Source organism: Sphingomonas sp. So64.6b, assembly GCF_014171475.1.
Classification (GTDB): Bacteria; Pseudomonadota; Alphaproteobacteria; order Sphingomonadales; family Sphingomonadaceae; genus Sphingomonas; species Sphingomonas alpina_A.
Map to the genome: position 1 here is coordinate 4,776,816 of NZ_CP048817.1, position 56,172 is coordinate 4,832,987.

Annotated in this window: 56 protein-coding genes and 1 tRNA gene (2 of these 57 running past the window's edge); 37 read left to right on the forward strand and 20 right to left on the reverse strand. The window is 63.5% G+C overall.

Annotation, left to right across the window (positions count from 1 at the left end; translation table 11 throughout):
* Together G4G27_RS22745 and G4G27_RS22750 are read left to right on the forward strand one after the other, a co-directional pair.
* A protein-coding gene (locus G4G27_RS22745; RefSeq protein ID WP_183110740.1) for a serine hydrolase crosses the window boundary here: on the forward strand, positions 1-1,207 show its 3' portion. The gene continues 371 nt to the left of window position 1, outside the view; 1,207 of the gene's 1,578 nt are visible here — the last part of the coding sequence; its start codon lies beyond the left edge, outside the window; it ends in the stop codon at positions 1,205-1,207.
* The gene (locus G4G27_RS22750) at positions 1,204-2,460 is read left to right on the forward strand and encodes a dipeptidase (RefSeq protein WP_183110741.1); all 1,257 of its coding nucleotides are present in this window, start codon (positions 1,204-1,206) and stop codon (positions 2,458-2,460) included. Before G4G27_RS22745 ends, G4G27_RS22750 begins: the two co-directional genes overlap by 4 nt.
* Here G4G27_RS22750 and G4G27_RS22755 read toward each other — a convergent pair whose 3' ends face one another.
* The 5 genes from G4G27_RS22755 to G4G27_RS22775 all read right to left on the reverse strand — a co-directional run bounded on the left by G4G27_RS22755 (position 2,461) and on the right by G4G27_RS22775 (position 5,685).
* Entirely contained in the window at positions 2,461-2,769 is a 309-nt protein-coding gene (locus tag G4G27_RS22755; protein ID WP_183110742.1) for a UBP-type zinc finger domain-containing protein, read from the reverse strand.
* A 95-nt stretch (positions 2,770-2,864) separates the two neighbouring features.
* Positions 2,865-3,251, reverse strand: coding sequence for an RNase H family protein (locus G4G27_RS22760; RefSeq protein ID WP_244624471.1), 387 nt, complete (start codon positions 3,249-3,251; stop codon positions 2,865-2,867).
* A gap of 55 nt (positions 3,252-3,306) precedes the next feature.
* A complete protein-coding gene (locus G4G27_RS22765) occupies positions 3,307-4,248 on the reverse strand; it encodes a GGDEF domain-containing protein (RefSeq protein WP_183110743.1) in 942 nt (313 codons plus the stop codon).
* Between the two features lie 115 nt (positions 4,249-4,363).
* Entirely contained in the window at positions 4,364-4,840 is a 477-nt protein-coding gene (locus G4G27_RS22770; protein ID WP_183110744.1) for an anthrone oxygenase family protein, read from the reverse strand.
* Complete coding sequence (locus tag G4G27_RS22775) at positions 4,840-5,685, reverse strand: NAD(P)H-binding protein (RefSeq protein ID WP_183110745.1); 846 nt, start codon at positions 5,683-5,685, stop codon at positions 4,840-4,842. Before G4G27_RS22775 ends, G4G27_RS22770 begins: the two co-directional genes overlap by 1 nt.
* A gap of 89 nt (positions 5,686-5,774) precedes the next feature.
* Between G4G27_RS22775 and G4G27_RS22780 the strand changes: the two genes are divergently transcribed.
* The 5 genes from G4G27_RS22780 to G4G27_RS22800 all read left to right on the forward strand — a co-directional run bounded on the left by G4G27_RS22780 (position 5,775) and on the right by G4G27_RS22800 (position 13,064).
* Positions 5,775-6,419 (forward strand): TetR/AcrR family transcriptional regulator, encoded by a 645-nt coding sequence (locus tag G4G27_RS22780; protein WP_183110746.1) that lies wholly within the window; start codon positions 5,775-5,777, stop codon positions 6,417-6,419.
* 92 nt (positions 6,420-6,511) lie between these two features.
* Positions 6,512-7,351: a hypothetical protein gene (locus tag G4G27_RS22785; RefSeq protein WP_183110747.1), complete on the forward strand. Its 840-nt coding sequence runs from the start codon at positions 6,512-6,514 to the stop codon at positions 7,349-7,351.
* A complete protein-coding gene (locus tag G4G27_RS22790; protein ID WP_183110748.1) occupies positions 7,248-8,807 on the forward strand; it encodes a DNA polymerase Y family protein in 1,560 nt (519 codons plus the stop codon). The genes G4G27_RS22785 and G4G27_RS22790 overlap by 104 nt, the downstream gene beginning before the upstream one ends.
* Before the next feature lie 172 nt (positions 8,808-8,979).
* Complete coding sequence (locus tag G4G27_RS22795) at positions 8,980-12,429, forward strand: error-prone DNA polymerase (RefSeq protein WP_183110749.1); 3,450 nt, start codon at positions 8,980-8,982, stop codon at positions 12,427-12,429.
* 89 nt (positions 12,430-12,518) lie between these two features.
* The gene (locus G4G27_RS22800; RefSeq protein WP_183110750.1) at positions 12,519-13,064 is read left to right on the forward strand and encodes a hypothetical protein; all 546 of its coding nucleotides are present in this window, start codon (positions 12,519-12,521) and stop codon (positions 13,062-13,064) included.
* Between the two features lie 40 nt (positions 13,065-13,104).
* On the opposite strand, the gene G4G27_RS22805 is transcribed toward G4G27_RS22800, so the two are convergent.
* The 4 genes from G4G27_RS22805 to G4G27_RS22820 all read right to left on the reverse strand — a co-directional run bounded on the left by G4G27_RS22805 (position 13,105) and on the right by G4G27_RS22820 (position 16,080).
* On the reverse strand, positions 13,105-13,758 hold the full coding sequence (locus tag G4G27_RS22805) for a class I SAM-dependent methyltransferase (protein ID WP_244624472.1): 654 nt from the start codon (positions 13,756-13,758) through the stop codon (positions 13,105-13,107).
* Position 13,759: 1 nt separating this feature from the next.
* Positions 13,760-14,992, reverse strand: coding sequence for a DUF3419 family protein (locus G4G27_RS22810; RefSeq protein WP_183110751.1), 1,233 nt, complete (start codon positions 14,990-14,992; stop codon positions 13,760-13,762).
* 112 nt (positions 14,993-15,104) lie between these two features.
* A complete protein-coding gene (locus G4G27_RS22815) occupies positions 15,105-15,461 on the reverse strand; it encodes a GntR family transcriptional regulator (protein ID WP_183110752.1) in 357 nt (118 codons plus the stop codon).
* Positions 15,462-15,501: 40 nt separating this feature from the next.
* Positions 15,502-16,080 (reverse strand): nitroreductase, encoded by a 579-nt coding sequence (locus tag G4G27_RS22820; RefSeq protein ID WP_183110753.1) that lies wholly within the window; start codon positions 16,078-16,080, stop codon positions 15,502-15,504.
* Between the two features lie 125 nt (positions 16,081-16,205).
* Between G4G27_RS22820 and G4G27_RS22825 the strand changes: the two genes are divergently transcribed.
* Positions 16,206-17,804: a peptide MFS transporter gene (locus tag G4G27_RS22825; RefSeq protein ID WP_183110754.1), complete on the forward strand. Its 1,599-nt coding sequence runs from the start codon at positions 16,206-16,208 to the stop codon at positions 17,802-17,804.
* 177 nt (positions 17,805-17,981) lie between these two features.
* A complete protein-coding gene (locus G4G27_RS22830; protein ID WP_183110755.1) occupies positions 17,982-18,674 on the forward strand; it encodes an NnrU family protein in 693 nt (230 codons plus the stop codon).
* Positions 18,675-18,760: 86 nt separating this feature from the next.
* On the opposite strand, the gene G4G27_RS22835 is transcribed toward G4G27_RS22830, so the two are convergent.
* Entirely contained in the window at positions 18,761-20,014 is a 1,254-nt protein-coding gene (locus tag G4G27_RS22835) for a cation:dicarboxylase symporter family transporter (protein ID WP_183110756.1), read from the reverse strand.
* A 77-nt stretch (positions 20,015-20,091) separates the two neighbouring features.
* Here G4G27_RS22835 and glmM point away from each other — a divergent pair, with 77 nt between their 5' ends.
* From glmM to G4G27_RS22860, 5 genes are all read left to right on the forward strand, one after another.
* The gene (gene glmM / locus G4G27_RS22840) at positions 20,092-21,432 is read left to right on the forward strand and encodes a phosphoglucosamine mutase (RefSeq protein WP_183110757.1); all 1,341 of its coding nucleotides are present in this window, start codon (positions 20,092-20,094) and stop codon (positions 21,430-21,432) included.
* 60 nt (positions 21,433-21,492) lie between these two features.
* Complete coding sequence (locus G4G27_RS22845; protein ID WP_183110758.1) at positions 21,493-21,723, forward strand: DUF1272 domain-containing protein; 231 nt, start codon at positions 21,493-21,495, stop codon at positions 21,721-21,723.
* Positions 21,720-22,517, forward strand: a complete 798-nt coding sequence (gene thiD / locus G4G27_RS22850; protein ID WP_183110759.1) for a bifunctional hydroxymethylpyrimidine kinase/phosphomethylpyrimidine kinase — start codon at positions 21,720-21,722, stop codon at positions 22,515-22,517. The genes G4G27_RS22845 and thiD overlap by 4 nt, the downstream gene beginning before the upstream one ends.
* Entirely contained in the window at positions 22,514-23,116 is a 603-nt protein-coding gene (locus G4G27_RS22855; RefSeq protein WP_183110760.1) for a ribonuclease HII, read from the forward strand. The genes thiD and G4G27_RS22855 overlap by 4 nt, the downstream gene beginning before the upstream one ends.
* A gap of 202 nt (positions 23,117-23,318) precedes the next feature.
* Positions 23,319-24,455 (forward strand): site-specific DNA-methyltransferase, encoded by a 1,137-nt coding sequence (locus tag G4G27_RS22860; RefSeq protein WP_275944104.1) that lies wholly within the window; start codon positions 23,319-23,321, stop codon positions 24,453-24,455.
* Between the two features lie 160 nt (positions 24,456-24,615).
* Here G4G27_RS22860 and G4G27_RS22865 read toward each other — a convergent pair whose 3' ends face one another.
* Together G4G27_RS22865 and G4G27_RS22870 are read right to left on the reverse strand one after the other, a co-directional pair.
* On the reverse strand, positions 24,616-25,026 hold the full coding sequence (locus G4G27_RS22865) for a hypothetical protein (protein ID WP_183110761.1): 411 nt from the start codon (positions 25,024-25,026) through the stop codon (positions 24,616-24,618).
* Positions 25,023-26,813, reverse strand: a complete 1,791-nt coding sequence (locus tag G4G27_RS22870; RefSeq protein ID WP_183110762.1) for a hypothetical protein — start codon at positions 26,811-26,813, stop codon at positions 25,023-25,025. Before G4G27_RS22870 ends, G4G27_RS22865 begins: the two co-directional genes overlap by 4 nt.
* Positions 26,814-27,058: 245 nt before the next feature.
* On the opposite strand from G4G27_RS22870, the gene folP reads away from it, so the two are divergent.
* Complete coding sequence (folP, locus tag G4G27_RS22875; RefSeq protein ID WP_183110763.1) at positions 27,059-28,114, forward strand: dihydropteroate synthase; 1,056 nt, start codon at positions 27,059-27,061, stop codon at positions 28,112-28,114.
* 159 nt (positions 28,115-28,273) lie between these two features.
* On the opposite strand, the gene G4G27_RS22880 is transcribed toward folP, so the two are convergent.
* Positions 28,274-28,708, reverse strand: a complete 435-nt coding sequence (locus G4G27_RS22880) for a DUF1772 domain-containing protein (RefSeq protein WP_183110764.1) — start codon at positions 28,706-28,708, stop codon at positions 28,274-28,276.
* Between the two features lie 60 nt (positions 28,709-28,768).
* Here G4G27_RS22880 and G4G27_RS22885 point away from each other — a divergent pair, with 60 nt between their 5' ends.
* Positions 28,769-29,311 (forward strand): lyase, encoded by a 543-nt coding sequence (locus tag G4G27_RS22885; RefSeq protein WP_183110765.1) that lies wholly within the window; start codon positions 28,769-28,771, stop codon positions 29,309-29,311.
* Positions 29,312-29,376: 65 nt separating this feature from the next.
* Here the strand turns inward: G4G27_RS22885 and G4G27_RS22890 are convergent, their stop codons facing one another.
* Both G4G27_RS22890 and G4G27_RS22895 read right to left on the reverse strand, forming a co-directional pair.
* Complete coding sequence (locus G4G27_RS22890; protein WP_202049625.1) at positions 29,377-30,078, reverse strand: DNA alkylation repair protein; 702 nt, start codon at positions 30,076-30,078, stop codon at positions 29,377-29,379.
* Positions 30,079-30,468: 390 nt separating this feature from the next.
* Positions 30,469-31,893, reverse strand: a complete 1,425-nt coding sequence (locus G4G27_RS22895; protein ID WP_183110766.1) for a sigma-54 dependent transcriptional regulator — start codon at positions 31,891-31,893, stop codon at positions 30,469-30,471.
* A 159-nt stretch (positions 31,894-32,052) separates the two neighbouring features.
* Here G4G27_RS22895 and G4G27_RS22900 point away from each other — a divergent pair, with 159 nt between their 5' ends.
* From G4G27_RS22900 to G4G27_RS22930, 7 genes are all read left to right on the forward strand, one after another.
* Positions 32,053-32,178: an aa3-type cytochrome c oxidase subunit IV gene (locus G4G27_RS22900; RefSeq protein ID WP_229726790.1), complete on the forward strand. Its 126-nt coding sequence runs from the start codon at positions 32,053-32,055 to the stop codon at positions 32,176-32,178.
* A 6-nt stretch (positions 32,179-32,184) separates the two neighbouring features.
* Positions 32,185-33,306 carry an NAD(P) transhydrogenase subunit alpha gene (locus tag G4G27_RS22905; RefSeq protein WP_183110767.1) on the forward strand — a complete coding sequence of 374 codons (1,122 nt, stop codon included), beginning with the start codon at positions 32,185-32,187 and terminating at the stop codon, positions 33,304-33,306.
* Between the two features lies 1 nt (position 33,307).
* Entirely contained in the window at positions 33,308-33,667 is a 360-nt protein-coding gene (locus tag G4G27_RS22910; protein ID WP_183110768.1) for a PH domain-containing protein, read from the forward strand.
* Positions 33,668-33,676: 9 nt separating this feature from the next.
* A complete protein-coding gene (locus G4G27_RS22915; protein WP_183110769.1) occupies positions 33,677-33,979 on the forward strand; it encodes an NAD(P) transhydrogenase subunit alpha in 303 nt (100 codons plus the stop codon).
* Positions 33,980-34,084: 105 nt separating this feature from the next.
* Positions 34,085-35,551: an NAD(P)(+) transhydrogenase (Re/Si-specific) subunit beta gene (locus G4G27_RS22920; RefSeq protein ID WP_183110770.1), complete on the forward strand. Its 1,467-nt coding sequence runs from the start codon at positions 34,085-34,087 to the stop codon at positions 35,549-35,551.
* A 192-nt stretch (positions 35,552-35,743) separates the two neighbouring features.
* The gene (locus tag G4G27_RS22925; protein WP_183110771.1) at positions 35,744-36,637 is read left to right on the forward strand and encodes a MarR family winged helix-turn-helix transcriptional regulator; all 894 of its coding nucleotides are present in this window, start codon (positions 35,744-35,746) and stop codon (positions 36,635-36,637) included.
* 54 nt (positions 36,638-36,691) lie between these two features.
* Positions 36,692-36,767, forward strand: a tRNA-Val gene (locus G4G27_RS22930).
* 82 nt (positions 36,768-36,849) lie between these two features.
* Here the strand turns inward: G4G27_RS22930 and G4G27_RS22935 are convergent.
* Entirely contained in the window at positions 36,850-37,362 is a 513-nt protein-coding gene (locus G4G27_RS22935) for a MarR family transcriptional regulator (RefSeq protein ID WP_183110772.1), read from the reverse strand.
* A 210-nt stretch (positions 37,363-37,572) separates the two neighbouring features.
* Between G4G27_RS22935 and G4G27_RS22940 the strand changes: the two genes are divergently transcribed.
* The 5 genes from G4G27_RS22940 to G4G27_RS22960 are packed head-to-tail and all read left to right on the forward strand — an operon-like array spanning position 37,573 to position 44,753.
* Positions 37,573-40,500, forward strand: a complete 2,928-nt coding sequence (locus G4G27_RS22940) for a TonB-dependent receptor (protein WP_183110773.1) — start codon at positions 37,573-37,575, stop codon at positions 40,498-40,500.
* Positions 40,501-40,523: 23 nt separating this feature from the next.
* Positions 40,524-41,927 carry an MFS transporter gene (locus G4G27_RS22945; protein ID WP_183110774.1) on the forward strand — a complete coding sequence of 468 codons (1,404 nt, stop codon included), beginning with the start codon at positions 40,524-40,526 and terminating at the stop codon, positions 41,925-41,927.
* 60 nt (positions 41,928-41,987) lie between these two features.
* A complete protein-coding gene (locus tag G4G27_RS22950) occupies positions 41,988-42,902 on the forward strand; it encodes a TauD/TfdA family dioxygenase (RefSeq protein ID WP_183110775.1) in 915 nt (304 codons plus the stop codon).
* A gap of 1 nt (position 42,903) precedes the next feature.
* Positions 42,904-43,881 carry a D-glycerate dehydrogenase gene (locus tag G4G27_RS22955; protein ID WP_183110776.1) on the forward strand — a complete coding sequence of 326 codons (978 nt, stop codon included), beginning with the start codon at positions 42,904-42,906 and terminating at the stop codon, positions 43,879-43,881.
* Positions 43,878-44,753, forward strand: a complete 876-nt coding sequence (locus tag G4G27_RS22960; RefSeq protein WP_244624473.1) for a kinase — start codon at positions 43,878-43,880, stop codon at positions 44,751-44,753. Before G4G27_RS22955 ends, G4G27_RS22960 begins: the two co-directional genes overlap by 4 nt.
* A 56-nt stretch (positions 44,754-44,809) precedes the next feature.
* Here the strand turns inward: G4G27_RS22960 and G4G27_RS22965 are convergent, their stop codons facing one another.
* The gene (locus G4G27_RS22965; protein ID WP_183110778.1) at positions 44,810-45,373 is read right to left on the reverse strand and encodes a helix-turn-helix transcriptional regulator; all 564 of its coding nucleotides are present in this window, start codon (positions 45,371-45,373) and stop codon (positions 44,810-44,812) included.
* A 125-nt stretch (positions 45,374-45,498) separates the two neighbouring features.
* On the opposite strand from G4G27_RS22965, the gene G4G27_RS22970 reads away from it, so the two are divergent.
* The 4 genes from G4G27_RS22970 to G4G27_RS22985 all read left to right on the forward strand — a co-directional run bounded on the left by G4G27_RS22970 (position 45,499) and on the right by G4G27_RS22985 (position 48,973).
* On the forward strand, positions 45,499-46,056 hold the full coding sequence (locus G4G27_RS22970; RefSeq protein WP_183110779.1) for an MOSC domain-containing protein: 558 nt from the start codon (positions 45,499-45,501) through the stop codon (positions 46,054-46,056).
* Between the two features lie 65 nt (positions 46,057-46,121).
* Entirely contained in the window at positions 46,122-47,219 is a 1,098-nt protein-coding gene (locus tag G4G27_RS22975) for a DUF2855 family protein (RefSeq protein ID WP_183110780.1), read from the forward strand.
* A 109-nt stretch (positions 47,220-47,328) separates the two neighbouring features.
* The gene (gene dapF, locus G4G27_RS22980; protein WP_183110781.1) at positions 47,329-48,282 is read left to right on the forward strand and encodes a diaminopimelate epimerase; all 954 of its coding nucleotides are present in this window, start codon (positions 47,329-47,331) and stop codon (positions 48,280-48,282) included.
* Positions 48,283-48,409: 127 nt separating this feature from the next.
* Positions 48,410-48,973 (forward strand): glycine zipper 2TM domain-containing protein, encoded by a 564-nt coding sequence (locus G4G27_RS22985; RefSeq protein WP_183110782.1) that lies wholly within the window; start codon positions 48,410-48,412, stop codon positions 48,971-48,973.
* Between the two features lie 127 nt (positions 48,974-49,100).
* On the opposite strand, the gene G4G27_RS22990 is transcribed toward G4G27_RS22985, so the two are convergent.
* Entirely contained in the window at positions 49,101-49,247 is a 147-nt protein-coding gene (locus tag G4G27_RS22990) for a lmo0937 family membrane protein (protein ID WP_183110783.1), read from the reverse strand.
* A 168-nt stretch (positions 49,248-49,415) separates the two neighbouring features.
* Between G4G27_RS22990 and G4G27_RS22995 the strand changes: the two genes are divergently transcribed.
* From G4G27_RS22995 to G4G27_RS23005, 3 genes are all read left to right on the forward strand, one after another.
* Positions 49,416-50,084, forward strand: coding sequence for a spermidine synthase (locus G4G27_RS22995; RefSeq protein ID WP_183110784.1), 669 nt, complete (start codon positions 49,416-49,418; stop codon positions 50,082-50,084).
* A 728-nt stretch (positions 50,085-50,812) separates the two neighbouring features.
* The gene (locus G4G27_RS23000) at positions 50,813-51,943 is read left to right on the forward strand and encodes an OmpA family protein (protein WP_183110785.1); all 1,131 of its coding nucleotides are present in this window, start codon (positions 50,813-50,815) and stop codon (positions 51,941-51,943) included.
* 276 nt (positions 51,944-52,219) lie between these two features.
* Positions 52,220-53,533, forward strand: a complete 1,314-nt coding sequence (locus G4G27_RS23005) for a UDP-glucose/GDP-mannose dehydrogenase family protein (RefSeq protein ID WP_183110786.1) — start codon at positions 52,220-52,222, stop codon at positions 53,531-53,533.
* On the opposite strand, the gene G4G27_RS23010 is transcribed toward G4G27_RS23005, so the two are convergent.
* On the reverse strand, positions 53,512-54,108 hold the full coding sequence (locus tag G4G27_RS23010) for an AAA family ATPase (protein ID WP_183110787.1): 597 nt from the start codon (positions 54,106-54,108) through the stop codon (positions 53,512-53,514). The two genes, G4G27_RS23005 and G4G27_RS23010, sit on opposite strands and share 22 nt — an antisense overlap.
* 209 nt (positions 54,109-54,317) lie before the next feature.
* Between G4G27_RS23010 and G4G27_RS23015 the strand changes: the two genes are divergently transcribed.
* Positions 54,318-54,740 (forward strand): VOC family protein, encoded by a 423-nt coding sequence (locus G4G27_RS23015; protein ID WP_183110788.1) that lies wholly within the window; start codon positions 54,318-54,320, stop codon positions 54,738-54,740.
* An 11-nt stretch (positions 54,741-54,751) separates the two neighbouring features.
* On the opposite strand, the gene G4G27_RS23020 is transcribed toward G4G27_RS23015, so the two are convergent.
* On the reverse strand, positions 54,752-55,462 hold the full coding sequence (locus G4G27_RS23020) for a folate-binding protein (protein WP_183110789.1): 711 nt from the start codon (positions 55,460-55,462) through the stop codon (positions 54,752-54,754).
* A gap of 73 nt (positions 55,463-55,535) precedes the next feature.
* Here G4G27_RS23020 and G4G27_RS23025 point away from each other — a divergent pair, with 73 nt between their 5' ends.
* Positions 55,536-56,172, forward strand: the start of a protein-coding gene (locus G4G27_RS23025; RefSeq protein WP_183110790.1) for a dihydroorotase. Its footprint extends 701 nt past the window's final position; 637 of the gene's 1,338 nt are visible here — the first part of the coding sequence; its start codon is at positions 55,536-55,538; its stop codon lies beyond the right edge, outside the window.

The following is a 56,172-nucleotide window of genomic DNA, read 5'->3' on the forward strand; positions in this document are numbered from 1 at the left end:
GATCCGCGACCTGCTGGTCCATCGCAGCGGCCTCGGCCTCGGCGCGGGCGACCTGTTGTTCGTACCGCGCAGCGACCTGCCGCGCGCCGAAGCGGTCAAGCGGCTGCGCTATATCAAGCCGGCGACCAGTTTTCGCAGCGGCTATGCCTATGACAATGTCCTCTACATGGTCGCCGGCCAGCTGATCGAGTCCGTCTCGGGCGACACATGGGAGAAATATGTCGTCGACCATGTGCTGAGACCGGCTGGCATGACCGTATCGACCAGCGACGATGACAGCTATTTCGCCACCGCCGACCGGGCTCAGCCGCATGCGCGGATGAGCAGCGGGTTGCGCGGCGTCGGCAATCAGGAAGTGCTCGACGAGCGCGACGGCCTGGCGCGTAACGCAGCGCCGGCCGGTGGCCTCGCGGTCAGCCCGACCGACATGGCGAAATGGCTCGCCGTTCAGCTCGCGCACGGCAAGCTGCCTGGCGGGGGGCAGCTCTATAGCGAGGCGCAGGCGGCGGAAATGTGGGCGCCGGTGACGCTCCAGCCGATCTCGCCCAGGCCGGACAATCTGAAACTGACCCAGCCGATGTTCTATACCTATGCGCTGGGCTGGGACGTGCAGGATTATCGCGGCGCGAAGATCATCTGGCACGGCGGCGCGGTGTTCGGTTTTCAGACCGCGGTGGTGCTGATCCCGGAAAAGAATGTCGGCTTCTCGATCGAGATCAACAGCGAGGATGGCGAGCTGATCGTCGGCCTGATGTACGAATTGCTCGACCATTATATGGATTTGCCCAAGGCCGACTGGCCGGAGAAATATGCCGCGTTCAAGAAAGAGCGCGTCGCCAAGGGGCTGGCGATGTTCAAGGCGAGCGCGGCCAAGCCGGCCAAGGTCGGCCCGTCGCTTGCGCTGACCCGTTACACCGGCATTTTTGCCGATCCATGGTATGGCAATATCGAAGTCGCGCAGGGTAAATCGGGCCTGACGATCGATTTCAAATCGACCCCGCGCATGGGCGGGCGGCTCGACCATTGGCAATATGATACGTTCGTCACGCGTTTTGACGACAAGACAATCGAACCGGCCTATGTCACTTTCGGTCTCGATGCCGAAGGTAAAGTGGAGCGTGTCACGATGAAGCCGGTCTCTCCGATTGCGGATTTCAGTTACGATTATCAGGATCTTCTCTTCGCACCGGTCGCCGCGGCAAAATGAGCCGGATCACGAAGGCCAAGGGCCTGGTCGCATCGGTTGCGCTGCTGGCGTTCACCGTACCCGCTCACGCGCAGGATGAGGCGGCGCGTGTCGCACGCGTGCTCAAGACGACGCCGATCATCGATGGTCATAATGACTGGCCGGAGACGCTGCGCGAGCGCGAAGGCGAGGGGCGCTGGACGATCGACCTGCGCCGCGGTCTCGACCGCAAGCCCGAGCCGTACAACACCGATATCGAGCGGCTGCGCAAAGGCATGGTCGGCGGCCAGTTCTGGTCAGTCTATGTCTCGGCCAATCTGCCCGGGCCGGAACAGGTCAAGGAGACGCTCGAACAGATCGATTTCGTCCACCAATTGGCCGCGCGCTATCCGGAAACCTTCGCGCTCGCCCGCACCGCGGATGATGTCCGGCGCATCCAGCGCAGCGGCCGCATCGCCTCGATGATCGGTGTCGAGGGCGGCGGCCAGATCGACGGCAGCCTGTCGGTGCTGCGCACCTATCATGATCTTGGCGCGGGTTATCTGACGTTGACTCATTCGCTGACCATCGACTGGGCCGATTCCGCAACCGACAATCCGAAACATGACGGCCTGACCGCGTTCGGCGAGGAGGTGGTGCGCGAGCTCAACCGGCTCGGCATGCTGGTCGATCTCAGCCATGTCAGCGAAGCGACGATGCGCGACGCGCTGCGCGTGTCGAAGGCGCCGGTGATCTACTCGCATTCGGGCGCGCGGGCGCTCGACGACCATCCGCGCAACGTGTCCGACGATGTGCTCAAGCTGGTCGCGGCGAATGGCGGCGTGGTGATGGTCAATTATGCGCCGGGCTATGTCTCCGACGCCTATCGACGCTGGTCGGCGGACCGGGCGGCGGAGCGCACACGGCTCAATGCGCCGCCTTTTGGCGGTCTCTATATCGGCCAGCCGGACAAAGCGAAGGCGGCGTTCGCCGAGTGGGAGAAGGATCATCCCGCACCACGCGTGACGCTGGCGCAAGTGGCCGATCATATCGAGCATATCGCGAAGGTCGCCGGGCCGGACCATGTCGGCATCGGATCGGATTTCGACGGCACCGGCAATGAGTTGCCCGACGGGCTGGGCGATGTCTCGACCTATCCGCAGCTTATGGCCGAACTGATGCGGCGCGGCTGGAGCGATGCGGATATCGCCAAGCTGGCCGGCGGCAACATCCTGCGCGTTATGGCAGCGGCGGAACAAACCGCTGCGTCGATGGCGTCGGCCAGGAAGCGTTAGCTAGATGAATCGCGGTATCGGCCGTGGATGCGGCGTCATCCGGTCGCTCAGGTCGAAGACGATTTCATCGACATAACACCAGCCCCATCCTTCCGGCGGATCATAACCTTCGATGATCGGATGGGTGGTGGCCTGGTAATGTTTGGTCGCATGCTTGTTGGGCGAATCGTCGCAACAGCCGACATGGCCACAGGTCCGGCACAACCGCAGATGGACCCACCAGCCGCCGATACGCAGACACTCCTCGCACCCATCGGCGCTCGGCGTCACATCCGCGATGCCCTGCTGATGGAGACAAGTGTCGGTCATCTGAAATACCCCGTATTGCACACCGGATTGGACATGATGCTAGCAGCGCAGGGCCCGCGCAGAAAGCCGGTATCACACCGCACGCGCCCGGTCGTTCAGCGATCGTGCAATGTCGCCAGCGCAATCCCGGCGAGATTGTGGGCGCGCCCGATCCGCCTGACCCGCACGCCGCCCAGCGGTAAAGCGAGTGCACGGAACGTCTCCAGATGCGTGCGAAATTCCGGACTGCCGCACTTTGCGCCATTGGCCTGATTCACCACCATCGCGGAATCGCCGACCAGCACGAAGTCCGGCAAATCGAGCGACCGCGCGATACGCAAGCCCTCGATCAGCGCCAGCCATTCGGCATCATTGTTCGTGCCGAACCCCAGATTCTGCGAGATAAAAGTGCGACCCTGCGCGACAACCGCGATCTCCATCTCGCCCGGGTTCGGCCGACACCCGCCATCGAAGAAAATTCTGACCTTGCGCTGTCGCATCATGTCGCCCGCTTAGCGCGTCGCTAAACGCTACCCAAGAGCGAGGAGAAATAGTCGTCTACGCTGCCAGGCGCCATTGTCCGCGACCTGCGCGCTTCGCGGCGTATAACGCGACATCGGCCTGAGCCATCATTTCGCGCAGGGTGACCTTGCCGCCGTCGGAACAGGATAGCCCGACGCTCGCACCGATATGCGCGCGCGCGCCCTTGATATGGAAGGCCGACCCGAGCTCGCTGACGATCCGTTCGGCAATAGCCTCGGCCAGAGGCTTGTCGGCATCGAGCAGGATGATGCCGAATTCGTCCCCGCCGACGCGCGCGACATAGTCTTTCTCACGCACCTGGCGCGGCAATCTTTTGCCGACTTCGCTCAGCACCATGTCGCCGGCGGTATGCCCCATCTGGTCGTTGATACGTTTGAAATCGTCGAGGTCGATCAGCAACAGGCAGGCCGAGCGTGCGCCAAGATTCCCCGCCCCGATCGGCGTGGAGAGCATCTCCTCGAACCCGCGGCGGTTGTACAACCCGGTCAGATGGTCGCGCACCACTTGCTCGCGCAGCTTGGCGTTCGCCTCCTGCAGTTCGAGGCCGACGCGCCGGCGCTCGCTCAGATCGACGATTTCGGAAATGAACTGGATCGGCGTGCCATCTTCTTCGCGCACCACGGTTGCGCTGAGCAGGACATGCAGGATCGCGCCGTCGCGGTGCAGATAGCGTTTCTCCATCTGATAGCTGTCGCGCTCGCCGCGCATCACGCTTTCGAACAGATGGAGGTCGGCCTTGATGTCATGGGGGTGCGTGAAATCGGCAAAGTGCATGCCGGTAAGATCTTCGACCGCATAACCGAGCATCGTCGCAAAGGACCGGTTCACTTCGATGCATTGGCCAGTGACGCTGATGATCGCCTTGCCGATCGCCGCGGCGTGGAAGCTCGCGCGGAACATCTGGCGACTGGTCCGGAGTTCCCGCTCCAGCGTGCCAATGTCCTGCATGAAGCTCATCTTGATCCCGCGGCTTGGCCGGTCGGCCCATTCCGATCGCTGGAACAGGCTTAACGCGACCCGGTTAAGGATTGTTTTCCTTAACCGGGTGCGTCGGGCATGATTTTTTTACAATTCAGCGTCGCATCAACACGATGATGAACAGCAGGGCGGAGAGTGTCGGCGCGATCGTACGGACATGGTTCCACTGCACCCACTCGCGCAGATAAGTCTGCCACACCGCGACGATCTCGGTCGGCGGCGCGACGGCAAGCTGGTTGTTCAGCGGCACGTTGAACATCATCGTCACGCCGAAACAGCCGACCACGTAGGACAGGCTTGCGGCCAGGATGAGCTTGGAGTCGAGCGCGGCGAAGGAGAATAAGGACCAGCCGGCCAAGCCGAAGCACAGCAAGGTCGCGCCCATGAACAGGATCATGAAAGGGGCCATGACCGCCGTCACGTTGAGCCCGTTCATGGCGTTGGCGCCCTGCTCCGGCGGGATGCGGCCGAGACCCGCCATCACGAAGGAGGAAAAGGCGTAGAACACGCCCGCATTGAGCGCGGTAGCGATGGCCGCGACGAGCAGCAGCAGCGACGGGATCGATTTCATCACTTTGCCTCCCACACGCCGGTTGCCGCGGTGCGCGCGACATAATCGGCGAAATTGCCCGGCGCGCGGCCGAGTGCGCGTTGAATGTCGTTGGTGGGCTGAAGGTTACGCCCGTCGAGCACGGTGCTGAACAGATAGATGACCAGGCCGATGATGTCGGCGGGCAGTTGCGCCGCCTCCAGGGCCTGGCGATACGCCTCCATCGACATCTCGCGATAGGCGATCTCGCGGCCTGTGGCGCTTGCGATTTGCGCGATCGCATCGGCGAAGCTGATCGCCTGCGGCCCGGTGACTTCGTAAAGCTGGTGGTTGTGGCGGTCGCTGATCAGCGCTGCGACGGCGATGTCGGCGATATCCTCGGCATCGACGAACGGCTCGTCGGCAAGGCTGTCGGGCAGCGCGATCTCACCGGCGAGGATTTCGTCGAGGAAAAACCCCTCGCTGAAATTCTGGAAGAACCAGCTCGCACGGATGATCGTCCAGTCGAGTGTGGTCGCCTGCAGTGCTCGTTCGGCATCCAGGCACTCGGGCTCGCCGCGTCCGGACAACAGCACGATCCTGGCGACGCCTGCGCCGGCTGCGGCATCGAAAAAGTCGCTGATGGTCTCGACCGCGCCGGGCACGCAAAGGTCGGGCTGATAGGCGGCATAGACCGCTGAAACGCCGGCAAGCGCCGCACCCCAGGTTGCGCGATCGTCCCAGTCGAAGCCGGGTGTCGCCGAACGCGATCCGATCCGTACATCATGGCCCGAATCCCACAGCCGGGCAGCAACTCGGCTGCCGGTCTTTCCATTGGCGCCAAGCACTAGAGTGGTGCCGGGCCGGAGCGTGTTTTCGCTTGTCATGTTTCAATCCTCGCTTTAACGTGAGTATCTCTCACATTAAATGTGATATATACTCACTTTTTGGGTTGTCAACAGCCCGGAGCGCGAAAATGAACACGAACGAACAGGCGACCGATTACCCCGATGAGGAAGCCCCGGCCGCGCGGCGTAAGCCGATGCAGCAGCGCAGCAAGGACCGGCTCGAGCGGATTCTCGCCGTCGGGTCGGAGCTCATCGTGCGCACCGGCAGTGATCAGGTGAAGATGAACGAGATCGCGGCGCTTGCCGGCATCTCGATCGGCTCGCTCTATCAATATTTTCCGGAGAAAAGCGCGCTGATCCGCACGCTCGCCGAACGCTATAATGCTGCGAGCCGCGCCTGTATCGAGGAGGCACTGAGCGGCGTCGCGACGCTCGACGATCTGCTCGGGGCCTATGCCGAGCTGATCGATCAATATTATGAGATCGTCATGGCCGAACCGGTGATGCGCGACATCTGGTCGGGGATGCAGGCGGACAAGCAGTTGATGGCGCTGCAACTGGCCGAGAGCCGGATTTGTAGTGCGATGCTGGCGGCCGCGATGGCGCGGGCGCATCCGGCGATCGATCCGGCGCGACTCGAATTGGTCGCGTTCCTCACCTGGGAACTAGGCGAAGCGACGATCCGGTTGGCAATCTCGGTCGATCCGGCCGAAGGGCGCGCGCTGGTCGAGGCATTCAAGCGCATGACGTTGCGGGAGATCGCGGCGCCGTAACTGTGATCCTCCCCGTGCCGGGGAGGATCAAGGGTTCTACCTTGACTCACATCCACCCTTGCGCCCAATAATGGAACATATCAGGAACAATTATGGCCGAGTCGCTTTCACCCCTTACCGCGCTTCGGCAGCGGATCGCCGCCATGGCGGGGGTGCAGGCGGCCGAATCGGCCAATCTCGCGTCGCTCGGCCATGCCGGGATCGATGCGCGATTGGAAGGCGGGCTGGCGCGCGGGCAATTGCATGAGGTGATTGCCGGCGAGGCCGATGATGCGAGCAGCGCGGCGGGTTTCGCCTCGATGCTCGCGCGACGCATCGTGCCGGCGAACGCGACGATCATCTGGCTGCGCGAAGGGGAGGCGCAGCACGGCGGGGGCGGGCTTTATGCGCCGGGCCTGGTCGATCTCGGGATCGATCCGGCGCGGCTGGTGATCGGGGTGCTGCCCGATGCGCTGTCGCTGCTGCGCGTCGCGGCGGAGGTGGTGCGCTGTCCCGATGTCGGGGTGGCGGTGATCGAATTGTGGAAGAGCCCGCGCGCGCTCGACCTGACCGCGACGCGGCGACTGGCGGTGGCGGCGGAGAGCTCAGGCGTGACCGCCTTGCTGCTGCGCGTCGCCGCCGAGGAGGCGCCGAGTGCTGCGCATACCCGCTGGCGGGTGCGCAGCGTCGCGGCGCTGCCGCTCGAGGCGGATGCGCCGGGGCACACCGCGCTTGAGGTAGAATTGGTGCGTCAGCGCGGCGGGAGGGCCGGGGGGCGATGGATTTTGGAGTGGGATCGTGACCAGGCTATCTTCCGTGACCAGGCGGGCGTCGGCCAAAGAGGCTATCATGCCGTCCCAGAAACCGGTGGGACGCGAGGCGCGGCGCTATCTGGCGCTGTGGTTTCCGCTGTTTCCGGCGAACCGCCTCGCCCGCACCGGCGCGCCGGATGATGCCCCTTATGTCTTTGTCGAGAAGCAACGCGGCGCAATGCGCATCGTCGCGGTCGATACCGCTGCGCAAAGCCTGGGGCTCGGGCCGGGGCTGACGCTGGCCGATGCCCGGGCGCGCGTGCCTGAGCTTGTCGTGATCGATCATGATCCGGCAGCCGATCTCGTTTTGCTCGACCGCATCGCCGATGGCTGCGACCGCTATACCCCGCTGGTCGCGGTCGAGCCGCCCGACGGGCTGACGCTCGACATCACCGGCTGCGGCGCCGGTTGTGGGGGAGGCTTTGCCGATGAAGCGGCGCTCGCCGGCGATATCGAGGCGCGGCTGACCGCATACGGCATGAAGCTGCGCTACGCGATTGCCGGCACGCCCGAGGCGGCGCAGGCGCTTGCCCGCTACCAGACCATGCCCGCGACCGACGAACAGGCGGCGGTGCGCCGTTTGCCGATCGCCGCGCTCGATCTGGACGAGGAGACCGAGCTGGCGTTGCGGCGCGCGGGGCTGAAGACCATTGCCGATCTCGCCGGCCGCCCGACCGCGCCGCTCTCGACTCGCTTTGGCGAGGATGTGACGGCATTGCTCGCGCGGCTGCTCGGCAAATCGGACAGTCGCATCACGCCGCGCCGCGTGCCGCCGGCCTTGCTGGTCGAGCGCCGCCTGGCCGAGCCGATCGCGCGCGCCGAGCATGCGCTGGCGATCCTGGGTGAGCTGGTCGCGGAAGCGGCGGAGACGATGGAGGAACGCCATCTCGGTGGCCGGCGTTTCGCCGCGCGCTTCTTTCGCAGTGACGGGATCGCGATCGACCTTACGGTCGAGACCAGCCTGGCGGTGCGCGATCCGGCGATCGTGATGCGGCTGTTCGACGAGCGGCTCGACAGCCTGGCCGACCCGCTCGATCCCGGCTTCGGTTTCGACCTGATCCGGCTCGCGGTGCCCGTGCTCGCGCCGCTTGCACCGACGCAATTGCTGCTCGAAGGGGGCGAAGTGGCGGCGGGCGAACTTGCCGCGCTGATCGACCGGCTGAGCGTGCGCATGGGGCGCGGCCGTTTCCGCCGGCTGACGCCACGCGACACGCATATTCCCGAACAGGCGGTGCTGGCGCTGCCCGCGGTTGAGGCTGCGGCGCCGGAAAGCTGGCCGCAGCCGGAGGTGGGAGAGCCGCCGCTGCGGCCTTTGCACCTGTTCGACCCTCCCCAGCCGATCCGGGTCACCGCCGAAGTGCCCGACGGCCCGCCGCGCCAGTTTCGCTGGCGCCGTACCCTGCATGAAGTGACGCGGTTCGAAGGCCCCGAACGCATCGCCGCCGAATGGTGGAAGCGCGATGCCGGTCAAGGCCTGACGCGCGATTATTACCGCATCGAGGACGCGCGCGGGCGGCGCTTCTGGGTGTTCCGGCATGGGTTATACGGCAGCGAGAAGAGCGATCCGGGCTGGTATGTGCATGGGCTGTTCGCATGAGTCAGGCATTTCATCTTACTCCCCTCCCTGAAAGGGAGGGGTTGAGGGTGGGTACCGGCGCACCAGCGCCGGGCGATCCGCGCGCGGCAGTTGTGGAAAGCTCGCTACGCTCGCCACCCACCCCCCGCCCCTCCCTTGCAGGGAGGGGAGCAGGGAAGCATGACCTCATCTCATGACCCAGTTCGCCGAACTGGTCACGGCGACCAATTACTCCTTCCTGCGCGGGGCGTCGCATCCGTCGGACTTTGTCGCTCACGCCAACAAGCTCGGCATGACCGGCGTCGGTATTGCCGACCGCAACACCGTGGCTGGGGTGGTGCGTGCCTATAGCGCGCTCAAGGAAGCGCCAGAAAAAGCGCGCGCGGCGCACCTCGCCGACAAGAAGGCCAAAGGCGAGGCGGAAGTGCTGACGCCGGAGGAATCGGCCAGTTGCGAGATCGATATAAGGCTCGTGGTTGGCGCGCGGCTCATATTCTCCGACGGCACGCCGGACATCGTTGCCTATCCCGCGACACGTTATGGCTGGGGACGGCTCACCCGCTTGCTGACGGTCGGCAATCTGCGCGCGGTGAAGGGCGACTGCATCCTCAAATTCGATGACCTGATCGACTATAGTCAGGACCTGCTGCTGATCGTGCTGCCCTATTCCACCGCGCAGGAGGAAGAGGAGCACCGCAAGCCGGTGGATTATGAGTTCGACGACGCGAGTGACCCGCCTAAGCCTTTGCTGCGTCTCGTCGAGACACAGCCCGAGGATGTCGGGGACGTGCTCGCCCGCCTGTCGCGCGCCGCGCCCGATCGGGTCTGGCTGGGGGCAGCGATGCCGCGCGGGGGCCGTGACGGCCGCGCGCTGAGCAAGCTGCAAACCACGGCGCGGGCAGCAGGTGTGCCGTTGATCGCGACCAACGATGCGCTTTATGCCACGCCGGAACAGCGGCCGTTGCACGATGTGCTCACCTGTATCCGCCAAGGCACGACGATCACTGCGGCGGGCAAGCGGCTCGAGGCTAATGCTGAGCGTCACCTGAAAAGCCCCGGCGAGATGACGCGGCTGTTCCGCGACTACCCCGATGCGATTGCGCAGACTCAGGTCCTGCTGTCGCGCATCGGCTTCGATCTCGGGCAGCTGCGTTACGAATATCCCCACGAACCAGTGCCCAAAGGCTGGGAAGCACAGGCCTGGCTCGAACATATCGCATGGCAGGCGGCGATCGACCGTTACGACCGGATGCCGGACAAGGTGCTTGCCTCGCTGACCGAGGAATTCACCCTGATCCGCGAGCGCAACTACGCTTATTACTTCCTGACCGTCTATGATCTGGTGCGCTTCGCCCGTTCGCAAAATCCGCCGATCCTGTGCCAGGGGCGCGGCTCGGCGGCCAATTCCGCCGTCTGTTTCCTGCTTGGCGTGACCTCGATCGATCCGATGAAGCATGACCTGCTTTTCTCGCGCTTCGTGTCGGAGGAACGCGGCGAGCCGCCCGATATCGATGTCGATTTCGAACATGAGCGGCGCGAAGAGGTGATGCAGTATATCTATCGTCGCTATGGCCGGCATCGCGCGGGCATCGCCGCGACGGTGGCGCATTACCGATCGCGCAGCACGGTGCGCGAGGTCGCCAAGGCGCTGGGGATGAGTCAGGATATCCCGGAGCGGATGGCGAGTACTGTCTGGGGCAGTTATTCCGGCGATATGGAGGGGCGGCGGATCGAGGAAGCCGGCTTCGACCTCGCCAATCCCGAGATCGTGCGGCTGCGCTTCATCATGGACCAGATCCTCGCCGCGCCGTTTCCGCGACATTTGTCGCAGCATGTCGGCGGTTTCGTGCTGACCGAAAACCGGCTCGACGAGACGGTGCCGCTGCACCATGCGGCGATGGCGGATCGTAGCTTCATCGAATGGGACAAGGACGATATCGACGCGCTTGGCCTGATGAAGGTCGATATCCTTGCGCTCGGTATGCTGACCTGCATCCGCAAGAGCTTCGACCTGCTGCGCGATCATGGCCTGGGCGATCATACGCTCGAGGTCGATATCGATACCAGCGATACGGCGGTTTACGACATGCTGTGCAAGGGCGACAGCATCGGCGTGTTCCAGGTCGAGAGCCGTGCACAGATCAACATGCTGCCGCGTCTCAAGCCGCGTGATCTCTACGATCTGACGGTTCAGGTCGCGATCGTCCGGCCCGGCCCGATCGAGGGCGATATGGTTCATCCCTATTTGCGTCGGCGCAGCGGGGTCGAGAAAGTCGATTATCCTTCGCCCGCGCCGCCGCATGATCCGGACGAGCTCAAAACCCTGCTCGGCAAGACCTATGGCGTGCCGCTGTTCCAGGAACAGGCGATGAAGCTGGCGATCACTGCTGCCGCCTTCACCCCGTCCGAGGCGAACCAGTTGCGCCGCGCCATGGCGACATTCCGTAACCTCGGCACGATCCATAATTTTCACGCCAAGCTGGTCGATGGCATGGTCGGGCGCGGTTACGAACGCGACTTCGCCGAACGCTGCTACAAGCAGATCGAGGGGTTCGGCAGCTATGGCTTTCCCGAAAGCCATGCGCTGTCCTTCGCGCGGCTGGTCTATGTTTCTTCCTGGATCAAATGTCACCATCCGGTGGTGTTCGCCTGCGCTTTGCTTAATTCGCAGCCGATGGGATTCTATGCGCCCGCGCAGATCGTGCGTGATGCGATCGAGCATGGCGTCGAAGTGCATGCGGTCGATGTGAATGCGAGTGGATGGGACAATAAGCTGGAGCCTGCGGATGACACGGCCGCGCACCCCTTCGCTCTGCGGCTGGGTATGCGCCAGATCACCGGGTTCAAGCAGGAATGGGCCGATAATCTAGCAAAAGCACGAGACGAGGGCGGCGCCTTCACCTCGATCGAGACGCTCGCGCGTCGCGCCGGCCTGCCCGAACGCGCGCTGCGCCTGCTCGCCGATGCGGATTCGTTCCGCTCGATCGGGCTCGACCGGCGCGACGCGCTCTGGGATGCGCGGCGCACCCCGTCCGCCGCTTTGCCGCTGTTCGCGGCGGCGCGCGCGGCTGAGCTTGGCGCGGAAGAGGACATGGCGCTGCCGGAAATGACTGGCGCCGAGCATGTTGTGGCCGATTACCAGATGACGCGGTTATCACTGAAAGCGCATCCGATGCAGTTCCTGCGCTCGGCCTTCACTGCGCGGGGCGTGTTGAGTTGTGCCGCGACATCGGCGACCCGAAATGGCCGCCGCGTGAAGACCGCGGGGATCGTGCTGGTCCGCCAGCGTCCGGGCAAGGGTAACGCGATCTTCGTCACGATCGAGGACGAAACCGGCATCACCAACATCGTGCTCTGGGCGCGGATGTTCGAACGCTTCCGGCGCCAGGTGATGGCGGCGCGGCTGATGATGGTCGAGGGTGAGTTGCAGAAGAGCCCGGAAGGGGTGGTCCATCTGATGGCGGATCGTATCCATGATTGCACCGACCTGCTCGACCGGCTGTCCGATACCGATGAGGCGAAACCGCAATTGTCGCGTGCCGATGTGTTCGAAAATCCGCAGCCGCCGCGCTATCCGGGCGCGGGCAAGCACCGCCATCCGCGCGACGTACGGATCATCCCCAAATCACGCGACTTCCATTGAGGTCTATGGCGGGCCGATGTCTTTACGACTCACCGGGAATGCCTTAATTTGCGCGATGCCGGGAAGCATCTGATAAATGGATTCATGCGATGATCCTGATGGCTGTTCTGGCGGCGGTGACCGTTCCTGCGACCGACAAGATAATGATGACGGCTTATGACGAGCTTTGCGTGCCGGGCAGGGCGTCACAGACGGTGTTGTCACGCGCCGATCAGGATGGGTGGCAAAGCAGCGGTCCAGGCAAGCCGAAGGATTTCGACCCCTCCGCCGATCGGTTCGAGGTCGTCGGGACGGCGACCTTGAAACTGAGCGCGCGCGCGACCAGCGCGCGTGACGAACGATTTGTCACGTGCGGCATTTCGGCCGCAACGGCACAGCCCGATCTTGCTTCCGATGTCCAAGCCATGCTTGGCTTCGCTCCTGCGCTCAATTTCGGCACTTCGGCAAATTTCTTTGCGCTTCGCGAGAATGACCGGTGGCTGGATGGGTCGAAGCTGACCGGAAAAGAGTTCGCCGCCGCAAAGGCAACAGGCAAGTTCTACAGCCTGTTGACGCTCAGCCATGAGGGCGGGGCATCCGTATTGTCGTTCCAGGCATTGCCAATGGCCCGTGCAAAGGGCGCTAGCGCGCCTTGATTGCAGAGGCTTCCGATCACGACGGACCGGGCTTGTGCTGTCAGAGCCCGGTCCGCTCGATCGATCCTGCCCATGCATAACCGCGATAAAGCGACACGAATTCATCCCGCGCGCCGATGGCGCCCGCGATCTCGTCGATCGCCGTCCGCATCTCCGCACGGGGCGAGACGTCGAACTTCGCCAGCCACGCGAACAACACGCTGCGCCAGCCCCGCGGCAATTTTTCCTGCTGCCCGAAATCGACCAAATCGAGCCGTCCGCCGGGCGCTAGCTTGCCTGCACCTTCACGCAATGCGCCGCGCCAGTCGGGGATCATCGACAGCGTATAGCTCTGGAACACCCGGTCGAACGCCGCGACGCCGAGCAATTCTAGCGCGTCGAACGCAGTCGCATCGCCCTGCGCCAGCGTGATGCGATCCGTCAGCCCGGCTTTGGCGACCTTGGCCCGCGCCGTCTCCAGCATCGCTTCGGAAATATCGATGCCGTAGAAGCGCGCGTCGGGCCAAGCCTTCGCCGCCGCGATCAAATTGCGGCCAGTGCCGCAGCCGATCTCGATCACGCTGCCGCCCTTGGGCGGAGCGAGCCGGCGGATCAGCCGGTCGCGGCCGAGCAGGTAATATTTGCGCGTCAGGTCGTAGAAATGGCGCTGCGTGCCGTAGATCGCATCCATATGTCCGGCGTGAGACGATTCCATCTCAGGCGGTGGCGTCCAGAACGTAGAGATGCACCCCGCCATAGATCGAGGAGCGGTCGCGCCTGGTATAATCCAGCGACTCTTCCGCACGATATGCCCAGCGCGACAGGGTCGCGTCGGCCACGCGACCCGGCAATATGCTCGGCGCGCCGGCGGTGCGGAACAGCACGCGAGCGCCCGCGCGCGCGGAGCGCGTGATCTCGTTCCACAGATCGTTCAGCTGTTCGTCCGTCATCCAGTCCTGTGCATCGAGCAGGATATAGCGGTCGAGCGTACCGTCCGGTCGGCTGCGCAGATAATCGGTGAAATTGGTGTGGCGCACGTCGATCCGGTCAGCGCGCGCGACGATCTCGTCATAATGGTCGTGCTGCAGATAGGGGGGCAGCGACGCCATCGGCCCCCGGCCATAACCGCGGCCGAACGCCTGCCAGGCGAAATAATTATCCTTGATGTCGAAATCGCAGGCGAGCTTTTCGAGCCGCTCGCGCAGCACCACCGCCATTTTCTCGTCACCGGCCAGCGCTTCATATTGCGCCGGTGGAATGCCCAGGCCGAACAGCGAAGCCGGCTGGTCGGTCAGCCATTTGATGAAACCCTTGTCGAACAGCGGCGCGAAATCGCGGTCGAAGATTTCGCGTTGCTCCTCGATCGTCCGCGCCTTGAGCAGGATCCTCGGATTGACCCCGCCAAGCCGCGCGACGAGGTGCGCCGCGCCGATGAAATTGCCCAGCAGGCCGCTTTTATAGACGCCGCGCGCAAAACCATCGATGCGCCGCCGGCCGATCAGGTCGCGCCCTTCCCAATAACGCCGCGTCGTCTCGTCGAGATGCGGGCGGATATGGGAGCGATAGGCGAGCACATTGGCATGGCTGTCGGCCCGCGCGAAGAAGCGGTGAAACGCTTCGTAATCGGGCAAATGCCGCGCGGCGACCAGCTTGAGCCGGTTAAGCGCGATATGTGCGGTGTTGAGATCGACCGCGGTGATCGCGCGCGGATCGGCGGTCAGATAGGACAGCACGTTGCAGCCGCCCGAGGCGATCGTCACGACATGATTGTCGGGCTGGATCGCCAGTGCCTCCATGTCGACCGCCGGGTCTTCCCAGATCTGCGCATAGACCAGGCCGCGAAAGGCGAAGGTGAAGGCGCGCTCGAGCAGACCCTGTTTCGACAGGTGATCGTGGCGATGGACAGCGGCGCGGACGGCACGGTTTTTGGGTGATTTGGCGGCAAGCATCGGCGTGCGTCTCCCTGTGCTGCGGGTGGCCGCGCATGGCCACTCAAGGCGGCGCTAGGACATTCGGGTGACGGTTCGATGACGGCGCCGGCAAAATGCGCCCGCGAGTGCGTCAGGCGCTCTCGCGTTCCAGCAGGTCGCTCGTGCTCAGCCCGAGCAGCGTGATATGGTCGCGGATGCGCGGCCAGCTGGTATTGAGGAAATGGTGACGCTCGGCGATGCGCAGTTTTTCGGCGGCACCGGGCAGCACGAACATGCCGACGCCGCGACGGACCTCGACATAACCATCGTCCTGGAAACTCTGATAGGCCTTGGCCACGGTCAGCGGATTGGCGCCGTGTTCGGCGGCCAGCGCCCGGACCGAAGGCAGTTGGTCGCCCGCGCGGAAATCGCCGCGCAGGATCGCTGCTGAAATGGTTGCCCGCAGCTTGATATAGACCGGACTGTCTTCGGAATTAAGTGCTGTCATGCTGCTATAATACAGCAATTGGCTGATTAGTCCAGCAACTTTAACCAGCCCAATTGGTAATAATCGTGCGCAAATCAGGGCGTGGACGCTCCTCAAATTCCCTTGTCGGCGTGCCGAGGAAAATGAAGCCGGCAATGCGCTCCGGCGCGGCGCCGAACGAATCGCGCACCGCGTCGGAATAGGTCGCCCATCCGGTCAGCCAGCCGCCGGCAAAGCCCGTCGCGTTCGCGGCATGGAGCAGGTTCATGCACGCCGCACCGACCGATAATTCCTGCTCCCACAATGGGATATGGCTTTCGATCCGCGGTGAGAAGAGCGCGACCACCAGTGTCGGGGCCTGATGCGCGAATTGTTCGATCGCTTCGATCTCCAGCCGCGCCGCCTGCGGACGCTCGAGGCGATAGGCGTCGAGCAGCATCGCCGCAAAGCGATCGCGCGCCTCGGCCGGCACGATCACGAAGCGCCACGGTGCAAGCTTGCCATGATCCGGCGTGCGACCGGCGATCTGCAGGATCGCCGCGAGTTGCGCATCGTCGGGTCCAGGCGCGATCATGTCGCGGGGTTTGCCCGAGCGGCGCGTGGCGAGATAGGTCAGCGGGGTGGAGAGATCGTTGAACATGGCTCGCCCGTAACGCCGCCCGCGCGGCACGCCAACCGTCGATATTTACACCGTGCGCTTTGCCGCTACTTTGAGCTCATCAAAGCCGGTTAAAATCGGCGGAAATTCAGGGAGCTTAACACCCGATGGCAACTGCCCATCCGACCGGCGGCGTTCCCGCCGACGCCAAGACCTTTCTTGGCCATCCCACCGCGCTGTTCATGCTGTTCTTCGCCGAGATGTGGGAACGCTTCTCCTATTACGGCATGCGCGCCATCCTGATCTTCTATCTGACCAAGCATTTCCTGTTCACCGACGATCCTGCCTATGCGGTGTACGGCGCCTATACCTCGCTGGTGTATATCACCCCGGTGATCGGCGGTTATCTCGCGGATCGCTATATCGGCGCACGCAAAGCGGTGCTGGTCGGCGGTATATTCATCGCCATCGGACATTTGCTGATCGCGCTGCTCGAAGGCCCCAAGGGCGAACAGGGCATCTATCTCAATGGCTTCTATCTCGGGCTGGCGGCGATCGTCATCGGCACCGGCTTCCTGAAGGCCAATATCTCGGTGCTGGTCGGCCAGCTTTATCCGCGCGACGATATCCGGCGCGATCCGGCCTTTTCGATCTTTTACATGGGCATCAACGCCGGTGCGTGGCTCGGGCCGATCATTATCGGTATTCTGGGCGAGACGGTCGGCTGGTCATATGGCTTCGGCGCGGCCGGCATCGGCATGCTCCTCGGCCTGGTCTGCTTCGTCCTGTTCCAGAAATCGCTCCACGGCGCGGGCGAACCGCCGGCACCCGAATTGCTGTGTGCGCCGGCCTTTGCCGGGCTGTCGCGCGAATGGCTGATCTATCTCGGCGCCGTGCTCGGCATCGCGGTCGCCTGGTGGCTGATCCGCTCGCAGGGTGCGGTCGGGATAATGCTGATCATCTTCGCCGTGCTGGTGGTCGGTTTCATCGTCTATCGGTCGGTCTGGATCCTGCCGGCGGTGGAGCGCGACCGGGTGTTCGCGGCATTGTTCCTGATCGCGCTCAGCCCGCTGTTCTGGGCGCTGTTCGAGCAAGCGGGATCGTCGCTCAACGTCTTCACCGATCGCCGCGTCGATCGGGTGATGCTTGGTTGGGATGTGCCCGCATCGGTGTTCCAATCGGTCAACTCGGCCTTCATCATCACGCTCGCGCCGCTCTTCGCCGGCCTGTGGACCTGGCTTGCCAAGCGTAATCTCGAACCCAATGCACCGCTCAAATTCGGCATCGGCCTGATCCTGGTCGGATTGGGCTTCCTCGTGCTCGTCGCAGGCGCGATCGCCAGCGGCACCGGCCTGACCCCGGCGCTGTTCATCATCCTGCTCTATCTCTTCCACACCATGGCGGAGCTTTGCTTCTCGCCGGTCGGCCTGTCGTCGATGACGCGGTTGTCGATCGGCAGCATGACCGGGCTGATGATGGGCACCTGGTTTCTCGCCACGGCGGCGGGCAATTTTATCGCCGCGCTGATCGCGCAGACCACCGGCGGCGAGAATGTCGGGCCGGAGAAGATCCTCGACGTTTACAGCAATATCGGCTGGTTCTCGATGGGGGTCGGGGTGGTCGTGATCGGCGTCAGCCCGTTCGTCAAACGGCTGATGCATCTCGACAAGCTGGGCGATCCGGCGGTCGATCATGCGCTGGCGGGCGAACGGCAATTGGGCGAGCCGGCGGCCGCCGGCATCGACACCAGCGGCGAGACGCGCTGAGAGTCTGTTTGGAAATTCGCGAAAGAGCGAATTTTAAGGCGGTGCCGGCCCGCTCCCCCTCCCGGCCACCCATTCAGAATATGCTGTGGGTGGCCGGGAGGGGGAGCGGGCCGGCACCGCCAAATGCGCCCACAGGCGCATTTCCAAACAGACTCTGACCGGTAAAAGGGGATGATGATGCACGGCACGGAAATGGTCCTCGCGGCGGCGGTCGCGTTCGTCGGTTCGCATTTCCTGCTGTCGCATCCGCTCAGGCGGCCGATCGTCGCCAGGGTAGGGGAGGGGCCGTTCCTCGGCCTCTATTCCCTCGTTGCGGCAATCACGCTCGGCTGGCTCGTCTTCGCCTATCGCGCGGCCGGGCCGGAGGCGCCGCTCTGGCAGGTCAGCGATGTCCTCTGGGTGGTGGTGACGGTGGTGATGCTAGTCGCGAGCGTGCTGCTGCTCGGGTCGCTGATCGGCAATCCCGCCCTGCCAAATCCCGGCACGCCGGGTGACGCGCCGGGCGAAGCGAGAGGTGTCTTCTCGATCACGCGTCACCCGATGATGTGGGCCTTCGCGCTTTGGGGCGCGTGCCATATCGCAGTGTTCCCCATACCCGCCAACATCGCGCTGTCGGGCGCGGTGATCATTCTCGCGCTGGCCGGGGCTGCATTGCAGGACAAGAAGAAGGAAGCATTGCAGCCGGAACGCTGGCGGGCATGGGAGGCGAAAACGAGCTATTGGCCGTTTGCGGCAATCGTCGCCGGCCGCGCGAATTTCGGCGGCTTCCGTCCGCACGATATCGCCGGCGGCGTGGTGCTGTGGCTCGTCGCAACCTGGGCGCATATCCCGCTGGCGGGCTGGGCGGCCGGGATATGGCGCTGGATTTAGTTACTCCCCCCGCGCCGGGGAGGAATGAGCTTAAAGCCGCACGATCTTCTTGCCCCGCTCGGAATTGGGCCCAAGCGCGCGATACTTCATGCTGGCTCCACGTCCAGGTCAGCGCCGCCATCGGCGCGCGCGACGGATATGGTGACGGCGACATCCATCGTCACATTGCCCACGGTACGAAACAGGTCGGGAATCGTCTCGACCGCGACGAGCAGCCCCAAGGCTTCGATCGGCACCCCCATCGCCACCGCGACCGGCGCGACCGAGGCGAAGAAACTGATCGTGCCCGGCAAGCTGACCGATCCCATCGTCGTGATCGCCGCGGTCGCGACGCCGGCGGCCAGCGCGCCCGGGCCGATCGGCATGCCAAGCAGATGCGCGACATACAGCGCGACCGCGAGGTTCATCGCCGGGCTGGTCGCGCGAAAGATCGCCACTGCGATCGGCAGGGTGATGCCAGCGCTGGTCGCGGGCGCGCCAAGTTCGGCACTCGCCTTGAGCATCGCGGGGAGCGATGCGAGCGAGGATTGCGTGCTGATCGCGACCGCCTGGGCCGGGGCGACCGCGCGGGCGAAGCGCAGGATGCCGACCCGGCCGAAGATCGCCGCGACCGGATAAGCCGCGAGCAACACGATCAGCCCGATCGCCGAGACGGTGACAATGTAATGGAGCAACGCGCCAAAAGCGGCCGCACCGGTCTGCGCACCGACGCCATAGGCCAGCGCGAAAATGCCGATCGGGGCGAGTTTCAGCACCCAGGTGATGATCACCAGCATGGTATCGACGATCGCCTGGAAGAAGTTGGTCAGCAGCGCGCGTGGCTCCGGCGGCAGCCGCGTGATCGCAAAGGCAAAGGTGATCGCGAACACGGTCAGCGGCAGGAACGCATCGGCCGCCGCCGCGGTCACGACATTGGTCGGTACCACCGTGTCGAAGAACGCAGCCAGATTCGGCACCGTGCCGGCGGGCGCCGCCGCATGGCTGAGCGAGGCGCGCAATGCTTCGGCCCAGGCCGTCGGCAATGGCCACAGGTTGAGCAGCAACGGCACGAGCAGCGCCGACATCAATGTCGCGCTCCACAACAGGATGACGAACATCACCACCGACCGCCCCGCGATTCGCCCGGCGCGCGCGGCATCGGCGGTCGCTCCGACGCCGGTCACCAGCAGGCCGACGATCAGCGGCACGATCACCATCTGCAACCCGTGCAGCCAAGCCGATCCGATCGGCTGAGTGATCTTGGTCGCGCCCAGCGCCCAGTCGGGCGACACGGAAGCGGCGATGATTCCGATAATCAATCCGCCGACCAGCGCGACAAGGATACGAGTGGCTTGCGACATGCTGATCCTTCGATATGGCTGCTTTTACGATGATGGCGCTAGAAACGCTGCTCGCATAGCGAATGGGAATGCGCGGAATGGCAAGGAAATATTTCGGCACCGACGGTATTCGCGGAGCGACCAACGCGCATCCGATGACCGCGGCGATGGCGATGAAGGTCGGCATGGCGGCGGGCGCGCACTTCCAGCGCGGCGACCACAAGCACCGCGTCGTGATCGGCAAGGACACGCGTCTGTCCGGTTATATGCTCGAATCGGCGATGGTTGCCGGGTTCACCAGCGTCGGCATGGACGTGGTGCTGCTCGGCCCGATGCCGACGCCCGCCGTCGCCATGCTGACTCATTCGATGCGCGCCGATCTCGGCGTGATGATCTCCGCCAGCCACAATCCCTATGCCGATAACGGGATCAAGCTGTTCGGCCCGGATGGCTACAAGCTCAGCGATGAGGACGAACTGGCGATTGAGGCCTTGATCGACGGCGAAATCCCGCTCGTGCCCGGGCCGGACATCGGCCGCGCCCGGCGGGTCGACGACGCCAAGGGCCGTTATATCCATTTCGCCAAATCGACCTTCCCGGAAAGCCTTCGGCTCGACGGCATGCGCATCGTCGTCGATTGCGCGAACGGCGCCGGCTATCAGGTCGCGCCCTCCGCACTGTGGGAACTGGGTGCCGACGTGATCGCGATCGGGGTCAGCCCGAACGGCAAGAATATCAATGACGGCGTCGGTTCGACCGCGCCCGACCTGCTGTGCGAGACGGTCGTGGCCTCGGGCGCGCAACTCGGCATCGCGCTCGACGGCGATGCCGACCGGCTGATCGTGGTCGACGAACTCGGCCATGTCGTGGATGGCGATCAGCTGATGGCGACGATCGCCAGCGGCTATGCACGCGCCGGGCGGCTGAAGAATGGCGGGCTGGTCGCGACGGTGATGTCGAACCTGGGTCTCGAACGCCATCTCGCGGCACAGGGCATCGGCCTGATCCGTACCGGCGTCGGTGACCGGCAAGTGCTCGAGGCGATGCGCGCGCAAGGCTATAATGTCGGCGGCGAGCAATCGGGGCATATCATCCTCAGCGACCATGCGACCACCGGCGACGGGCTGGTCGCGGCGCTTCAGGTGCTCGCCGAACTGGTCTGGGCCGGCGCACCCGCCAGCCAGTTTCTCCACCGCTTCGATCCCGTGCCGCAATTGCTCAAGAATGTGCGCTTCAAGGGCGGCAAGCCGCTCGACAACGCGACCGTCAAGGCGGTGATCGCCGAAGCCGAGGCCGAGCTCGAAGGGAAGGGCCGGCTGGTGATTCGTCCGTCGGGGACCGAACCGGTGATCCGCGTGATGGCCGAGGGCGACGATTCCGCGCAGGTCGAGCGTCTGGTGGACCGGATCTGCGACGCGGTCAGGGTCGCCGCGGCCTGATAAACGCAACTCATCCATCGTTCGCTCGAAACGAACCGATTTTAGAACTAAGGAGCGCTCATGCTTGAAATGCGACCCGATTGCGAACGCTGCGGCGTTGACGTTCCCGCCGATGCGCCAGGTGCGTTCATCTGTTCGTTCGAATGCACTTTCTGTGCGCCCTGTGCCGAGGCGATGGACGATAATTGCCCCAATTGCGGCGGCGAGCTGATCGACCGCCCGACCCGCACCGGCAAGCGGCTGGAACGCCATCCCGCATCGACGGTACGGGTCTATAAAGGCGCGCAGTGACGCCGCGCATCCTGATCATCGCCGGCTCGGATTCGGGCGGCGGCGCCGGCATCCAGGCCGACATCAAGACGGTGACGATGCTCGGCGGCCACGCGATGACCGCGATCACCGCGATCACCGCGCAGAACACGCTTGGAGTCGAGGCTGTCCACAGGGTTCCCGCCAATATCGTGGCGCAGCAGATGGCGGCTGTGGTGGAAGATATCGGCGTCGATGCGATCAAGATCGGCATGCTCGGTGGTGCCGACATCGTTGCCGAAGTGACGAGCCAGCTTGGATGCGGGCTCTATCCGCGCGCCATCGTGCTCGATCCCGTGATGATTGCGACCAGCGGCGCAATCCTGGCAGACGATCGGACGATCGCCGCAATGGAGCAATTGGGACGTCTGGCCACGGTCATCACACCGAACCTTCCTGAACTGGCCGTGCTGTGCGGGCGTGAGATGTCATCTGTGGAAATAATCGAGGAAGAAGCGTCGCTTCTGGCCGGACGATTGGGTGCTGCGATACTCGTCAAGGGTGGGCACGCCGATGGCGATGTGGTGATCGACAGGTTGATCGCCGCCGATGGTTCGATAGCCCGCTGGGAAAACGAACGCATCGTCACGACCAGTACCCATGGCACCGGCTGCACCTTGTCCAGCGCCATCGCGACTGGCCTTGGTCAGGGCATGACGCTTGCCGACGCAGTGGAACGGGCGATCCGTTTTGTCCGCCGCGCTCTGGAAGAAGCACCGGATCTCGGGCATGGTCACGGGCCGATGGGCCAACAATATGTGACGGATTTTCGGTGACGCGTCCCAGCCTCAAACACGAAAAGCTTTGCCTCGCGCCCGTCGCCGGCGTTGACGAGGCCGGGCGTGGACCGCTCGCCGGACCGGTCGTCGCGGCCGCGGTGATCCTGCCCGCCAAGGGCATCCCGCGTGGCATCGATGATTCGAAGAAACTCTCGCCCGCCGAACGCGCCCGGCTGCACGACCGACTGCGCGACTGCGCGATGATCGGCGTCGGCATCGTCGAGGCGGATGAGATCGACACGCTCAACATCTACTGGGCGACGATGAAGGCGATGACGCTCGCGGTCGAGGCGCTGGGCTGTCTGCCCGCGCATGTCCTGGTCGACGGCAACCGCTTGCCGCGCTGGGGCCATGCGGCGACCGCGATCGTTTCGGGCGACGCGATCTCATTGTCGATCGCCGCCGCGTCGATCATCGCCAAGCACACCCGCGACACGATCATGATCGCTCACGCACAAGCGCATCCGCACTATGGATGGCATTCGAACAAGGGTTACGGATCGCGCACGCACCTCGCTGCGCTTCGCGAACATGGGCCTTCGCCGCTGCATCGGCGCAGCTTCGGACCGGTCGCGCAGGCCTGGCTTGATTTTTAATCACCGGAATTCGGCGTGTGAGTCTTTTGCGCCACACACCATGGATTGAGTCCGCCGACTCCCGCCGACTCAACATCTAGCCAGCTTCCCAAAATGTTCCGCTTTGTTAACGATTTGGCAACCGTAATCGTTAACTAATCTTTGCTTGACCGGAGTCCGCACATCCGCAGGGATGGGCGGATTAGAGACGGGGGCTACACGAATGGGCGTTATCGATAAGGTTAAGGCGCGGGTTGATGCGCCGGTGGTCGATGGCCTGCCGCTCGCCCAACTCCCACTAGACAGCATCATCATGCAGGATTGCATCACCGCGATGCGTGCGTTGCCCGCCAAGTCGGTCGACATGATCTTCGCCGACCCGCCCTATAACCTTCAGCTCGGCGGCGATCTCAGCCGGCCCGACGGCAGCCATGTCGATGCAGTGACCGACGATTGGGACAAGTTCGACAGCCTCGCCGCGTACGATAAATTCACCCGTGCCTGGCTGACCGAGGCGCGGCGCATCCTGAAGGACAATGGCGCGATCTGGGTGATCGGCAGCTATCACAATATCTTCAAGGTCGGCTCGGCGATCCAGGATCTCGGTTACTGGATCCTCAATGACGTGGTGTGGCGCAAATCCAACCCGATGCCCAATTTCAAGGGCACCCGCTTCACCAATGCGCACGAGACTTTGATCTGGGCGTCGATGGGTGAAAAGGCGCGCTACACCTTCAACTATCGCAGCATGAAGACGCTCAACGACGAATTGCAGATGCGCAGCGACTGGGAATTCCCCGTGTGCGGCGGGCAGGAGCGATTGAAGCGCGACGGCGTGAAGGTCCACCCGACGCAAAAGCCCGAGGCGCTGATCTATCGCATCCTGCTGGCGTGCACCAAGCCGGGCGATGTGGTGCTTGACCCGTTCTTCGGCACCGGCACGACCGGCGCGGTGGCCAAGCGGCTGGGCCGGCGCTGGATAGGTATCGAGCGCGAGATCGATTATGTCGATGCCGCGCGCGAGCGCATCGATGCGGCGTTGCCTCTGGACGAATCCGCGCTGAAGACGATGCAAAGCCCCAAGGCCGCGCCACGCGTCGCTTTCGGCACGATCGTCGAGAACGGCATGCTCCTTCCTGGCACCGTGCTGACCGACGCCAAGCGCCGCCACCGCGTCACGGTGCGCGCCGATGGGTCGGTCATGTCGGGCGATACGACCGGCTCGATCCACAAGCTCGGCTCGGTCCTGCAGGGCGCGCCGGCCTGCAATGGCTGGACCTTCTGGCATTATGAGACGCCGGACGGGCTGAAGCCGATCGACGATCTGCGACAGACCTATTTGCTCGCGACGCAGATTTAGAGTCGTTTTCAGGTGCCGATTCAATTCAGCTGAAAACGACTCCGGCATATCCGTCACCCCGGACTTGGCCGGGGTTACCTCTTTAGGCAGGTAATTTTTTCTTTGCTTCCCCGGCGAAGGTCGAGGCCCGGTTGAGAAAATTGACCAAAAAAAATATGATCTATCGAGGAAGATCAAAAATACCGGACCAATCAATAAACGGATCTTGATTAATTATTGTCTGAAAAGTCAGCGGGAATAGCCTAAGCCCGTCACTGATATCGAGATCTGTGCTGTCCAGGGCGAGCTTGTCGAATTGAGCAATGGATATTTCTTTCCAAGCTTTGTTTGCTCCATACCACCGTCCATTACGAAATACAGCAATGGCATCTTCTCCTGTCGACGTTAATCGCCCTTCGAATTCAAATCCCTGATGGGACGTGAACTTCGCCCGGTAGAACAAATAGTCAATCGAATCAATTGGGTGATCAAGTGATAAAACTGGAGAGTATTCTTCAGTCTCATAATCAAAATGCCACACTGGGTGTTCTACAAAATCACTATATGTTATTTCTTTCTCGCTTCTATTCATTTATTTTGTCCCTTAATAAGATTGCGTTCACGAAGCGCTCGTCGTATCTCGGCTTGGTTTGATTTGCCGTTTTTTGGAACGATCGCAATGACATGACCTTCTCCAGCGATAGGGTCCATTCGCGTCTTATTCTTCAACAAATTCAAGACAGTCGGGTCATTGGGGCTCATTACCTGAATTGGGATGTTATTGAGCTTGGCCGCCTTGAAAGCCACAAGCCGGCGGTTATCCAGCGTGAATGCCTTCCCATTCAGAAAGATCACTCTGATCGGAGTTCCAACCAGATCGGGTGACTTGCCGTTTTTGAGTTCCCCGATGAGCTCGCGGATCGTTCCATCCTTACTGAAATTCGGGCTGGCCACATGCTGACCATAGCGGATTGCGCCTGGGTGCGCACGATAGAAGCCCGGCTGGTAATTGGCGGCGCGCGAAAGATCGAGGAAAGAGCCTTCGGCCAGACCGGAAGGTCGATTGTCAAATTTCGTGATGGCGGTGCCATAGCTGACCGGAGGTCGCGCCTGCGATACACCATCTCTGGCCGCACCGGCCCCAGCAACGGCCCCGGCGACGCCAAGCGTGGCATCCATGAACTGGCCTCGGGCAATAACCTGCTTGAGTTCCGCCAGGCTCGCGCCCTGCGCCCGCGCCGTAAAATAAGTCCGCTCGACCGCACTCGGCAAGGCGTCATTACGGTCTGCCAGGATCTGTCGATCCAGCGCAGCCTTCTCCCGCTCCTCGATCATTTCCGGGGTTAGCGCCGAAACGCTCGGCTGCGTCGACTGGTTATGCAGACGAGCCTGATTGGCGAGGGCGAAATCCGGATAATCGATCCCATTATAGCTGAAGAAATCGGAAATCGGATTCGCGCCAATCCATCGCCCGTCCGACATCGCGGTCGATGCCAGTTCCAGTGCATTGGCGAATTCCAGCAGATGGTTTTTATCGGATTCCGGGGAATCAGGGTTGGCAGCGACGAGGGCGCGCGATGACTCGGCCAGCGAAGCAAGCTCGTACCCGGTCCTGGCGTTGTCGTACGAATTGGTCAGCGAGCTGGCCGTGTCAATTCCAGGGCCAGCTGTAAGAGGGCGTTTAGGCTTAGCCTGCTCGATCGCCAAATTGGCGGCATTCTGGACCGTGGCGGCTTTCAGCCAGGCATTGACTTCGCTCAGCCGAATTGCCGAGTTTTCCTCGACCGGGACATTTTTCCCCCGAACATAGTCCCCGACCGGCGTGGTACCATCCATCCTTCGGGCGGTTTGGTTGGCCGGCACAGTGAATTCAGGGACGGCGGCGTTCGGTTGACCATCGGTGCTTTGGGAATTGCCGACAACACGTTGGTCATTGACGGGCTCGGGCCAGCCGACGGGCTGCACGGACAGATCCTGCACCTGGGTTCGAACAAGGTCGCGAGACTCTGCGACGCCGGCGCCGGATTTAGGCTCAACCGGCGCATGTTTGACCGCGGCATCACGAATCGGCCCGTGCATCGCGGCACTGGCGATGCCGTCTGCGGCGAAGCCGTCGAGCGTCCCATATGACGCGAATTGCAACCCCGACTGCACACTGCCCGTCCGCTTTTGCCAGGCCGCTTCAAGCTGTGGGGTCCACACCCCATAAGCCCGCGCCGCGCGGCGCAGTTCGGTCTGGATCTCGTCATCGCTCGGCAGGCGCTTGCCGCCGGTCAGCAGCGTCAGATCGGTCATCATCCGCGCATGGAGTTGTAACGTAAGCCGACGCTGCGCCCGGCCCGGATCGACCGCATCGTCAAGTTCGGATGGTATCTGCACCGACATCTCCCGTGACGTCACGGACCGGCGCGTGATCGCCTCGCCATCGTGACGGAGCGAGTTGTAGCGGGCGGATGAAATGGTTGAATCGACGCGCCGCACTCAAAACCGCAGCGAACTGCCCCACAGACTAATCGTGCTGATTCGCCCTTGTGGCGGGGCGATCGGTACGCCATCGCGACGGACGTGACGCCGGTTCCCAGCATCTGGACAGGTGAGCGAAGGGACACTGGAAGGAAATAATCATGACTGCACCGCCCCTCCACCTCCGCCCGATCCAGTTTGTCGACACGCCGGTCGGCCGCGATGGCGAGGTCGTGCGGCTTGCCGGCGGGATGCAGTGGTTCGCCGCCTATGAAGTGATCGAAGGCGGCGCACGGCGTACCGTCCAGATCGCCGATCTCGACCGCGCACTTGGATCCGACGAACGCGCCGCAAAACTCCATCAGGCAATCACCACCCCACGCACGCCGCTGACGCTCGGCGATCGGGTGCTGCGCTTCGATCAGCCGCTGATCGCCGGCATCCTCAACGTCACGCCCGACAGCTTCTCCGACGGCGGCAAGCATGATGACGCGGCAGGCGCCGGTTTCGACATGGCGGTGAAAGGCGCGGCGCTGATCGATGTCGGCGGCGAATCGACTCGTCCCAACGCGCCGACCGTGTGGGAAGGCGATGAGATCGCCCGCGTCGTCCCGGTGATCCAGAAACTGGCGGGCGGCGGGACATTGGTCTCGATCGATACGCGCAAGGCGGCGGTGATGGAGGCGGCGCTCAAGGCCGGAGCGGCGATCGTTAATGACGTCTCAGCGCTGCTATGGGATGACCGCGCGCTGGAAATCGTCGCGCGCGCCGGATGCCCGGTGATCCTGATGCATTCGCCCGACCCGAAAAAGGGCCCGCATGGCGGCACCGGTTACAAGGCCGTGCTGACCGAAGTCTATGACTGGCTGGAGACGCGCATCGCCGCGGCGGTCGCGGGCGGGATCGATCGTGCGAAGATCATTGTCGATCCGGGCATCGGTTTCGGTAAGTCGCTGCAGGACAATCTCGCCTTGCTGAATGGTCTTGCGCTGTTTCATGGCCTTGGCTGCCCGATCATGCTGGGGGCGAGCCGCAAGCGGATGATCGGTGCGCTGTCCAATGAGGCACCAGCGGATCAGCGCTTGGGTGGCTCGATCGCGCTGGCGATGAAAGGCGTGGAGGCCGGGGTGCAACTGCTCCGCGTGCACGATGTGGCCGAAACCGGTCAGGCGTTGAAGGTCTGGCGCGGGCTAAAGGATCAGGCTTTGGTTGGATGAGCTGGAGCGGTTTCGGGCCGAGTTGATCAACTGCTTCCGTTTGCCCTGAGCCTGTCGAAGCCTGTCCTGAGCGCCTGCCTTGGCAGGCCGTCGAAGGGGGCAAGCGCTACGCTTGGGCTTCGACAGGCTCAGCCCGAACCGCGGCTGGAGTGATTTCAGTCAGCTCCAGCCGCACTGCGCGACGGCATAAATCAGCATCGCCACCACACCGATCGCGGTGCGCCCGGCATGGAGCTGGCCCCAGCGATGCAGCATCGCGATCGTCTCGGGCGATGCCTGGTCCAGCGGCGTGGCTTTCAGCCGGCCGTTGAGGTTCCAGATGACCAGAAAGGTATAGGCGATCGCCGACAGCATCACGACACCGCCGACGATCCACAATATACCGCCATCGATCAGCCCTGCCGCAATACCGAGCAGGCCAGAGATCACCGCAAGCCCCGCCTGCATCACCGTGCCGCGCGCATAAGCGGGTTTCCACTGCGTCAGTTGCGCGCGTGCGTCGAGATACGCGCGTGCGGGATGTTCGACGGCAAGGATGTAGATCGCGGCGCCCGAAAACAGCGCGGCGGTGACGAGTGCGGCGATACCCAGCATATAAATGCTCCCGGTTAATGGGAAAGCGGTTGGGCAACAAAGCGACCCAGTTGCGGACATTTGATCTACGCGTACTATCGAGCCATGGTCGATCGATATTTACCCTCGTCAGAATTTTTGAATTATATATTGGCAGGTGAGGTCGCATTCGATCTCACCACGCTTGGACAGGCAAATTTGAAGTGCCTGCTCACGCTGGTAACCGATGAAGATCGCGCGAACCGCGATTGGGCTGCTTTCCTAATTGCCGGCTTGTCCCTAGACACTGAGGAAATACGTCTCGCGCTTATTACGGCTGCCGACGATGCAGACCACGATACTCGAGACGAAGCAATCGTTGGTCTGGCACGGAGAGATCGCGCAGCGGCGCTTGAACGCCTTCGCCCCCTGCTTGAGGAAGAAATTGGCCTGGTATTGTTGGAGGCTGCCACAATCTTAGGCGACCGCAGCCTCATTTCCGCGCTCAAGGAAATCGAAAGTTGGGAAGGAGATGACGATGCCGTTCGGGAGCAATTACGGCTCGCGTTAGCTGCGTGTGAAGCTGGGGTGGGGCACGACGTGGCAGGTCACGACCTCGTCTATCAGCACAGACTCAGCGAGTAAGCCGAAGGTGTCGGACATCGGCTAACCACCATAGCATCGGGCCTCGCTGTTGATTGGGGCGCGGCCTACGAACCAAACTTCGCCTTCAGCTTCGGCCCGGTCAGCGATTTCAAAGCATCCTTGCCGATCCACCGCTCAGTTCGTTCGTCGGACGCGGCAAGCCGTTCAGCCAGTTCGGTCGCCGCGCGGTTCAACACGACGTTACGCTCGCCGATTGCGCGCAATGCCCAGCTCACGCCTTTCTTGACGAAGTTGCGCGGGTCGGTCGCCGCCGCTTCGATCAGCGGCAGGCAGGCGAGGAATGGCGCGTTCGGCGCCTTGCGATCATGCAGCGCGACGCTCGCAAGCAGCGCGAACGCGGCGCGGCGGCCGAACTCGTCGTTCAGCCGGCTCCAGTCGCGGACCTTGTCCAGCGCATGCGGCGTTCGATCGAACAGGTTGAAGCACAGAGCGTCGCAGAGCGCCCAATTGTCGAAATCGCCGCGCCACGCGTCCATGATTTCCGGCGTCGTCAGCACCGGATCGGCGATCAGTGAAACGAGCAGCCGCGCCTCGTAAATGTCGCTCGCCCAGAGGGCGAGCGCGAGAGGATGATCGCGCCCGAGCCGCTTCGCGATGGCCTTGATGTCGGCCATGCGCACTCCGATCGCGGTCGGTGCGATGATGCCGTATCGCGGCGCCAGATCGTCGCGATAGCCCGCATCCGCATGCTGCCGCAGATCGGCAATGACCGATGCGATCCGGTCGTCCATCGCTGAAATGGTCATGCCCGATCCTAGCCGGTCGCCTCGAACGGAGTCGAGAAACACGCGATATTTCTTGGTTCGATTCGCGTCGCTCGACGGGCTCGTCACCGCTGCTCGCCGATTCACATTTCGCGCGTCACGGGCGAAAGCCTGTCCAACAGATATGTTGAATCGACCAGACCCGGAAGCGAGCAGACCATGCCCCAAAGTTTTTCCCGATCTTCCCGCAGCACATTGGCGAAATTCCCGTGCCGCTCCATCAAAATTCCCGCAGAATTTCCCGTAAATTCCCGCAGCGCGCGCGAAAAAGCGTTTGCCGCAAAATTTCCCGCAGCGCCGGGAATTCGGGAGGGCGATCGATCGGGCGAGTGCCAGACGATAGCGCTTGAATCGCTTGGTCCTGAACCGCCCTCACGCCGCGGCGTTGTCGATCCCGAGTTCACCGAGCTTGCGATACAAGGTCGAGCGCCCGATCCCGAGCCGCCGCGCGACCTCGGTCATGCGGCCGCGATAATGGCCGATGGCGAGGCGGATGACATCGGCCTCGATCTCCTCCAGCGCGCGCAGATTGCCGTCGGCATGGAACAGGGTGACGCCGCCGCTGGTCGCCATCGGCGATGGCCCCGGCGTGGTGTGGCGCTGCGCGCCGAGTGCCGCGATCTGCGGGAAATCGGCGCGGGTCAGCGCGGCGCCGTCGCACAGCACGGCGGCGCGGAACAGCGCGTTCTGCAATTGGCGGACATTGCCCGGCCAGTCATATTGGCCAAGCAGCGCCAGCGCATCGTCCGTGATGCCGAGCGGGCGAAGCCCCGGCTGCTGCGCGATCCGCGCGAGCAGATGGCGAGCGAGCGCGGGGATGTCGCCGGTGCGTTCGCGAAGCGGCGGGATTGTCACCTGCACGACGTTGAGCCGGTAATAGAGATCCTCGCGGAACCGGCCCGCCTCGACTTCCTCGATCAGCCTTTTGTTGGTCGCGGCGATGACGCGGACATCGACTTCGCGGGTATGGCGCGCGCCGATCGACTGGATCTCGCCCGATTGCAGCACGCGGAGCAATTTGACCTGAGCTTCGATCGGCATCTCGCCGACTTCGTCGAGGAACAATGTTCCGCCATCGGCCTCCTGGAAGCGGCCGATCTTGCGTTCGAACGCGCCGGTAAAGGCGCCTTTCTCGTGCCCGAACAGCTCGCTCTCGACCAGATTGGCGGGGATCGCGCCGCAATTGACCGTGATCATCGGCTTCTTGCCGCGCGGGGAGGCGGCATGGACCGCTTCGGCGACGACTTCCTTGCCGACGCCGCTTTCACCTTCGAGGAGCACCGCGACACGCGCCCGTGCCGCCTTGGCGGCGATCGCCAGCGCAGCGCGGAAATCGGGCGCCGAGCCGACGATCTCGTCGAACGCGAGCAGCGCCGGGATCTTTTCGGTCAGCGGACGCAATTCGCCCGATGTCTTGCCCGTCACCGCCGCGTCGAGCGCGGCGAGCAGGCGTTCCGGGGCGAGCGGCTTGACCAGGAAATCGGTCGCGCCGGCGCGCATTGCACCGACCGCTTGCGCGACCGATCCGTTGGCGGTGAGCATGAGCAAGGGGAGCGCCGGGCGGCGCTCGCGAATCTCGGCGATCAGCGCGCTGGCATCGGCCTCGGGCGCCCAATGGTCGAGCAGGATCGCATCGAGCTGCATGCCGTCCTGCGTGCCGAGCATGGCGATCGCCATTTCGCCGTCCTGCGCGAACACCGCGCGCCAGCCGCGGCGCGCGGCAAGCGCGGCGACGAGTCGGCGCTGCGCCGGTTCGTCGTCGATCAGCATCAGCAGGCGCTGTCCGTTGCGCGTCATTCGGCCATACCCAAATTCCCTCGTTCACGGGTAACCTTAACGACGCCGGGTAAAGACGGGCTTAAACTGCCCCCTAATGAGACAGGTGGGACGGGACTTGAGGGACGGCGCGTGGCCCGCTAAGCGCAATCGGGGAACCGACAACCAGGGAACAAGATCATGGCCGGCAACAGTGATATGAAGGCGCACGAGGCGACCTATCACAGCATCATCAGCTTGCTGAAATGGGGCGCTGTCGCCTGTGCCGTGATCGCAGCCGCGGTCATCTGGCTGATCGCCGGCTAGACGCGGGTGAAGATCGCAGTCCTCAAGGAACAAGCCCCGGGCGAGCGACGCGTTGCCGCGACGCCGGAAACGGTCAAGAAATTCATCGCGCTCGGCGCCGAGATGGCGGTCGAAAGCGGCGCGGGTGAGGCGGCGTCGATCGCCGACACGCAATATGCCGAAATGGGCGCGACGGTCGGCACGCGCGCCGCGACGCTGAAAGGCGCCGACGTCATCCTCGGCGTGCAGGGACCCGATCCGGCATTGATCGGCGGCGCCGCGCCTGGCGCATGGCTGGTGGCGGGGCTCAATCCGTTTGGGGAGCGGGCGCGGGTCGATGCCTATGCCGCGGCCGGGGTCGAGGCGCTGGCGATGGAGTTCATGCCGCGTATCACGCGTGCGCAGTCGATGGACATCCTGTCCTCGCAATCGAACCTTGCCGGTTACAAGGCGGTGCTCGACGCCGCGTCCGAATATGGCCGCGCCTTTCCGATGATGATGACGGCGGCCGGTACGATCTCCGCCGCGCGCGTCTTCGTAATGGGCGTCGGCGTTGCCGGCCTTCAGGCGATCGCCACCGCGCGCCGCCTCGGTGCACAGGTCTCGGCGACCGACGTGCGCAGCGCGACCAAGGAGCAGATCCAGTCGCTCGGCGCCAAGCCGATCTTCGTCGAGAATGTCGCCGGGATCGAAGGCGAAGGCTCGGGCGGTTACGCTGGTGAGATGTCGCCCGAATATCAGGCGGCGCAGGCCGAGCTGGTCTCCGGCCATATCGCCAAGCAGGACATCGTCATCACCACCGCGCTGATCCCGGGTCGCCCCGCGCCACGTCTCATCTCGGCGGCGCAGGTCGCGAGCATGAAGCCGGGCAGCGTGATCGTCGACCTCGCGGTCGAAGCCGGCGGCAATGTCGAAGGCGCGGTCGCGGGCGAAGTCGTGACGATCGGCGGCGTCAAGATCGTCGGCCACAAGAACGTCGCCGGCCGCCTCGCGGCGGATGCCTCGGCGCTGTTCTCACGCAACCTGTACAATTTCCTCAGCGCCTTCTGGGACAAGGAAACCGGCAAGCCGGTGCTCGACGATGAAATCGGCGACGCGATCCGGCTGACCAGGGGTGGCCAGGTGGTGAATGCGCGGCTGACGGCCTGATATGGGCATCCTCAACGCCACCGCGGCCGACCCGCGCGAGCTGATCGACAAGCATGGCGAGGCGCTGACCGATGGCGAGACGATCTATTTCGTCTACAAGACGATCCGCGACTATATCGCCTTCACCAACTGGCGCGTGCTGTACATCAATGTGCAGGGCATCACCGGCAGCAAGCGCGAATTCCTGACCGTGCCGTACCGCTCGATCACTGCCTTCGCGGTCGAGACGGCGGGGACGTTCGATCTCGATGCCGAGATCAAGATCTTCCTGTCCGGCCATGAACCGATCGAATTCAAGGTGGGGCGCAATACCGATATGCGTGGGCTGCAGAGCTTTCTGGCGCAGAAGATGGACCGTTAGGGGATAATCATGGACTTCATCGCAATCCTGTCGGTCTTCGTGATGGCCTGTTTCGTCGGCTATTATGTCGTCTGGTCGGTCACCCCGGCACTGCACACGCCGCTGATGGCGGTGACCAATGCGATCTCGTCGGTAATCATCGTCGGCGCCTTGATCGCCAGCGCCGCAGCAGGCTCGGCGACGTCGAAATGGCTCGGGCTGATCGCGGTCGCGCTGGCCAGCGTGAACATCTTCGGCGGCTTCGCGGTGACGCGACGAATGCTGGCGATGTACAAAAAGAAGGACCGGCCGGCGGAGGTCAAACAGGGATAGCCGTCACTCCAGCGAAAGCTGGAGTCTCAAGCGGGTTTGTTCCGCGCGAGCAACGGGAAGATGCCGGCCTTCGCTGGCATGACGAATTTAGGGGCGGTTGTTGAGATGGAACACATAGCAGTAAATCCTTGGGTCGCCTTGGCCTATCTCGTCGCGGGGGTGTGTTTCATTCTCGCGCTGCGTGGCCTGTCCTCGCCGTCCACATCGCAACGCGGCAATCGCCTCGGCATGATCGGCATGGCGATCGCAATGGTAACGACGCTGGTCACGCATGTGCCGATCGACTTCAACCCACCAGTTGTGGCGGGTTATATATCCGAACCGATCTTCGACACGATCACGATGCTGGAAATCCTGGGCGCCATCGCGATCGGTGGTGCGATCGGTCTGGTCACCGCGCGCAAGATCGCCATGACCGACATGCCGCAGCTGGTTGCGGCGTTCCACTCGCTGGTCGGCATGGCCGCGGTGCTGGTCGCGGCGGCTGCCTATCTCAACCCGGAGGCGTTCGGCATTCTTGGGCCCGACGGCCATATCCTGACCGTCAGCAAGATCGAGATGGGCCTTGGCGTCGCGATCGGCGCAATCACCTTTTCGGGCTCGGTCATCGCTTTCCTGAAGCTCAACGGCAATATGGGCGGCAAGCCGATCATGCTGCCCGCACGGCACGTCATCAATCTCGCGGTGCTCGCCGGGATCGTCGGGCTGGTCGGCTATTTCACTCAGGACGAGAGCGCCTGGGTGTTCTGGACGATCACCGGCCTGAGCTTCGCGATCGGTTTCCTGCTGATCATCCCGATCGGCGGCGCCGACATGCCGGTCGTGGTGTCGATGCTCAACTCCTATTCGGGCTGGGCGGCGGCAGCGATGGGCTTCACGCTGCACAACACCGCGATGATCATCACCGGCGCCTTGGTCGGATCGTCGGGCGCGATCCTCAGCTACATCATGTGCAAGGCGATGAACCGCAGCTTCATCAGCGTCATCGCCGGCGGCTTTGGCGGAGACACCAGCGGCGCAGGCGGTGCGGCGGCGAGCGATCGGCCATGGAAGCGCGGTTCGGCCGAGGATGCGGCGTTCCTGCTGCAACAGGCCGAACAGGTCATCATCGTGCCCGGTTACGGCATGGCGGTGGCGCAGGCACAGCATGCGCTGCGCGAGATGGGCGACAAGCTCAAGGAGCATGGCGTGCGCGTGAAATATGCCATCCACCCGGTCGCCGGGCGCATGCCCGGACACATGAACGTGCTGCTCGCCGAAGCGAACGTGCCTTATGACGACGTGTTCGAGCTGGAGGACATCAACAGCGAGTTCGCGCAGACCGATGTCGCCTTCGTGATCGGCGCCAATGACGTGACTAATCCGGCGGCGAAGACCGACAAGAGCTCGCCGATCTATGGCATGCCGGTGCTCGATGTGGAAAAGGCCAAGACGGTGCTGTTCATCAAGCGATCGATGGGCGGCGTCGGTTATGCCGGTGTCGACAACGATGTCTTCTACATGGACAACACCATGATGCTGCTCGCCGACGCCAAGAAGATGGTCGAGGAAATCGTCAAGTCTCTCGATTGATACGAGTTTCTGGCTCGTGTGAACCGGGTTTCGGGCAAATTGCATGTTCGGCGGACGATTAGGTCCATTATGGACGAGGTCGGCTCCCGCACGCACTGTAAATTACGTAGTTTGCGAACGGGCTAAGCTATCAAGCGGGGCGGAATGAACACGGCGGCGTCATATTCTGCGGTGACACCTCAGATGCTGATCGTGGCCGACGATTCCGGTGCGGCGCAACTGGTGACCGAAGCCGCGGTTTTGGCCGGCGGACGGATCGAGGCGACGTTGCGCTGGGATCAGGTCGCCGAACGTATTGCCGACCATCCCGCGATCGACGTGATCGTCGCCGAGGCGGTAGCGATACCCCCGGACACCATTACCGTGGTGCTGGCATTGCTCGACAGCGTCGCACGCGACCGGCGCGCACGGATTATCGTGACGCTGGCCGAAGAGCAGATCGACCTGGTCGCGGCGACGATCTTCGGATCGCATGTGCAATTGCTTTGCCACCCCTCGGTTGCCGAGCGCGTTGTCGCCCTGACGATCGCGTCACGAACGCGCTCCGATTTCGCGCGTGAATCGGGTCGTGACAGCGAGGAAACCCGGCTCAGGCGGCTGAACGAGGAGGTCGCCCGGATCGCCGAGACGCTCGCCCGGCTGACCCGTAGCGACGGCGCCGAATTCCCCGAACGCTCGATGCGGCCCGTTGGCGAACGGCGCATGCCTTACGCCGCGCCCGCCGGGGACGATGTCGTGGCGGTCGATGCGCAGGAGATCCGTGCCGCGATCCGGGCGCGACGCCTGCGCGCGCAATATTTCGAGGCCGGCCTGCTCGAGGACCCCGCCTGGGATATGCTGCTCGACCTTTATGCGGCTGAATTGGAACGGTCGCAGGTTTCGGTGTCGAGCCTGTGCATCGCCGCAGCGGTCGCGCCGACCACCGCGCTGCGCTGGATCGCCAAGATGAGCGAAGCAGGCTTGCTTGAACGGCACGCCGATCCGTTCGATCGCCGCCGCGCTTTCATGGCGCTGTCGCCGATGGCGAGCATGGGGATGACCGGCTATCTGACGGCGATCAAGCGGGCCGGCCTGCCGATCGCCTGATATCGGCCGCTTGCAACTTGCCAGCGCGGTCCACTTTTGGCATGCGGCGCATGAGGGCGATTAGCTCAGTTGGTAGAGCGTCTCGTTTACACCGAGAATGTCGGCGGTTCGAGCCCGTCATCGCCCACCATTTCCCCCGGCAATCCTCTCCCTCGCTCGAAATGAACGGTGAGGGTGGAGCAATATGTGCGACAACCTCCTCTCGCTCCAATTCAGCGTGTCGCGCCGCTGAGGATGACGTCGAGGAGTTGGGTGGCGAGCATCAGCTGATCCTCGCTCAGACCGGAAAGAACCTTGGCCCGGACCTTCGCCAGAACCGGCTGCACCTGCATGACGATCTCATGGCCCGCCGGTGTGAGCTCGATCAGGCGTGACCGTTTGTCATCCGGGTTCCCGGTCCGGCGGATCAATCCGTCCGCTTCAAGCTCGTTCAAGGTACGGACCAACGGCGGCCATTTTATGCCGAGGCGCAGCGAGAGTTCGGTGGTGGTCACCGCCGGATCGGCGAACGCCAGCGACAATAATATCTGCCAGCGAGATCGCGACTGGCCGGTCGCGGCCTTGATCTGGTCGCCCGACATGGCGGTCCAGCGGCGCGCGGTCAGCACCAGTTTACGGGTCAGCCGGAATTCCACGTCCTCACGCGAACCTGGCGTGAAGAGCTCATAATACCGGCCTGATGATTGTTCAAAAAGATCGTCCGTCTCGTGGGCAGAATCTCCCATGCGCTCTCCACCTTCCGATCGATCTGTTGCGCGATGCCGCCCGTTGGGGATGAGCGAAAACGTGTCCCTCATCCATTCCGATCCCGCGAATTGCCTTTCGGTCTAGGGGAGCGAGCCCGCCTGACGCAACCGGATTGACCAACTATGTATCATGATACATATAGGTGCCGACAAGGAGCACCGAGATGCTTCGCCTGTTGGGAGAGAGCGATGTTACGAGTTTCGAGGAACCTGGTTGCGTTGATGGGATCGAGCGCGATGGCGTTCGCTTATTTGGGAGGCGCTGGCGCGGCCGTCGCACAGACCGTACCCGATAACGCCGCACCGGCTGGTGAGGCACCCGCGCAGGAAGAAGCGGCCCAGGGCGATGCGCCGGTAGATGCCGCTGGTACCCAGGCTGACATCGTGATCACCGGCACGCGGCTTGGCTCCAATTTCACCGCGCCGACGCCGGTCACCGCGATCACCTCCGAACGGCTCGAGTCGCTCTCGATCACCAATGTCGGCGAAGCGCTGATTCAGCTCCCCAGCTTCCGCTCATCCAGTGGCCCGGCGCAGCAAGCCAATCTCGGCGGCAGCGTTGGCGCGCGGCTGCTCGATCTGCGCGGCCTCGATCCGCAGCGCACGCTGGTACTGGTCGATGGCCGCCGCTTCGTGCCCAGCACGGCGCAGGGCAGTGTGGATGTGAACCTGATCCCATCATCGATCGTACGCCGCTCCGACATCGTCACCGGCGGCGCGTCCGCCGCTTATGGCTCGGATGCGGTCGCCGGCGTGGTCAATTTCATCCTCGATCGCAAGAAGAAGGGCATTGAGGCGGAAGTCGTCGGCGGCGTTTCACAACGCGGCGATGACGGCAATCTCTTCGTCGGCCTGTCGGGCGGCACGGAAATCGCCAGCGGCATTCACCTTGTCGTCGCCGGCGAATATGAAAAGCTCGAAGGCCTGGGTGATTGCTATTCGCGGGATTGGTGCGCGAACCAGACATTGATCCTCGGCAACAGCGCGCCGGGCGCGGGCGGTCTTCCCGCCAATCTGATCATCGCGGGCGTCAACACCTCGACCATGACGCCCGGCGGTCTGATCAATCGCTCCTATAATGCCGCGGGCCAGACGATCGGCACCACCGCGACCGATCCGCTGCGCGGCACTCAGTTCCTCGCCAACGGCACGCCCGCGCCATTCCACTATGGGTCGCTGGTCGGCCCGTTGTTCATGCTTGGCGGAGAAGGCACCGGGCGCAACGCCTTTATCGCGCCCTTCCGGTTGAAGGTGCCGCTGCAGCGTATTTCGACCTATGCCGCCTTCACCGCCCAAGTCAGCGATAGCGTGACGGTCAATGCCGATCTCTCCTATGGCAGGGTCAGCGGCACCGTCATCTCGAACGTGATGCGCGATTATAATGCGACGCTGATGGGGCGCATCAAACGCGACAATCCGTTCATTCCCGCCACGGTCGCGGCACAGATGGACGCGAACGGCGTGGCGTCGTTCATCCTCGGGCGCGCGGGCTTCGATCTTGGGCCGTCCTATGCGGAGACGGAGACGACGACGTATCGCGGCGTGCTCGGCATCGAGGCGAAGCTCAGCAGCAACTGGACGCTCGAAGGCTTCTACCAATATGGCAAGACCAGCTTCCATCAGCGGACCTACAACGCGATCAACCTTGCCAATCTGCCGCGCGCGATCGATGCGGTGCGGTCCGGCGGCTCGATCGTCTGTCGGGTCAATGCCGACGCCAGCACCGCCAATGACGATCCAAACTGCGTGCCGTTCAATCCGTTCGGCGAGGGCAATTACGATCCGCGCGCGGCGGCCTATGTCACCGGCAACGGCTTTCAGAAGACCGACAATGATCAGCATGTCGTGTCGCTCGATCTGCGTGGCACATTGTTCGATCTGCCCGCCGGGCCAGTGACGGTCGCGGTCGGCGCGGAATATCGCCGCGACGAGATTACCGGCACCACTGATCCGGTGTCATTGGTCAATGGTTTCTGGACGCTCAACGGCTCGGCGCTTGCCGGCCATGTCGAGGTGAAGGAAGGCTATGGCGAAATCGCCGTGCCGGTGTTCAAGGATTCGGCGATCGGCCATCTGCTCGACCTGAACGGCGCGATTCGCCGCACCGATTACAGCACCAGCGGCGCGGTCACGACCTGGAAGATCGGTGCGGTCTATGAACCGGTTGAGGGCATCCGCCTGCGCGGCACGCGCTCGCGTGATATCCGAGCGCCCAATCTTTCGGAACTGGTCGGTCCGCGCACCCGTCGCACCATCGGCCTGTCGGACCCGGCCAATGGCGGGCTGCAGACCAATCCGACGGTGATTACCGGATCGAACCCCAATCTCTCGGTCGAGCGGGCGGATAGCTGGACGGTGGGGGCGGTGTTCACCCCGCATGGCGGTTTTCTCGGTCGCTTCCGGGCCTCGATCGATTATTACAACATCAAGGTGGCGGACGCGATCAGCGTGCTGGGCGCACAGACTCTGGTCAATCGCTGCTATGAGGGCGTGACTGCATTCTGTTCGCAAATCACCCGCGATCCGGCGAACGGCAACACCATCCTGCAGGTCGATGACTTCTACCTCAATGCGAACGAGTTGCGCACCAGCGGTTTCGATATCGAATTCCAGTATCGCCAGCCGCTCGGTTCGCTCGGCAATATCAACGCGCAGATCCTTGCCAACATCACCAATGAGCTGGCCACCGGTGGCGTGGATCGTGCGGGCCAGACCGGGGTGCGCACCGGCACCATTCCGGGCATACCGGATTATGTGATTGACGGTCTGGTCACCTGGAGCATCGGCAATGTCCAGCTTACCGGCCATGGCAAATATATCCCGTCGGGGATCTACTGGACCGATTTCATCGGCCCCGATCAGCCGGGCTATTCGATCACCTCGCCCAAAAGCGTGGATAATAACCGCGTGCCCAGCCGCTTCTATCTCGATCTCACCGCGCGGGTGACGGTGCCGGTCAGCGATGGTCGCGGGTTCGAACTGTTCGGCACGGTCAACAATGTGTTCGATCAGGCTCCGCCATCGATCCCGGGGCCATCTGGCGGTACCAACCAGATCTTGTTCGATCCCGTCGGCCGGGCGTTCAAGGTCGGTGCGCGCGTGAAGTTCGGCGGCTGAACAGGGGACCGGGAGAGATTCGCATGACGCCAGATCAGCCATCCGGGGGCCAGGAGTCCGGGAGTGGGACGATCGACGTCGCGCAGGTGATCGAGCGCCAGCGGATGAACGGCTTTGTCATCCGGCTGGTGGCGATTTCCTGGATCGTGACGATGTTCGACGGCTTCGATATGCTCGTCCTGTCGTTCCTCGCGCCCTATATCCGGCATGATTTCGGGATCGGGCCGGTCCAGCTCGGCCAGTTGTTCGGCTGTGGCACGGTCGGCGCGATGATCGGCGGGATCGGCTTTGGCTGGCTCGGCGATCGCATGGGGCGGCGGCCGACGATCATCCTCTCGGTCTTCGCCTTTGGCCTCTCCAGCATGGCGCTCGCCTTTGCCGGATCGATCGAGACGCTGATGGCGCTGCGCTTCCTCAATGGCGTGGCGCTTGGCGGGCTGATGCCGCTTGCCTGGGCGCTCAACATCGAATTCGTGCCGGCGCGCTTCCGCGCGACCGTCGTGACGCTGATCATGATGGGCTATACGCTGGGTGGGGCGATCGCCGGCCCGCTCACCGTCTGGGTAGCGCCGCATTGGGGCTGGCATTCGGTGTTCCTGCTCAGCGGCATCGTCACCATGCCGCTGGTCGTATTGCTGTTCTTCCTGCTGCCCGAATCCGCCCGCTTCCTGGCGGTCAAGCGCCGCGCGCCCGGGCAGATCGCGCGTTCGCTCAACGCGATCGAGCGCGGGCTCGGCGCGACGGCGGCGACCATCTTTCTTGCCTCGGATGAAAAGCCGGCGACGGGCAGCCAGAATTTCAACCTCTCCACTTTGTTCGAAGGCTCGCTCCGGGCGATTACGCCGTTGCTGTGGCTTGCCTATATCGGCAGCTCGCTGGCGATCTATTTCAAGACGAGCTGGGGCCCGATCCTGTTCGAGGATGTCGGCTTCACCCGCACCGAAGCGGCCTATATCGCGTCGGTCACGTCGATCGGCGGTGCGATTGCCGGGCTCGCGCTGATGCGCTTCACCGATCGGATGGGGCCGATCGCGATCGCGCTTTTCCCGCTGCTCGCGGTGCCGCTGCTGCTGTTGATGGGGCTGGCCGATATCGCCCGGCCCGGCTTCGCCGTGCTTTCCGTGCTGAGCATGACGATGATCGGCGGCGCGCATTTCGGCATGCACAGCATTGCCGGGCTTTTCTATCCCAGCGCGATCCGCGCCAATGGCGCCGGCTGGGCAACCTCGGTCGCCAAAATCGGGTCGATCGCTGCGCCCTTGCTCGGCGGCTATCTGCTCGCCGCCAATCTGCCGCCGCGCCAATTGTTCGTGCTGCTCGCGGTCGCGCCGGCCGTCTGTGCCGTGGCGCTGATGCTGCTCGGCCGCGCCTTCAGCGCCCGGCGTGACCGCGCCGCCGCGCTGGAGGCGAACGCTGTTCTAACCTGATCCAAACAGCCCGCCGTTCCAAACGGGGCGGACGGCGGGGCATATTCGAAGGAGTATATTATGGCACTGACTGTGAAACCCATTCTACCGCGCTTCGGCGCGGAGGTATCGGGCGTTGACCTGCGCGCGCCGCTCGATGCGGCGCAGCGCCAGGAGATTGTCGATACGATGGATCGATGGGGTGTGTGCGTTTATCGCGACACCGGCCTGAACGATGAAAGCCATATCGCTTTCAGCCGCATCTTCGGCCATCTTGAAAGTGCGCCGTCGATAAAGGGCCGTCAGCGTCGCTTTACCCATTCGGAGCTGTTCGACGCGGGCAACCTCACGCCCGGTGGGGAGATATTGCAGGACGAGAATCTGATTCTCCACAAAAAGGGCGATCGGCTGTGGCACACCGATTCCTCCTTCATGGAAATGCGCTCCTCCTATTCGCTGCTGCTGGCCTATGAAGTGCCGTCAAAGGGCGGCGAAACCTGGTTCGCCGATACGCGATCGGCCTACGACGATCTGCCCGATGCAATGAAGGCGAAGATCGCCGGGCTCGAACTCGAACACTCGCTGTGGCAATCGCGCCGGCTCGCCGGCTTCCCGCTGAGCGAAGTGGAGGTCGATGCCCGGCCCAAGGCGCGTCAGCCGCTGGTGCTCGAACAGAAATCGACCGGCCGCAACGCGCTCTATGTCGCCAGCCATGCGCTCGACGTGGTGGGCATGCCGCGCGATGAAGGGCAGGCGCTGATCGAGGAACTGATCGCTTTCGCGACCCAGCCGCAATATACCTTCTCGGTGACATGGAATCCGGGCGATCTGGTGATCTGGGACAATCTGACGTCGATGCATCGCGGTGGCGATTTCGACGTGTTGAACGAACGGCGCGACATGCGCCGCACCACCGTGCGCGAAGGCGCGGCGCCCGACCATGCCGATGACCCGTTCGGTGAATATTTCCGCTCATCAATGGGTCAGCCGGGCTGATATGGCGGGGGATCGTCCGCGCGTCCTGGTGACGCGGACATGGCCGGAAGCGGTGGAGCGTCGATTGGCAGAGCGCTTCGACGTGACGCTCAACCCGACCGATGTCCCGCTCGATGAGGCTGCGCTCATTGCCGGGATGCGGGACTATGACGCCGTCTGCCCGACAATCACCGATCGGATGCATGCCGGCATTCTGGGGATCGAGAGGCGTCGCGCGGCCATCGTCGCCAGCTATGGCGTCGGCTTCGAGCATATCGATGTCGCGGCGGCGATGGCGGCGGGGATCGCCGTCACCAACACGCCGGGGGTGCTGACCGACGCCACGGCCGATCTGGCGCTGACCCTGATCCTGATGACCGCGCGCCGCGCCGGCGAGGGCGAACGCGAGCTTCGCTCGGGCAGCTGGACCGGCTGGCGGCCGACGCATCTGCTTGGCACGAGCCTGAAGGGCAAGACATTGGGGCTGGTCGGCTTTGGTCGCATCGCCCAGGCGACCGCCGAGCGTGCCCGGTTCGGCTTTGGCATGGAGATCGCTTATTATGCGCGCCGGCCCGGCCCGCAGGAATTGGTCGATCGTCTCGGTGCGCGCTTCGTGCCGAATCTTGGCGACTTGCTAGGCGAGGCAGATTTCGTGTCGCTGCATGTGCCCGGCGGCGCGGAGACCCGCCATCTGATCGATGCGGCGGCGATTGCGCAGATGCAGCGCCATGCGATCCTGATCAACACCGCGCGCGGCGATGTGGTCGATGAGGACGCGCTGATCGAGGCGCTTGGCACACGCCGCATCGCCGGCGCCGGCCTCGACGTGTTCGCCGGCGAACCGAATGTGTCGCCCGCGTTGCGTGGAATCGAGAATGCTGTGCTTTTGCCTCACCTTGGCAGTGCGACGCGTGAAACGCGCGAGGCGATGGGCATGCGCGTCTTCGCCAATCTGGAGGCATGGTTCGACGGCAAGGCTCCGCCGGATCGGGTGGCGTGAGCGCAGCGGCGGTCGCTGCGCTGATCGCGCGCGAGCGGCTTCCGGCGACCTATGCGGATATGGTCGATCGCTGGTGGCGGCCGCTCGCGGCGGCGATCGCGGGCTGGAGATCGGCATCAGCCGGTCCGCTGGTGATCGGGCTGAACGGTGCGCAGGGCAGTGGTAAATCGACGCTTTGCGCCTTTCTCGAGCAAGTGCTGCTGCCCGAACATGGCCTGAGCGCGGTCACGCTTTCGCTCGATGACCTCTATCTCACCCGCGCGGCGCGCGCGGCCCTTGCCCACACTGTGCATCCGCTGCTCACGACCCGCGGTGTTCCGGGGACGCATGATATCGATCTGGGCTGTGCGATCCTCGATGCGCTACGCCGCGGCGACCACGTCGCACTGCCCCGTTTCAGCAAGGCGCTCGACGATCGCGTGCCGCCGGACCAATGGGTCGCCGCGCCGCCATCGCCCGATCTGATATTGTTCGAAGGCTGGTGCGTCGGCGCCATCCCCCAATCCGCCGGGGCGCTTGTCAAACCGATCAACCGTCTCGAAGCCGAGGAAGATATTGACGGGATCTGGCGGGGCTATGTGAATGATCAACTCGCCGGGGCTTATGTAAGATTGTTCGCCGGGCTCGACCGTTTCATCATGCTTCGCCCACCGGATTTCGCTTCGGTAGTGGAGAACCGGTTGCTCCAGGAACGCAAGCTGCGCGCGTTACAGGGGCCGGGCGGGCGGGTGATGACCGACGACGAGGTGCGCCGCTTCGTTCAACATTATGAGCGCCTGACACGTCATATGTTCCAGGCGCTGCCCGCCAGGGCGGACATTCTGGTGGCGCTCGACTCAGGGCTGGACATCGTACGCATCGACGGCCTGTAGCGGCGCGATCCAATACCATGAGTGCGGATCACAATGCGGCCCAGTGCCGTTCCGCCCTAAAGCGCCCGCACCAGCCGAACCGCACGAGCGATCCAGGGCGGATCGGCGACGACTTGCTGGCGCCCGCCCGGCCCGAGTGGAAGCAAATGGAGTTTGCCGTCCTCGCGCCCGATCAGGCGGCCGAACAGGAAGCGGCCGGCGGGGCGGGGGACCAGCACATCGCGGTTCATTGCTTGTGCGAAACTGTCGGGTGCAAGCGTTTCGCACCAGAGCTCGTCACCGCTGCGATAGTCGCCGATCCCGGCCGCAACGGTCACCGCGACAAGGCCGGGGCCGGGCGATGGCGGGGCGAGTGAGGTTTGGTGTTTCGGCGCATGAACGCCGCCGGAATCGAGGATCGCCGCCACCGGAATGTCGCTGCGCGTCGGCAGCCTGACGAGATCCGCTGCGGTTACACCGAGCGCACCCGCAATGCGGTTGAGCCAGCCGACCGATACCGTGCGTGTGCCCGTCTCAAGCCGGCCGATCGTCTGCGCGGTGGTCGGTGGGGCGCAACGCCGCGCGACATCGTCGAGCGTCATCCCCCTGGCGCGGCGGACTTCGCGGATCGCGGTGATCATCGATCATCATCCTTAACCAGTTTGGTTCTATACCTGTGTGATAAACAGGTCAATCTGGCAAGTATCCAGGTGGCGGGGGTAACTCATGCTGGTGTTCGGTATGGTGCTGAGCCATGATGCCAATAATGAGCGAAGGCGGCGAGATCGGGCGCGTGGCGGCGGTGGCGTGCGACGATGCGCATCGCTTCGCCAAGCCATGCCGCGGCTCGATCCACCTTATCGAAGGGTTGGGTGTCGCTGGCGATGCTCATGCCGGTGTGACCGTCCAGCACCGGTCACGGGTCGCGAAGAATCCGGACCAGCCCAATTTGCGGCAAGTCCATCTTATCCATGCCGAGCTGTTCGACGAGCTGGCCGAACAAGGCTTTGCGATCGGCCCCGGCCGGATCGGCGAGAATATCACGGTGAGGGGGATCGCGCTGCTCGACCTGCCGACCGATACGATCCTGCGCATCGGGGACGATGCACGAATCCGCATTACGGGCCTGCGTAATCCCTGCCATCAACTCGAGGCGGTGCAGGCCGGGCTGACCCAAGCGGTCCTGGCGCGCGCGCCTGACGGATCGCTGATCCGCAAGGCCGGCGTGATGGCCATCGTGGTGAGTGGCGGCGAGATACGGCCCGGCGATACGGTGCGTGTTACCTTGCCGGCGGGACCGCATCGGCGACTGGAGGCGGTCTGACCTCATCCGCGCTGACTTTTGCCACGGAAATGGCTATCGAAACGATCGACACGAGGGAGAGTGCGATGCCGATCAAGCGCGAGATGATGGTACGTAAGGATGCGCTTGAGCAAACCGCGATCAATGAGACGATCGCGCCCGAGCCCCAGGACGGTGAGGTGCTGCTGGAGGTGGAGGCGTTCGCGCTCACCGCCAATAACGTCACTTATGCGGTGGTCGGCGAGCAGGTCAAATACTGGTATTTCTTTCCCGCCGCGGAAGGTTGGGGGATCGTGCCGGTCTGGGGCCATGCGCGGGTTACGGCGTCGCGGCACCCGGAGATCGCGGTCGGCGAGCGGGTCTATGGGTATCTGCCGATGGCGACGCACCTGATCGTCGAACCCGGCAAGATTTCTGCGGGCATGTTTCGCGACATGGCGGCGCATCGCCAGCCCATGGCGATGGTCTATAACCAGTATCGCCGGCTCGCCGCGGATCCGTCGCACGATCCGGCGCGCGAGAACGAGCGGATGTTGTTCGAGCCCTTGTTCCTGACCAGTTTCCTGATCGATGACCAGTTGCGTCGTCAGGACTGGCAGGGTGCCCGCACCGTGATCCTGACCAGTGCGTCGAGCAAGACCGCGATGGGCCTCGCCCATGTCGCGCGGACGAGCAGTCCGGGCATCAGGCGGATCGGGCTGACCAGCAAATCCAATCTCCGCTTCGTCCAGGATACCGGGTTGTACGATCAGGTGATCGCTTATGACGCGCTCGATGATCTGGACGTGGCGGGCAATGTCGTGCTGGTCGATTTCGCCGGGAATGCCGGCCTGCTTTCCGATGTTCATGCGCGGCTGGCCGAACGGCTCGTCCATATCCTCAAGGTCGGCGTAACGCATCATGACGAGGGCGGCGATGGGGGCATGACGAGCGGGGCGGGAATGACCAGCGGGCCAAAGCCAGTCTGGTTCTTCGCGCCCGATGCCGCCGCGACGCTGATCGGCGCGATCGGTCAGGATGGTTTCCAGCGCGCGGTGGCCGAGCGCTGGCGCGCGTTCGTCGTCGATGCCGCGGGCTGGGTGACGGTCGAGGACCAGCGCGGGCCGGAGGCGATGCAGCGCGTCTGGCGCGATCAGGTAGCGGGCCGGGCAAAGCCCGATATCGGTTATGTGATGCGTTGGTGACGACGCTTGGGGTGATCATGCTTCGCGCGCAGCTGCGCCCGTGCTTTCGGCGCGCCTTATCGAATGCCGATCATGGCGCGACGCTCGCCGCTTCGCTATAAGCCCAGAAATGCGGTTCGACTTCGTCAAATGCCATGGATCGGGTAATGATTTCCCGTTGATCGACGCTCGCGCGATCGAGCTCGACGATGCCGCATGGGCCGGCGTTGCCCGGGCGCTGGCCGACCGGCGCGGGCCGGTCGGCGGCGACGGCCTGTTGCTGCTGACCGATGGCGACAAGCTGCACGATTTTGGCATGCGCATGTTCAATGCCGATGGCAGCGAAGCCGAGACGTGCCTCAATGGGCTGCGCTGCGTGGCGCGCGCGGGTTTCGATGCGTTGGGGATCGACCGGGCCGAAGTCCGGTTGAAGACATCGAGTGCTCATGCCGAACGCGATGCCGACCTCGCGCCGGGTGTGGTCAGCGTGCGCGAAACGGCAGGACCGGCGGATCTCGACGTGACGCACTGGCCGCTGATCGAGGCGGAAACCGGGGCAGGACATGAGATCGTGCAGCGGCCCATCGCGATGCTGCCTTCGCGGCGCAGTTTCACTGCGGTCGCGATGCCCAATCCGCATCTGGTGAGCTTCGTCGAGACGGTCGACGAGGCGGAGCTGGTCGCGGTCGGCGAGGCTTGCGAGGCGGCGCCCGAATGGCTGCCCAATCGCGCCAATGTCTCTTTCGTCGAACAGCGCGGCGCGGACCTGTTCGTACGCACCTTCGAACGCGGCGTCGGGCTGACCGACAGTTGTGGTAGTGCGATGGCGGCGTCGGTGTTCGCGGCATGCCTGACGGGGCGAGCCGAGTTCGGTGTGGAATTGAGTGTGTTCAATCGTGGCGGCCTGGTCAGGGCGCAAGCGGAGAGCGACGGGATGGTCCGGCTGTCCGGCAACGCAACCTATGACTGGACCGGGTCGGCCGAGGTCGATGCCGATCGCGGGATCGCCGGCGATGTGAAGGTCGATCGGCATTTCAACGATGAAATCGCTGCCTGGGCGGCGGTGGTGGACGGGATCTCCTGAGGTACCAGCCTGGAATCCAGATTGTTTGAGCGCGATGTAGCGATATCGGATTCGTAACGATTTGACAGCGACGCAACAAAGAGCGTCCATGACGGTTGGGGTGAACGAACCACGCCGGAGAACATGTATGTCTCGTTTCACGATCGTCGCCGCGCTTTGCGCCACCAGTCTGATGGCGTTCACGACGCCCGCCAGCGCGCAGACACGCCAGGACGAGCAGCGTTTCCAGCAGGCGCAGCAGCGATTGCAGGATGAGCTTCGCGCATTCCAGCAGGAATATGATCGCTATCAGCAGGCGCGCAATCGCGGCGGCGGGCGTCCCGGACCGGGCGGTTATAACGGGGGCCCAGGCTATGGCGGCCCCGGCGGCTATAATAACGCACCGCGCTACGACGACGACGACCGGGTCGAATCGGGTTACGAGCCTTCGCGCTATTATCGCGACGGAAATTATCAGGAGCGGGTGCTGAGTTCGGACGAACGGGTCTATCGCGGCCAGGACGGTCGTTATTATTGCAAGCGCAATGACGGTACGACTGGCCTGATCGTCGGTGCGATCGGCGGCGGTGTGCTAGGCAATGTGATCGATGGCGGCCATTCGCGCGGCGTCGGTACGATCCTGGGTGCGATTGTCGGCGGTGTCGCCGGCAAGTCGATCGACCAGAACAACCAGCAGGTAAAATGCCGTTGAACTAGGGTCCAGACCCTCGATCGAGATCGGATTCCGGCGTTTTTCGCCGAATCCTGTCGGGCTTAAGAAATAAGAGGATCGGCGGAGCGCAGGCGCGCTTCGCCGATCCTTTTATTTCACGCTTTGGTCAGACCGCGCTTCGTCCGCTGAGCAGACGGACGGCGACGACGATCACCGCGATCACAAGCAGGATATGGATCAATCCGCCCGCAACATGGAGGCCGAAGCCAAGCGCCCAGAGGACGAGCAGGATGACGGCAATTGTCCAGAGCATCGGTTTTAATCCTTATCGAGGGCCGGGTCGTCCGGCCTGTCAGGCTTTAGGGTCCTGTGCCTACAACCATGCGGGTGCCGATCGGGTTCCAGGGACATCCGGAGCGGTTCGCCGAGGCAGATCCGCCGAAAGGGTGGTGCAAGCCCCATTGCGCGGTTAGATCGGGCCATGGTTCCACGCGAATTGATCGATAGCGCCGAGATACCGGGCGGCGGCGTGCTCAAGCTCTTCCGGCGGGGCGACGACTGGTCGATCATGCTCGGCGGCAACGAGTTGATGAGCAGCCGGGTACGCGGCTCGGAAGAAGCACTGGCGACCCTGGCGCTGGAACGGATCGGGCGTGCGGACGCGAATGTGCTGATCGGCGGGCTCGGTATGGGTTTCACCTTGCGTGCCGCGCTGGCAGTGCTCGGCGCGCGTGCCCGGTTGACCGTTGCCGAACTGGTACCGGCGGTGATCGACTGGGCGCACGGGGCGATGGCGGCGGTGCATGAAGGGAGCCTCGATGATCCGCGGGTGGTGATTATCGAAACTGATGTCGGCGCGCTGATCCGGGCAGGGTCCGAGACATATGACGCGATCCTACTCGATGTCGACAACGGCCCGGACGGGCTGACGCGCGGCGGCAATAACGCGCTTTATTCGACGCGTGGCCTTGCCGCGGCGCGCTCCGCCTTGCGGCCTGGCGGGGTGCTCGCAATCTGGTCGGCGGGCGCCGATGCGGCGTTTGCGCGGCGCCTGCGTGACGGATTCGCCGTGGAGGAAATGGTGGTGCGGTCGGGCAGCGGCGGCAAAGGCGCGCGCCATATCATCTGGCTGGCAGAGCGATCGCGCTGACTCGCTGGGCGGTGAAGCGCCTTCATCACTATCCCGGCGAATAAATCGATCCGATCCGGTCGCAATTTATGCCCCGATTGCTGCTGTTCCGTTGCAATGCCGCGATGCGGGATATTGGATCAATGAGGCAGTCGGGCTCAGGTTTTGAGCAAACAACCTGTTGCCCGATGGTGACAGGTCCGGTCATGGCAAACCAGAATCGCCCTGAACCACCGATAAAGTCAGAATCGAACCGACTCGATAAAGGGCCGATCGATCGTTGCCGGCCAGCCCGGCGCAGAAAAGAATCGTCTTCTAAAAAGCCTCGATCTTCACCTTGCTGCCCGACCTTTGTCCGGGTCGAAAACCGTTATCATATCGTCGTCGTAGCGCCATTAGCGGCTTCACGGCCGGGAAGAGCGGGATTGGCGCCACAACATACAGGCCCGATCCGGCAGCGATATGATTCGCCGATAATCGCGAAATTGCGTGGTTTTACATGTGTCTGCGGCATATCGCGCCGCGGACGGATGGGCGTGGCTCCGCCGTTGGCAAGGGAATCAGCCCGTCACCAACGGGTGATCGTCTGCACGCAGCAAGTGCCTGAAGCTTCGTATCGAAATATAGGGAATTGCCTGCATTCTGTTGCGTTCGGGCAACAGCGTGAGAAATTTGTGCGCTTGCGTGGAAACCAACCTTTGAGTAGGGAGTTTGCGCTGTCCGAGTGACAACGACGAAAGGGGATTTTTATGCGGAAGCTTGCCATCGCAATGGCGCTTGCCTCCACTGCTCTCGCCACACCAGCTCTCGCCCGCGACGATTCGTGGTACGTGGGCGTCGAAGGTGGCGCGATGATCGTGGAAGACATCGACTTCGACATTGGTGCCCTTGCGGGTGCCGGCCAGGTCAACAGTAAATACGGCTACGACGTCGATGGCGTCATCGGCTACGACTTCGGTCCTTTCCGCGTTGAAGCGGAAGTCGGCTACAAGAGCGCGAACGTCGATTCTTATAGCTCGACCACGACTACGCCGGTCTATCTGTCGAACGGCGTGCTTAACCCGGCGTTCCCGGCTGGCACTTATGACTATGCCGGCGGAAAGACTTCGGCGCTCAGCTTCATGCTGAACGGTTTGCTCGACTTCGGCGACGATGACGGCATTCAGGGCTTTGTCGGCGGCGGCGTCGGCGTCGCTCGCGTCAAGGCGAACGGCTACGCGCTGAACACCAACGGTCCATTCCTGGACGACTCCGACACCGTGTTCGCATGGCAGGGTCTTGCAGGTATCCGCGCTCCGCTGAGCAGCCATATCGACGCAACGCTGAAGTATCGCTTCTTCAACGCTGCCAAGGTTGGCCTGGTCGACGTTACGGGTCGTGAATTTGAAGGTCGTTTTCGCTCGCACAGCATTCTGGGCGGTCTGACCTACAACTTCGGTGAGCCGGCTGCACCTCCGCCGCCGCCTCCTCCGCCCCCACCGCCTCCTCCACCCCCGCCGCCGCCTCCGCCGCCTCCTGAGGCAGTGCAGTGCTCGCCTGGGCCGTACATCGTGTTCTTCGAGTGGGACAAGTCGGACGTCACGCCGCAGGCGGCGTCGTTGCTCGACAACGCGATCTCGCAGTACCAGAATTGCGGTAACACGCAGGTCATGCTTGCCGGTCACGCCGACAAATCGGGTTCGCCGAAGTACAATCTGGGCCTCTCGCAGCGTCGTGCAGACGCGGTGAAGGGTTACCTGACTTCGCGTTCGATCCCCGAGGGCGTGATCTCCACCTCGGCGTTCGGCGAAAGCCGTCCCCGCATCGAGACCGCCGATGGCGTTCGCGAGCTGGAAAACCGTCGCGTGGAAATCAGCTACGGACCTGGCTCGGGCAACTAAGCCCAAGTCTCGTACAAAAAACGGAAGGGAGGTCAGCATTGCTGGCCTCCCTTTTGTTTTGTCTGACGCCGGTGTTTGCGCGACGATCGCGCCACTTCGTCATGGTCGCGAGTTCCGGATATGCCCGATAGGGTCCTGAACTGTGAACTGGCGCTGCCTGCCTCTCGCACATGCCAATGGGGTGGCAATTTTATCATGTTCGGCTAGAGGGTCGCGGTGACGCGGGCGGGGACGCCCGCAACAAATGGGCCCGCAACAAATGGGAATGTTTCCACCATGCGCATCACGATGATCGGCTCGGGCTATGTTGGCCTGGTTTCCGGCGCCTGTTTCTCGGATTTCGGCCATGACGTGATCTGCGTCGACAAGGACGAATCGAAGATCGCCGCGCTCGAGGCCGGCCGGATGCCGATCTTCGAGCCTGGCCTCGACAAGCTGGTCGCGGCCAATGTCGCGGCGGGACGGTTGAGCTTCACCACCGATTTGAAAAGCGCCGTTGCCGGTGCGGACGCGGTTTTCATTGCGGTTGGCACGCCGTCACGACGCGGAGACGGTCATGCCGACCTGTCTTATGTCTTCGCCGCGACACGCGAAATCGCCGAGGCTGTGACCGGTCCGACCGTCGTCGTGACCAAATCGACCGTGCCGGTCGGCACGGGCGACAAGGTCGAGGAGATTCTCGCCGAGCTCGCGCCGGACATGGATATCGCGGTCGTCTCCAACCCCGAATTCCTGCGTGAAGGCGCTGCGATCGGAGATTTCAAGCGGCCCGACCGGATCGTTATCGGCACCGAGGACGCGCGCGCGATGCAAGTGATGCGCGATGTCTATCGCCCACTTTACCTCAACGAGAGTCCGATCCTGTTCACCGGCCGGCGTACCGCCGAACTGATCAAATATGCCGCGAATGCATTTCTCGCGACCAAGATCACCTTCATCAACGAGATCGCCGATCTGTGCGAAGCGGTCGGCGCGAATGTGCAGGACGTGTCGCGCGGCATCGGCCTCGATAACCGGATCGGCTCGAAATTCCTTCACGCCGGACCGGGTTATGGGGGGTCGTGCTTCCCCAAGGATACGCTCGCGCTGCTCAAGACTGCCGAGGATTATGAAACGCCGGTGCGGATCGTCGAGGCGGTGGTCCAGGTCAACGATAACCGCAAACGCGCGATGGGCCGAAAGGTGATCCGTGCGCTGGGCGGCGACGGTACGACCGGGGCCAAGGGAAAGACCGTGGCGGTGCTTGGCCTGACCTTCAAGCCCAACACCGATGATATGCGCGACGCGCCGAGCCTGGCAATCGTGCAGAGCCTGCTCGATGCCGGCGTGACGGTGCGCGGATATGATCCGGAGGGGATGGAGCCGGCCAAGGCGATGATGCCCGACGTCACCTATTGCAACAATGCCTATGAAGCGGCGACCGGCGCGGATGCAGTGGTGATCGTGACCGAATGGGATGTGTTCCGGGCGCTCGACCTGAAGCGCCTTGCCGGGGTGATGGCCGCGCCGGTGATGGTCGATCTGCGCAACGTCTATCCACCGGCCGAGGTGGAGCGCGCTGGCTTCGCCTATAGCTCGATCGGACGCTGATCCGGGGCGCCGGTCGCATTGCGCGGCGGCGTCAAGATTTTCAGGATATGGCCGGCACGTTCACTGACGTTCGTCCTGTCGAGGATCGATACGTCATATCCGGCCAGGGGATATGACCAACACAGCCGTTGATATTCCGCCATGGCATCCTCGTAATCATGACGCCGTTCCCGGTCGTTGATGTAGATTTCCGGCCAGGGCGGCACCAGGAAAACGGTCTTGTGATAGTGCGGCAAGCCGCCCAATCGCGTCACGAGCCGCTCACCGGTCAGATATTCCAGCGCCGATGCCGCGTCGATCGCGCTCCGATCGAAAAAGGTCAAACCAGGCCTGGTTTCCGCAGCAGATCGGTCAGCCAGCGCGAGCTCGATCGCGCGATGGGCGAATGCGACGCCATCCACCCAGGGGAGCGCCGCGCCATCACCGCTCAATTCCTGTGCGACGATCCGCCGCCCCGGCTCCTCGACGATGGCATGGCCACGCCGCGCCAGCTCGGCGAGCAATGTCGATTTGCCGCCGCCCGAGCATCCGGAGATGATGACGAAACGGTTTGAATTCAAATCAGGCTCAATCATCGGATCTGTCCGTATCCATATCATGTCGAGGTTGCGACACCGTGCCCGGCGACGTAAAAGAACGCGTCGAGAAAGACGGGTCGGTATGGTTAGTCCGATCGCATCCGCCCAATGAATTGGCGGTGCTCTGTCCGATGGCTGGCCATCGAGTCCCGCGACCCTTAAGTGCGCCGACGCGCGGTGCGTCGGCGCACTTAAGGGTGTGGACCATGCAGCAACAGATTTCCGTCATCACCATCGGCGTCGCCGATCTCGCCCGTTCGCGACATTTCTATGTCGATGGGTTCGGCTGGGCACCCGTGTTCGAGAATGAAGAGATCATCTTCTACCAGATGAATGGCTTGATGCTCGGTACGTGGCTCCAACCGGCACTCGAGGCGGATATGAAGCGACCCGGTTTATGCCGGCCGGGAGCGTTCGCGATGGCGCATAACGTACCTCGGCAGCAAGATGTTCAGCCGTTGATCGATCGGTTGGGTCGGGCGGGTGGAATGATCCTGCGGCGCGGCGATGCGCCCGAACATGGCGGGTTTCGCGGCTATGTCGCGGACCCCGACGAGCATGCCTGGGAGATCGCATGGAACCCTGCCTGGTCGATCGACGAACGCGGCATGGTGACGTTCGGGTTATAGAGTTCGGCGGCCTATAGCGCGGCAGCGAGCCAGCCGGGTATGATGGCGTCGCCAAGCGCTTCGACCCGGCGGTGTTCGACCATCAGCCCGAACTCGGGATAGCAAATTCGTGTCCGCTCGCCGGGCTCGCCGAGCGGGGTGACGACCAGGCGACGGTTGACCTTCGACCGGTGGTGCATGCGCGCGGTATTCTCCTGACCGACATAACAACCCTTGGTGAAGCTGACGCCGTTCAGCTCACGCGCATTGCATTCGAGCCACAAGGTCTTGTCGCTGCCCAGTTCGGCCTGTCCCTCGGTCACGCCAAGCGACAGGCGATGCGCGTGCCAGCCGCTTGCTGGTGCGGCTGGCGGTGCGAGCCAGCGATGGCCGAGCTCGGCGAGGCGCGGGTCAGGCACGCCTGAACGGGTGTTGCGCGACCAATGGACCGCCAGGCTATCGTCGCGTGTGATCGTGATCGCCCGGCGCAGGCGATAGAGTGACAGCCGTCGGGCAAGCGCATCGGCCTGATCCGCTTCGCAGTCGATCAACAGGTCGTCGCCATCCGCCCAGAGCAGAAAATCGAACAGCGCCTTGCCCTGCGCGGTGAGCAGGCCCGACCAGGCCGGCAATGGCCCCATCGTGTCCGCGCTGACAAGCCCCTGCAGGAAACTGCGAACATCCTCGCCGGCGATACGGATCAGCGCACGGTCGTCCAGCATCGTCGGGGTGGTTTCGCTCATGATGAACAGGTAGGGGTGCGGTGATCCCAGTGAAAGGGGCCCAGCGACAGGGGCCCAGCGAAAGAGGCGGATAATGGCCAAGTTCGACCTGATGCTGACCAATGGCACCGTTCATTTGCCCGCCGGACCGGTACAGGCGAGCATAGGCGTGCGCGACGGCAAGATCGTCGAGCTCGGCGCGCCTGATCGACCGGATGGCGACGCGGGCGAGACGATCGATTGTACCGGCCTCGATATCCTGCCCGGGGTGATCGACACCCAGGTCCATTTCCGCGAACCCGGGCTGGTTCATAAGGAAGATCTGGAAAGCGGCAGCCGCGCGGCGGTGCTCGGCGGCGTCACCGCGGTGTTCGAGATGCCCAACACCAAACCCAATACCGACAGCGCCGAGGCGATCGAAGACAAGCTGACGCGCGCGCATCACCGCATGTGGTGCGATCACGCTTTCTACGTCGGCGCGACCAATCATAATGCGGCGAGCCTCGCCGAGCTGGAGCGCATGCCGGGTACGGCGGGCGTGAAGATCTTCATGGGCGCATCGACCGGCGATCTGCTGGTGGCGGAGGATTCTTCACTCGCCGAGGTGCTGGCATCGGGGCATCGCCGGGTCGCGATCCATGCCGAAGACGAAGCGCGGATGAATGCCCGCGTGAACGAGCGGGTGGCGGGCGATGCGTCGTCGCATCCCGTGTGGCGCGATGACGAAAGCG

Coding starts and splice junctions, on each gene's coding strand:
- G4G27_RS22880 (WP_183110764.1), bottom strand. CDS start 28,708: ATGCTGGGTATCGCCGCACTCGTCACCGCCGCGCTGTTTTCGGGCGCC.
- G4G27_RS22815 (WP_183110752.1), bottom strand. CDS start 15,461: ATGACAGCACTTAATTCCGAAGACAGTCCGGTCTATATCAAGCTGCGG.
- G4G27_RS22770 (WP_183110744.1), bottom strand. CDS start 4,840: ATGAAATCGATCCCGTCGCTGCTGCTGCTCGTCGCGGCCATCGCTACC.
- G4G27_RS22865 (WP_183110761.1), bottom strand. CDS start 25,026: ATGAATAGAAGCGAGAAAGAAATAACATATAGTGATTTTGTAGAACAC.
- G4G27_RS22970 (WP_183110779.1), top strand. CDS start 45,499: ATGAGCGAAGGCGGCGAGATCGGGCGCGTGGCGGCGGTGGCGTGCGAC.
- G4G27_RS22795 (WP_183110749.1), top strand. CDS start 8,980: ATGACCCAGTTCGCCGAACTGGTCACGGCGACCAATTACTCCTTCCTG.
- G4G27_RS23000 (WP_183110785.1), top strand. CDS start 50,813: ATGCGGAAGCTTGCCATCGCAATGGCGCTTGCCTCCACTGCTCTCGCC.
- G4G27_RS23005 (WP_183110786.1), top strand. CDS start 52,220: ATGCGCATCACGATGATCGGCTCGGGCTATGTTGGCCTGGTTTCCGGC.
- folP (WP_183110763.1), top strand. CDS start 27,059: ATGACTGCACCGCCCCTCCACCTCCGCCCGATCCAGTTTGTCGACACG.
- G4G27_RS22785 (WP_183110747.1), top strand. CDS start 6,512: ATGGCCGAGTCGCTTTCACCCCTTACCGCGCTTCGGCAGCGGATCGCC.
- glmM (WP_183110757.1), top strand. CDS start 20,092: ATGGCAAGGAAATATTTCGGCACCGACGGTATTCGCGGAGCGACCAAC.
- G4G27_RS22895 (WP_183110766.1), bottom strand. CDS start 31,893: ATGACGCGCAACGGACAGCGCCTGCTGATGCTGATCGACGACGAACCG.
- G4G27_RS22945 (WP_183110774.1), top strand. CDS start 40,524: ATGACGCCAGATCAGCCATCCGGGGGCCAGGAGTCCGGGAGTGGGACG.
- G4G27_RS22990 (WP_183110783.1), bottom strand. CDS start 49,247: ATGCTCTGGACAATTGCCGTCATCCTGCTCGTCCTCTGGGCGCTTGGC.
- G4G27_RS22845 (WP_183110758.1), top strand. CDS start 21,493: ATGCTTGAAATGCGACCCGATTGCGAACGCTGCGGCGTTGACGTTCCC.
- G4G27_RS22750 (WP_183110741.1), top strand. CDS start 1,204: ATGAGCCGGATCACGAAGGCCAAGGGCCTGGTCGCATCGGTTGCGCTG.
- G4G27_RS22760 (WP_244624471.1), bottom strand. CDS start 3,251: ATGATGCGACAGCGCAAGGTCAGAATTTTCTTCGATGGCGGGTGTCGG.
- G4G27_RS22900 (WP_229726790.1), top strand. CDS start 32,053: ATGGCCGGCAACAGTGATATGAAGGCGCACGAGGCGACCTATCACAGC.
- G4G27_RS22810 (WP_183110751.1), bottom strand. CDS start 14,992: ATGCTTGCCGCCAAATCACCCAAAAACCGTGCCGTCCGCGCCGCTGTC.
- G4G27_RS22820 (WP_183110753.1), bottom strand. CDS start 16,080: ATGTTCAACGATCTCTCCACCCCGCTGACCTATCTCGCCACGCGCCGC.
- G4G27_RS22775 (WP_183110745.1), bottom strand. CDS start 5,685: ATGACAAGCGAAAACACGCTCCGGCCCGGCACCACTCTAGTGCTTGGC.
- G4G27_RS22950 (WP_183110775.1), top strand. CDS start 41,988: ATGGCACTGACTGTGAAACCCATTCTACCGCGCTTCGGCGCGGAGGTA.
- G4G27_RS22860 (WP_275944104.1), top strand. CDS start 23,319: ATGGGCGTTATCGATAAGGTTAAGGCGCGGGTTGATGCGCCGGTGGTC.
- G4G27_RS22890 (WP_202049625.1), bottom strand. CDS start 30,078: ATGACCATTTCAGCGATGGACGACCGGATCGCATCGGTCATTGCCGAT.
- G4G27_RS22835 (WP_183110756.1), bottom strand. CDS start 20,014: ATGTCGCAAGCCACTCGTATCCTTGTCGCGCTGGTCGGCGGATTGATT.
- G4G27_RS22780 (WP_183110746.1), top strand. CDS start 5,775: ATGAACACGAACGAACAGGCGACCGATTACCCCGATGAGGAAGCCCCG.
- G4G27_RS23010 (WP_183110787.1), bottom strand. CDS start 54,108: ATGATTGAGCCTGATTTGAATTCAAACCGTTTCGTCATCATCTCCGGA.
- G4G27_RS23020 (WP_183110789.1), bottom strand. CDS start 55,462: ATGAGCGAAACCACCCCGACGATGCTGGACGACCGTGCGCTGATCCGT.
- G4G27_RS22805 (WP_244624472.1), bottom strand. CDS start 13,758: ATGGAATCGTCTCACGCCGGACATATGGATGCGATCTACGGCACGCAG.
- G4G27_RS22920 (WP_183110770.1), top strand. CDS start 34,085: ATGGAACACATAGCAGTAAATCCTTGGGTCGCCTTGGCCTATCTCGTC.
- G4G27_RS22995 (WP_183110784.1), top strand. CDS start 49,416: ATGGTTCCACGCGAATTGATCGATAGCGCCGAGATACCGGGCGGCGGC.
- G4G27_RS22975 (WP_183110780.1), top strand. CDS start 46,122: ATGCCGATCAAGCGCGAGATGATGGTACGTAAGGATGCGCTTGAGCAA.
- G4G27_RS22825 (WP_183110754.1), top strand. CDS start 16,206: ATGGCAACTGCCCATCCGACCGGCGGCGTTCCCGCCGACGCCAAGACC.
- G4G27_RS22935 (WP_183110772.1), bottom strand. CDS start 37,362: ATGGGAGATTCTGCCCACGAGACGGACGATCTTTTTGAACAATCATCA.
- G4G27_RS22915 (WP_183110769.1), top strand. CDS start 33,677: ATGGACTTCATCGCAATCCTGTCGGTCTTCGTGATGGCCTGTTTCGTC.
- G4G27_RS22790 (WP_183110748.1), top strand. CDS start 7,248: ATGCCGTCCCAGAAACCGGTGGGACGCGAGGCGCGGCGCTATCTGGCG.
- G4G27_RS22765 (WP_183110743.1), bottom strand. CDS start 4,248: ATGAGCTTCATGCAGGACATTGGCACGCTGGAGCGGGAACTCCGGACC.
- G4G27_RS22985 (WP_183110782.1), top strand. CDS start 48,410: ATGTCTCGTTTCACGATCGTCGCCGCGCTTTGCGCCACCAGTCTGATG.
- dapF (WP_183110781.1), top strand. CDS start 47,329: ATGCGGTTCGACTTCGTCAAATGCCATGGATCGGGTAATGATTTCCCG.
- G4G27_RS23015 (WP_183110788.1), top strand. CDS start 54,318: ATGCAGCAACAGATTTCCGTCATCACCATCGGCGTCGCCGATCTCGCC.
- G4G27_RS22965 (WP_183110778.1), bottom strand. CDS start 45,373: ATGATCACCGCGATCCGCGAAGTCCGCCGCGCCAGGGGGATGACGCTC.
- G4G27_RS22910 (WP_183110768.1), top strand. CDS start 33,308: ATGGGCATCCTCAACGCCACCGCGGCCGACCCGCGCGAGCTGATCGAC.
- G4G27_RS22755 (WP_183110742.1), bottom strand. CDS start 2,769: ATGACCGACACTTGTCTCCATCAGCAGGGCATCGCGGATGTGACGCCG.
- G4G27_RS22955 (WP_183110776.1), top strand. CDS start 42,904: ATGGCGGGGGATCGTCCGCGCGTCCTGGTGACGCGGACATGGCCGGAA.
- G4G27_RS22830 (WP_183110755.1), top strand. CDS start 17,982: ATGCACGGCACGGAAATGGTCCTCGCGGCGGCGGTCGCGTTCGTCGGT.
- G4G27_RS22940 (WP_183110773.1), top strand. CDS start 37,573: ATGTTACGAGTTTCGAGGAACCTGGTTGCGTTGATGGGATCGAGCGCG.
- G4G27_RS22800 (WP_183110750.1), top strand. CDS start 12,519: ATGATCCTGATGGCTGTTCTGGCGGCGGTGACCGTTCCTGCGACCGAC.